Source organism: Actinospica sp. (assembly GCF_035552695.1).
Taxonomy (GTDB): Bacteria; Actinomycetota; Actinomycetes; order Streptomycetales; family Catenulisporaceae; genus Actinospica.
In genome coordinates, this window is sequence record NZ_DASZKT010000010.1 from 1 (window position 1) to 57,152 (window position 57,152).

At 70.4% G+C, this 57,152-nt stretch carries 54 protein-coding genes (1 of these 54 running past the window's edge); 18 read left to right on the top strand and 36 right to left on the bottom strand.

The window, feature by feature from the left end; genetic code table 11:
* The 3 genes from VG296_RS01945 to VG296_RS01955 form a co-directional block, all read left to right on the top strand.
* Positions 1-703: hypothetical protein (locus VG296_RS01945; protein ID WP_325562366.1), on the top strand; the 703-nt coding region annotated here is incomplete at its 5' end.
* Positions 703-4,566: an RHS repeat-associated core domain-containing protein gene (locus VG296_RS01950; protein ID WP_325562368.1), complete on the top strand. Its 3,864-nt coding sequence runs from the start codon at positions 703-705 to the stop codon at positions 4,564-4,566. The genes VG296_RS01945 and VG296_RS01950, both read left to right, overlap by 1 nt.
* Before the next feature lie 16 nt (positions 4,567-4,582).
* Positions 4,583-4,945, top strand: coding sequence for a hypothetical protein (locus tag VG296_RS01955; RefSeq protein ID WP_325562371.1), 363 nt, complete (start codon positions 4,583-4,585; stop codon positions 4,943-4,945).
* A 429-nt stretch (positions 4,946-5,374) separates the two neighbouring features.
* On the opposite strand, the gene ndk is transcribed toward VG296_RS01955, so the two are convergent.
* From ndk to rsmD, 10 genes are all read right to left on the bottom strand, one after another.
* On the bottom strand, positions 5,375-5,806 hold the full coding sequence (gene ndk / locus VG296_RS01960) for a nucleoside-diphosphate kinase (RefSeq protein ID WP_325562373.1): 432 nt from the start codon (positions 5,804-5,806) through the stop codon (positions 5,375-5,377).
* A 157-nt stretch (positions 5,807-5,963) separates the two neighbouring features.
* Positions 5,964-6,296: a DUF4233 domain-containing protein gene (locus VG296_RS01965; protein WP_325562374.1), complete on the bottom strand. Its 333-nt coding sequence runs from the start codon at positions 6,294-6,296 to the stop codon at positions 5,964-5,966.
* 209 nt (positions 6,297-6,505) lie between these two features.
* A complete protein-coding gene (locus VG296_RS01970; RefSeq protein WP_325562375.1) occupies positions 6,506-7,867 on the bottom strand; it encodes a folylpolyglutamate synthase/dihydrofolate synthase family protein in 1,362 nt (453 codons plus the stop codon).
* Between the two features lie 36 nt (positions 7,868-7,903).
* Entirely contained in the window at positions 7,904-8,740 is an 837-nt protein-coding gene (gene mutM, locus VG296_RS01975) for a bifunctional DNA-formamidopyrimidine glycosylase/DNA-(apurinic or apyrimidinic site) lyase (RefSeq protein WP_325562377.1), read from the bottom strand.
* Complete coding sequence (rnc, locus tag VG296_RS01980; RefSeq protein WP_325562379.1) at positions 8,733-9,530, bottom strand: ribonuclease III; 798 nt, start codon at positions 9,528-9,530, stop codon at positions 8,733-8,735. The genes mutM and rnc overlap by 8 nt, the downstream gene beginning before the upstream one ends.
* 35 nt (positions 9,531-9,565) lie before the next feature.
* Complete coding sequence (gene rpmF / locus VG296_RS01985) at positions 9,566-9,739, bottom strand: 50S ribosomal protein L32 (RefSeq protein WP_325562381.1); 174 nt, start codon at positions 9,737-9,739, stop codon at positions 9,566-9,568.
* Between the two features lie 82 nt (positions 9,740-9,821).
* A complete protein-coding gene (locus tag VG296_RS01990; RefSeq protein ID WP_325562383.1) occupies positions 9,822-10,409 on the bottom strand; it encodes a DUF177 domain-containing protein in 588 nt (195 codons plus the stop codon).
* A 108-nt stretch (positions 10,410-10,517) separates the two neighbouring features.
* A complete protein-coding gene (locus tag VG296_RS01995; RefSeq protein ID WP_325562385.1) occupies positions 10,518-11,606 on the bottom strand; it encodes a hypothetical protein in 1,089 nt (362 codons plus the stop codon).
* 171 nt (positions 11,607-11,777) lie between these two features.
* Positions 11,778-12,278 (bottom strand): pantetheine-phosphate adenylyltransferase, encoded by a 501-nt coding sequence (gene coaD / locus VG296_RS02000; protein WP_349259425.1) that lies wholly within the window; start codon positions 12,276-12,278, stop codon positions 11,778-11,780.
* A 4-nt stretch (positions 12,279-12,282) separates the two neighbouring features.
* Positions 12,283-12,855, bottom strand: a complete 573-nt coding sequence (gene rsmD, locus VG296_RS02005; protein ID WP_325562388.1) for a 16S rRNA (guanine(966)-N(2))-methyltransferase RsmD — start codon at positions 12,853-12,855, stop codon at positions 12,283-12,285.
* Positions 12,856-12,890: 35 nt separating this feature from the next.
* Between rsmD and VG296_RS02010 the strand changes: the two genes are divergently transcribed.
* Together VG296_RS02010 and VG296_RS02015 are read left to right on the top strand one after the other, a co-directional pair.
* Positions 12,891-13,913, top strand: a complete 1,023-nt coding sequence (locus VG296_RS02010; RefSeq protein ID WP_325562390.1) for a hypothetical protein — start codon at positions 12,891-12,893, stop codon at positions 13,911-13,913.
* Between the two features lie 145 nt (positions 13,914-14,058).
* Positions 14,059-14,475 carry a hypothetical protein gene (locus VG296_RS02015; protein ID WP_325562392.1) on the top strand — a complete coding sequence of 139 codons (417 nt, stop codon included), beginning with the start codon at positions 14,059-14,061 and terminating at the stop codon, positions 14,473-14,475.
* A 63-nt stretch (positions 14,476-14,538) separates the two neighbouring features.
* On the opposite strand, the gene recG is transcribed toward VG296_RS02015, so the two are convergent.
* Positions 14,539-16,746: an ATP-dependent DNA helicase RecG gene (gene recG / locus VG296_RS02020; RefSeq protein WP_325562394.1), complete on the bottom strand. Its 2,208-nt coding sequence runs from the start codon at positions 16,744-16,746 to the stop codon at positions 14,539-14,541.
* A 1-nt stretch (position 16,747) separates the two neighbouring features.
* Positions 16,748-18,541, bottom strand: a complete 1,794-nt coding sequence (locus tag VG296_RS02025) for a DAK2 domain-containing protein (RefSeq protein WP_325562396.1) — start codon at positions 18,539-18,541, stop codon at positions 16,748-16,750.
* A gap of 213 nt (positions 18,542-18,754) precedes the next feature.
* Here VG296_RS02025 and rpmB point away from each other — a divergent pair, with 213 nt between their 5' ends.
* Positions 18,755-18,943, top strand: coding sequence for a 50S ribosomal protein L28 (rpmB, locus tag VG296_RS02030; RefSeq protein WP_325562398.1), 189 nt, complete (start codon positions 18,755-18,757; stop codon positions 18,941-18,943).
* A gap of 275 nt (positions 18,944-19,218) precedes the next feature.
* Here the strand turns inward: rpmB and thiD are convergent, their stop codons facing one another.
* A complete protein-coding gene (thiD, locus tag VG296_RS02035; protein WP_325562400.1) occupies positions 19,219-20,019 on the bottom strand; it encodes a bifunctional hydroxymethylpyrimidine kinase/phosphomethylpyrimidine kinase in 801 nt (266 codons plus the stop codon).
* Positions 20,020-20,032: 13 nt separating this feature from the next.
* Entirely contained in the window at positions 20,033-21,028 is a 996-nt protein-coding gene (locus VG296_RS02040; RefSeq protein ID WP_325562402.1) for a thiamine-phosphate kinase, read from the bottom strand.
* A gap of 170 nt (positions 21,029-21,198) precedes the next feature.
* On the opposite strand from VG296_RS02040, the gene VG296_RS02045 reads away from it, so the two are divergent.
* The gene (locus tag VG296_RS02045) at positions 21,199-21,435 is read left to right on the top strand and encodes an Lrp/AsnC ligand binding domain-containing protein (protein ID WP_325562404.1); all 237 of its coding nucleotides are present in this window, start codon (positions 21,199-21,201) and stop codon (positions 21,433-21,435) included.
* 4 nt (positions 21,436-21,439) lie between these two features.
* Positions 21,440-21,982: a DUF3515 family protein gene (locus tag VG296_RS02050; protein WP_325562406.1), complete on the top strand. Its 543-nt coding sequence runs from the start codon at positions 21,440-21,442 to the stop codon at positions 21,980-21,982.
* Between the two features lie 56 nt (positions 21,983-22,038).
* Here VG296_RS02050 and VG296_RS02055 read toward each other — a convergent pair whose 3' ends face one another.
* From VG296_RS02055 to VG296_RS02065, 3 genes are read right to left on the bottom strand one after another with little or no spacing between them, the layout of a single operon-like run.
* A complete protein-coding gene (locus tag VG296_RS02055) occupies positions 22,039-23,178 on the bottom strand; it encodes a D-alanine--D-alanine ligase family protein (protein WP_325562408.1) in 1,140 nt (379 codons plus the stop codon).
* 12 nt (positions 23,179-23,190) lie between these two features.
* Positions 23,191-24,195 (bottom strand): NAD(P)H-dependent glycerol-3-phosphate dehydrogenase, encoded by a 1,005-nt coding sequence (locus tag VG296_RS02060; protein ID WP_325562410.1) that lies wholly within the window; start codon positions 24,193-24,195, stop codon positions 23,191-23,193.
* Entirely contained in the window at positions 24,192-24,941 is a 750-nt protein-coding gene (locus VG296_RS02065; protein WP_325562412.1) for a lysophospholipid acyltransferase family protein, read from the bottom strand. The genes VG296_RS02060 and VG296_RS02065 overlap by 4 nt, the downstream gene beginning before the upstream one ends.
* A 142-nt stretch (positions 24,942-25,083) precedes the next feature.
* Between VG296_RS02065 and cofC the strand changes: the two genes are divergently transcribed.
* On the top strand, positions 25,084-25,920 hold the full coding sequence (cofC, locus tag VG296_RS02070; RefSeq protein ID WP_325562414.1) for a 2-phospho-L-lactate guanylyltransferase: 837 nt from the start codon (positions 25,084-25,086) through the stop codon (positions 25,918-25,920).
* Between the two features lie 128 nt (positions 25,921-26,048).
* On the opposite strand, the gene VG296_RS32660 is transcribed toward cofC, so the two are convergent.
* The 4 genes from VG296_RS32660 to leuC all read right to left on the bottom strand — a co-directional run bounded on the left by VG296_RS32660 (position 26,049) and on the right by leuC (position 29,229).
* The gene (locus VG296_RS32660; RefSeq protein ID WP_349259424.1) at positions 26,049-26,699 is read right to left on the bottom strand and encodes an HU family DNA-binding protein; all 651 of its coding nucleotides are present in this window, start codon (positions 26,697-26,699) and stop codon (positions 26,049-26,051) included.
* A gap of 107 nt (positions 26,700-26,806) precedes the next feature.
* A complete protein-coding gene (locus VG296_RS02080) occupies positions 26,807-27,073 on the bottom strand; it encodes a hypothetical protein (RefSeq protein ID WP_325562416.1) in 267 nt (88 codons plus the stop codon).
* Positions 27,074-27,193: 120 nt separating this feature from the next.
* The gene (gene leuD / locus VG296_RS02085; protein ID WP_325562418.1) at positions 27,194-27,781 is read right to left on the bottom strand and encodes a 3-isopropylmalate dehydratase small subunit; all 588 of its coding nucleotides are present in this window, start codon (positions 27,779-27,781) and stop codon (positions 27,194-27,196) included.
* Between the two features lie 5 nt (positions 27,782-27,786).
* Complete coding sequence (leuC, locus tag VG296_RS02090) at positions 27,787-29,229, bottom strand: 3-isopropylmalate dehydratase large subunit (RefSeq protein ID WP_325562421.1); 1,443 nt, start codon at positions 29,227-29,229, stop codon at positions 27,787-27,789.
* Positions 29,230-29,377: 148 nt separating this feature from the next.
* Here leuC and VG296_RS02095 point away from each other — a divergent pair, with 148 nt between their 5' ends.
* On the top strand, positions 29,378-30,097 hold the full coding sequence (locus tag VG296_RS02095) for an IclR family transcriptional regulator (RefSeq protein WP_325562423.1): 720 nt from the start codon (positions 29,378-29,380) through the stop codon (positions 30,095-30,097).
* A gap of 178 nt (positions 30,098-30,275) precedes the next feature.
* Here VG296_RS02095 and VG296_RS02100 read toward each other — a convergent pair whose 3' ends face one another.
* The gene (locus tag VG296_RS02100; protein WP_325562425.1) at positions 30,276-32,294 is read right to left on the bottom strand and encodes a CocE/NonD family hydrolase; all 2,019 of its coding nucleotides are present in this window, start codon (positions 32,292-32,294) and stop codon (positions 30,276-30,278) included.
* 90 nt (positions 32,295-32,384) lie between these two features.
* Complete coding sequence (locus VG296_RS02105) at positions 32,385-33,983, bottom strand: MFS transporter (protein WP_325562428.1); 1,599 nt, start codon at positions 33,981-33,983, stop codon at positions 32,385-32,387.
* Between the two features lie 84 nt (positions 33,984-34,067).
* Between VG296_RS02105 and VG296_RS02110 the strand changes: the two genes are divergently transcribed.
* Both VG296_RS02110 and VG296_RS02115 read left to right on the top strand, forming a co-directional pair.
* Positions 34,068-34,643 carry a TetR/AcrR family transcriptional regulator gene (locus VG296_RS02110; RefSeq protein ID WP_325562430.1) on the top strand — a complete coding sequence of 192 codons (576 nt, stop codon included), beginning with the start codon at positions 34,068-34,070 and terminating at the stop codon, positions 34,641-34,643.
* Positions 34,644-35,113: 470 nt separating this feature from the next.
* Positions 35,114-37,219, top strand: a complete 2,106-nt coding sequence (locus tag VG296_RS02115; protein ID WP_325562432.1) for a putative bifunctional diguanylate cyclase/phosphodiesterase — start codon at positions 35,114-35,116, stop codon at positions 37,217-37,219.
* Positions 37,220-37,397: 178 nt separating this feature from the next.
* Here VG296_RS02115 and VG296_RS02120 read toward each other — a convergent pair whose 3' ends face one another.
* The gene (locus VG296_RS02120; RefSeq protein WP_325562434.1) at positions 37,398-37,859 is read right to left on the bottom strand and encodes a hypothetical protein; all 462 of its coding nucleotides are present in this window, start codon (positions 37,857-37,859) and stop codon (positions 37,398-37,400) included.
* Between the two features lie 59 nt (positions 37,860-37,918).
* Between VG296_RS02120 and VG296_RS02125 the strand changes: the two genes are divergently transcribed.
* Positions 37,919-38,806: an ABC transporter ATP-binding protein gene (locus tag VG296_RS02125; RefSeq protein ID WP_325562436.1), complete on the top strand. Its 888-nt coding sequence runs from the start codon at positions 37,919-37,921 to the stop codon at positions 38,804-38,806.
* Here VG296_RS02125 and VG296_RS02130 read toward each other — a convergent pair.
* Genes VG296_RS02130 through VG296_RS02150 form a run of 5 tightly spaced genes read right to left on the bottom strand, consistent with a single transcriptional unit; the run spans position 38,797 to position 42,474 of the window.
* Positions 38,797-39,435 carry a GntR family transcriptional regulator gene (locus tag VG296_RS02130; RefSeq protein ID WP_325562438.1) on the bottom strand — a complete coding sequence of 213 codons (639 nt, stop codon included), beginning with the start codon at positions 39,433-39,435 and terminating at the stop codon, positions 38,797-38,799. The genes VG296_RS02125 and VG296_RS02130 overlap by 10 nt on opposite strands.
* Complete coding sequence (locus tag VG296_RS02135; protein WP_325562440.1) at positions 39,432-40,262, bottom strand: biotin-dependent carboxyltransferase family protein; 831 nt, start codon at positions 40,260-40,262, stop codon at positions 39,432-39,434. The genes VG296_RS02130 and VG296_RS02135 overlap by 4 nt, the downstream gene beginning before the upstream one ends.
* Position 40,263: 1 nt before the next feature.
* The gene (locus VG296_RS02140; RefSeq protein WP_414641043.1) at positions 40,264-40,917 is read right to left on the bottom strand and encodes a 5-oxoprolinase subunit B family protein; all 654 of its coding nucleotides are present in this window, start codon (positions 40,915-40,917) and stop codon (positions 40,264-40,266) included.
* The gene (locus VG296_RS02145) at positions 40,917-41,693 is read right to left on the bottom strand and encodes a 5-oxoprolinase subunit PxpA (protein ID WP_325562443.1); all 777 of its coding nucleotides are present in this window, start codon (positions 41,691-41,693) and stop codon (positions 40,917-40,919) included. Before VG296_RS02145 ends, VG296_RS02140 begins: the two co-directional genes overlap by 1 nt.
* Positions 41,694-41,703: 10 nt before the next feature.
* Positions 41,704-42,474, bottom strand: coding sequence for a putative hydro-lyase (locus tag VG296_RS02150; RefSeq protein WP_325562445.1), 771 nt, complete (start codon positions 42,472-42,474; stop codon positions 41,704-41,706).
* A 197-nt stretch (positions 42,475-42,671) separates the two neighbouring features.
* Here VG296_RS02150 and VG296_RS02155 point away from each other — a divergent pair, with 197 nt between their 5' ends.
* From VG296_RS02155 to gndA, 5 genes are all read left to right on the top strand, one after another.
* A complete protein-coding gene (locus VG296_RS02155) occupies positions 42,672-43,343 on the top strand; it encodes a helix-turn-helix domain-containing protein (protein WP_325562447.1) in 672 nt (223 codons plus the stop codon).
* A 37-nt stretch (positions 43,344-43,380) separates the two neighbouring features.
* Complete coding sequence (locus tag VG296_RS02160; protein ID WP_325562449.1) at positions 43,381-44,397, top strand: zinc-dependent alcohol dehydrogenase family protein; 1,017 nt, start codon at positions 43,381-43,383, stop codon at positions 44,395-44,397.
* A 344-nt stretch (positions 44,398-44,741) separates the two neighbouring features.
* Positions 44,742-45,758, top strand: coding sequence for a hypothetical protein (locus VG296_RS02165; RefSeq protein ID WP_325562451.1), 1,017 nt, complete (start codon positions 44,742-44,744; stop codon positions 45,756-45,758).
* Between the two features lie 177 nt (positions 45,759-45,935).
* Positions 45,936-46,883, top strand: a complete 948-nt coding sequence (locus tag VG296_RS02170; protein ID WP_325562453.1) for a hypothetical protein — start codon at positions 45,936-45,938, stop codon at positions 46,881-46,883.
* 100 nt (positions 46,884-46,983) lie between these two features.
* Entirely contained in the window at positions 46,984-48,435 is a 1,452-nt protein-coding gene (gene gndA, locus VG296_RS02175) for an NADP-dependent phosphogluconate dehydrogenase (RefSeq protein WP_349259426.1), read from the top strand.
* Positions 48,436-48,628: 193 nt separating this feature from the next.
* On the opposite strand, the gene VG296_RS02180 is transcribed toward gndA, so the two are convergent.
* The 7 genes from VG296_RS02180 to VG296_RS02210 all read right to left on the bottom strand — a co-directional run.
* Positions 48,629-50,002 carry a hypothetical protein gene (locus tag VG296_RS02180; protein ID WP_325562457.1) on the bottom strand — a complete coding sequence of 458 codons (1,374 nt, stop codon included), beginning with the start codon at positions 50,000-50,002 and terminating at the stop codon, positions 48,629-48,631.
* 186 nt (positions 50,003-50,188) lie between these two features.
* Entirely contained in the window at positions 50,189-50,911 is a 723-nt protein-coding gene (locus tag VG296_RS02185; RefSeq protein ID WP_325562459.1) for a hypothetical protein, read from the bottom strand.
* Positions 50,912-50,913: 2 nt separating this feature from the next.
* Complete coding sequence (locus VG296_RS02190; RefSeq protein ID WP_325562461.1) at positions 50,914-52,749, bottom strand: hypothetical protein; 1,836 nt, start codon at positions 52,747-52,749, stop codon at positions 50,914-50,916.
* 56 nt (positions 52,750-52,805) lie between these two features.
* Positions 52,806-53,981 (bottom strand): glycosyltransferase, encoded by a 1,176-nt coding sequence (locus VG296_RS02195; RefSeq protein WP_325562463.1) that lies wholly within the window; start codon positions 53,979-53,981, stop codon positions 52,806-52,808.
* Entirely contained in the window at positions 53,978-55,072 is a 1,095-nt protein-coding gene (locus tag VG296_RS02200) for a glycosyltransferase family 4 protein (protein WP_325562465.1), read from the bottom strand. The genes VG296_RS02195 and VG296_RS02200 overlap by 4 nt, the downstream gene beginning before the upstream one ends.
* Positions 55,069-56,013 carry an NAD-dependent epimerase/dehydratase family protein gene (locus tag VG296_RS02205; RefSeq protein WP_325562469.1) on the bottom strand — a complete coding sequence of 315 codons (945 nt, stop codon included), beginning with the start codon at positions 56,011-56,013 and terminating at the stop codon, positions 55,069-55,071. Before VG296_RS02205 ends, VG296_RS02200 begins: the two co-directional genes overlap by 4 nt.
* Positions 56,010-57,152: the 3' portion of a hypothetical protein gene (locus tag VG296_RS02210; RefSeq protein ID WP_325562471.1), read on the bottom strand. The gene runs 210 nt beyond the window's last position; the window shows 1,143 of its 1,353 coding nt (coding positions 211-1,353); its start codon lies off the right edge, out of view — the gene reads right to left on this strand; its stop codon occupies positions 56,010-56,012. Before VG296_RS02210 ends, VG296_RS02205 begins: the two co-directional genes overlap by 4 nt.

Here is a 57,152-nt window from a genome sequence, read left to right on the forward strand (position 1 = left end):
CGATGACCTTCCGGGTCCCTTGGTGAACTTCCTCAATGTGATCGGCATTGAGTGGCCTTATATCAATGAGGATTCGATTTCGCAGTTCGCGTCGCTGGTCAGGGAGTTCGGCCAGGCGGTGGAGCGTACCCACCAGGACGCTTCGGACGCGGTGCAGAAGCTGGCGCAGGCGCATCAGGGTGCGTCGACGCAGCAGATGACGTCGGGGTGGGCCGAGCTGTCCACGGCGCATGTGAACGAGATCGTGGAGGGCGCCGGAATCGTCGCGGACGCGTTGGACGCGTGGGCGGCGTACATCGTGGTGCAGAAGGGGCTCGCCGTCGTGCAGATGGTGGAGATGGCGGTGGAGTTCTTCGCCGACCAGGCCGCGGCGGTCGCGACGTTCGGGATCGCGGAGGCCTTGCTGCCGGCGATCATCGCCGCGGGGCAGGCAGCCGGCAAGTCACTGATCGAGGATCTGGAGCAGTACGTGCTCGGCAAGGTGATGGACGCGGCGCTCAAGCCGTTCATGGCGAAGGTGCAGACCCTGCTGTCCGGCCTGGACTGGGGAAACACCTCCTCGGCGGGATCCGGGGCCGGTTCCTCGTTCAGCGTGGATGAGGCCGAGGCGCGGCAGCAGATCTCGGTGATCCGTTCGCATGCGGACACGATGGTCGGGCATGGGCAGACGTTGCGGAACGGGCTTGCGGGGTTGAGTTTCTGATGTCGGGCAGATTCATGGTGCAGACCGCGGAACAGGCGGCCAAGGACCTCGCCGAGGCCTGCGACAGTTCCGCGCAGACGATCAGTAAAAACCTCATATCGAAGGTCGCGGACACCGAGGAGGGCAATCTCGGGCGCACCCTCGAGGGCGAGGCGAAGAACACCCAGGGCTTCACGGACGTGATGCACGGCCTGGACGGCTCGGGCGACTCGGCCGCCGGCGGCATCAAGCCGAACAGCGGCGGCCTGCCGAAGGGCGGCGGGAACGAGAACGTGCCGAACGCGACCGGCGGCGACCCGTTCCACGAGTCCACCCCGGTCGGTGATCGCCCGACCTGCCCGACCGACCCGGTCGATCCGAGCTCCGGGGACATGCTGCTGCAGCAGATCGATGCGCGGTTGCCCGGCGTGCTCGATCTCGTCCTGGAACGCGCGCACATCTCCTCGTACCGGAAGGGCCGGCTGTTCGGCCGCAGCTGGGCCTCCAGCCTCGACCAGCGGGTCCAGGTGGACGCGGACGGGGTGCACTACTTCGCGCCGGACGGCGTCGTGCTGCACTACCCCGTCCCGACCGTGCACGGCCAGACCACGCTGCCCTCGGCGGGCGCGCGCTGGCCGCTTTCGTGGGACCGCGCGCAGGACCGCATCGTGATCGAGCAGACCGAACTCGGCCGCGTGCTGGAGTTCCCTCCCGGGCCGCGCCCCGAGGCATTCCGGCCGCTCGGAGCCGTCGTCGACCGCAATGGCAACCGGATCACGTTCGTCTGCGACGCGGAGGGGGCGCCCACGGACGTCTACCACTCCGGCGGCATTCACCTGCGCGTCACGACGGTCGACACCCGCGAGGGCGTACGCGTCAGCGGAATCCACTTCGACGGCGCACAGAGCAACCGGCCGCTGCGCGAATTCCGGTACGACATGGCGGGCCGGCTCGTCGAAATCATCGACTCCAGCCGGCAGCCGCACTGCTTCGAGTACGACGACGAGGACCGGATCACCGCCTGGATCGACCGGATCGGCTACCGCTACTCGTATACGTACGACGAGCACGGCCGCGTGGTCGCGACCGGCGGCGAGGACGGGTCGCTGGCCGGGCGGCTCGAGTACGACGCGGCGGAGCGCGTGACCCGGTTCACCACGGCGCTCGGCGAGACGACGTCCTACCGGATGGACGAGTACGGGCACATCGTCGAGGTCGTGGATCCTCTCGGCGCGGTGACGCGTACCGAGTCCGATCGCTATGGCAGGGTGCTGTCCAACACGGACGCGCTCGGCGGCACGGTCCGCATGCAGAGGGACGAACGCGGCGACGCGGTCCGCATCGAGCGGCAAGACGGCAGCGTGCTCGCGGCGCGGTACAACGCGTTCCGCCAACCGGTGGAACTCGTGGACGCGGACGGCTCGCGGTGGTCCTACGAATACGACGTTCGAGGGAACCTGCTGGCCGCCACTGACCCGCTCGGCGCCGTCACCCGGTACGAGCACAGCGAGCGCGGTGCGCTGAGCGCGGTCGTGGACGCGCTCGGTCAGCGCACCGAGGTGGCCGTGGACGCGGCCGGGCTGCCGGCGGCGATCACCGCGGCCACCGGCGCGGTGCTGGGCCTGGAGCGGGACGAGCGCGGCCGGGTCGTGCGCATCGTCGACCCGCTCGGAGCCGTCACCGCGCTCGGCTACGACGATGAGGACCGGCACGTGTCCCGGGCTTTCCCGGACGGCGCGAGCGAGACGTGGACCTACGACGCCGCGGGCAACCTGCTCACGCACGTCGATCAGGCCGGGCTCGAGACGCGATTCGAGGTAGGCGCGTTCCGCGCATTCGTCGCGCGCACGGATCCCGACGGCACACGCCACACGTTCGACTACGACAGCCAAATGCGGCTGACCGCGGTGACCAACCCCGCCGGGCTGCGCTGGACCTACGCCTTCGACGCGGCCGGCAACCTGGTCGGCGAGACGGACTTCAACGGCAGGACCCTGACGTACGACTACGACGCGGCCGGCCGTATCGTCGAGCGCGTCAACGGAGTCGGTCAGCACGTGGCGCTGGTGCGCGACGTGCTCGGCCGAGTCGTCGAGCAGCGCGTGGACGGCGAGCACGTCACAGCCTTCGAATACGACGCGAACGGCAACCTGACCGCGGCGAGCAGCGCCGAGACCGAGCTGCGCTACCGCATGGACGGCCTCGGCCGGGTCGTCGAGGAGAGCATCGACGGCTTCGCGGTGCGCACCGCGTACGACGCACTCGGCCAGACCGTCGAGCGGACGACGCCGAGCTCGCGCGTCTCCGCGTGGCAATACGATGCGCTGGGCATGCCGATCGCGCTCTCGGCGGACGGTCGGGACCAGATGGTCTTCGGGAACGACGCCTTCGGCCGCGAGACGTACCGCTGGCTCAGCTCGAACACGGCCCTGACGCAGGAATTCGACGCCGTCGGCCGGACGACCGCAAGAAGGCTGCTCGCGGTCGAGGGCGGTGCGACATCCGGCTCGGCCAGCTCGAACCTGCTGCTCGAACGCACCTGGACCTACCGCGCGGACGACACGCCGACCTCGGTCACCGACTCGTTCTCCGGCGCCACTCAGTTCCAACTCGACACGCTCGGACGCGTCACGGCCGTGACCGCGGCAGCCTGGAACGAGACGTACGCCTACGACGCGTCCGGCAACATCGCCGGCGACGCCGACGGACCGCGCGAGCTGACCGGCACGCTACTTCACAGCTCCAACGCCGGTCGTACCCGGTACGAGTACGACGGCCAGGGGCGGCTGACCAAGGCGGTTCGGCGTACGTTGTCCGGCACCGAGAAGGTGTGGGAGTACGCATACGACGCCTTCGACCGGCTCACCGAGGCGAGCACTCCCGACAACGGCCGCTGGCGTTACCGCTACGACCCGCTCGGCCGGCGCGTGGCCAAGCAGCGGCTCGGCGCGGACGGGATGCCGGTCGAGGAGTACCGCTTCTGCTGGGACGGAACGACGCTGGCCGAGCAGCGGCACGAGGTCGCGGGCCGCGCGGAGGTGTCCGTGACCAGCTGGGACTACCAGCCCGGCGGCTTCACCCCGATCGTCCAGGAGAAGCGCACGCACCTCGCGGACGCGTCCGCGCAGGAGATCGACCGCCGTTTCCACGCGATCGTGACCGACCTCGTCGGCGCCCCGACCGAACTGGTCACCCCGGACGGCATCGTCGAGTGGCGTCGCCGCACGGACCTGTGGGGCGAACTCGCGCCGGGCGCCGCGCCGGAGCGCGAACTCGACTGCCCGCTGCGCTTCCCCGGCCAGTATCACGATGCTGAGACCGGCCTCTACTACAACTACGAGCGCTACTACGACCCGGGCACCGGCCGGTACAACACCCCGGACCCGCTCGGCCTCGACCCCGCGCCCAACCACCACGGCTACGTCGTCAACCCGATCTCGCACCTCGACCCGCTGGGCCTGCGCGACTTCCTCTCCGACGACGGACGGCAGATCCTGCGCCAGATCGCCGCCCGGCACGGCGGCGTCGAACTGCCCGACAGCAGCCACGGCATCGGCAACTTCACGTTCCCGAACCGGCGCGCCGCGCGGGCCGCGGCCTCGGAGGTGGCAGGCGACTTCGGCGGCCGGCCGAAGCCCATCACGGCGTCGAGCTACCGCGGCGCGCCGCGCGGCACGAACCCCGACAAGCTCATGGGCCAGAGCAACGCCGACCCCGCCAACGCACACGACAACCACGGCACCGCCGGCTGGCGCGACGACCAGTGGGGACACAACTTCGGCGACGGCAATAAGGTCGGCCCGCACGTCAACGCGTGGAATGATGCTCACGGAATCGGCAACTCGCACCTGTACTACCAGGTCGGCGGCGGGCCATGCCCGTGACGGAAGGATGACGCACGTGGCGACGTGGTACGGCATGGAGTGCGACCACGGTCACACCTGGGTGTTGTTCTCCGAGGACGACATCGAGCCGACCGAGGACCAGATGTTCTGCCCGGAGGCAGGCCATCCCGCGATCCTGTACAGCAAGAGCCCGCTGGACCGCTACGTACGGATCAGCATCGCCGCCGCGGGCCCGCCCTCGACTTCACAAGGCGGGCCCGGCGGCACCTACTTCCTGGAGCTCTCGACCTGGGACCGCCAGCACCACGTCCTGTCCAAGAAGACCTACACCTGGGACGAAGCGGTCAAGCGCGCCGAGTACTTCCACAACCTCCCCTGGGACGACGCCGAGCGCCGCTGGCACCGCCTCCGCATGTGACACCGCCGCCCCCTCCCGCCGGATCAGGCCAGCTCGGGAAGAAGAGTTCGAAGAGCTCGCTCTGCCCATACGCGAGCGACAGGAGCGGTGACTACGCGCTCCAGCCGCTCCGAGGCAACCTTCTTTCAAGAAGCTTGCATCCATGACACTTTCATGGATGCAATAAATCTAAGAAGGCTAGCCAAAGTGTTCGAGAGCTTGCTGTTCGCCCGAGCATGCTTGTCGATCAGCGCACGTACGCACGGATACCGGCAAGGCTCCGCACGAGGTGGGACTCCAGCTCTGGCATTTTCCGCAGGTCGCCAACGCTACGACAAGACGCTGGCAATCGGGCGCCGGGTTATCGCAGCAGTCGCGAAGCGGCGATATTGCTCTCGGCCGTTAGCCGGCAATCACCACCGCCGAGCCCGCCCTCGGTATTTGCGCGGATCAGCCCAGCTCGGGGAAGAAGAGCTTGATCTCGCGCTCGGCGGAGGCTGGGGAGTCGGAGCCGTGGACGAGGTTTTGGACGACGGTGGTGCCGACGTCGGTGGCGAGGTCGCCGCGGATGGTGCCGGGGGCGGCCTTGACCGGGTCGGTGGCGCCGGAGAGGGTGCGGAAGGCCTCGATGCAGCGGTGGCCCTCGATCACCATGGCGACGACGGGGCCGGAGAGCATGAAGGAGACGAGGGGCTCGAAGAACGGCTTGCCCTGGTGCTCGGCGTAGTGCTCCTCGACCAGTTCACGCGGCAGGGAACGCAGATCCATGGCCACGACCCGGATGCCCTTCCGCTCGATCCGCTCGATGATCGTGCCGATGAGGGCACGCTTGACGCCGTCCGGCTTGACCAAGACGAGCGAGCGCTCTACGAGGGTCGCCACCTATCTGTCCCTTCGCACGTGTGGGCGTCCGTCATCGAGGCGCCCACAATCCATGATCCCCGTACTCGCTGACGGGGTGTGTTCAACTGATGTTATGACCTAGGTCACGCCAGGTCACACCCGGGGTCCGGCTGTCGGACGGAAGCCGGGGCAGCGCCTACTCGCCGTGCGCGGCCTCCCAGGCCCGCACCCGCTCGGCCTTGATCCGCTCGCCCTTCGCCCCATAGTGCAGGCCGGCCCACCACAGGGCCGCGAAGATGACGCCGACCGGGAACATCATGGTCACCCAGAAGCCGGCGCCGATGAAGGCGACCTGCAGGGCCCAGCCCAGCGAGTACGCCCAGCGGAACCGCAGCAGTCCGCTGAGCAGCACGCTGGCCGCGCCGAGGCCGATCGCGAGCTGCCAGCCGCCGCCGGAGGACAGCTTCGCCGCGACCAGGCCGAAGAACAGCGCGATGAAGGCCTCGAACACGAGGACCGCCGCGGCCATTCTCCGCATCGTCAGGTCACCTCTACCAGGTAGTCGTCGCCGCTACTCGCGGCGGGTCGCATGTGCGGGGTCCACGCTACGGCATGCGGCCGACCGCGCGGCAGCCGCCCCGGGTGTCTGGTCCTCGTTCAGTCTCGTTCAGTCGCGTTCAGCCTCCGGCCGTGGTTCAGCGTGGTTCTCCGCGGCTCACGGTGGATCCGGATCCGGCCTCAGCCACGGAGCAGCCGTCCGGCGTCTCCGGCCGTCACGACGGAGCCGGTGACCAGGACTCCGGAGCCGCCGAGGCTCGGGTCGGGGACGCCGATCTCGGCCAGTTCGAGGGCGCGGTCGATCGCGTCGTCGAGCCGGTCCGCGCTCGTCACGCGGCCCTCGCCGAAGATCTCCTCGGCCAGCGCGGCCAGTTCCTCGACCGGCATCGAGCGCAGCGTGGAGTTCCGGGTCACGACGATCTCGTCCAGTACCGGTTCGAAGGCCTCGAGCACGCCGCGCACGTCCTTGTCCTGCATCGCCGCGAAGACGCCGACCAGGTGCTCGAAGGTGAACTCCTCGCTGATCGCCTGGGCCGTGGCCGCGGCGCCGCCCGGGTTGTGCGCGGCGTCGAGGATGACCGCGGGGTTGCGGCGTACGACCTCGAGCCTGCCGGGCGAGGTGACCTTGGCGAACGCGGCGCGCACCACCTCGGGATCGAGCACCGCGCCGCCTTGGCCGGCGCCGAGGAACGCCTCCACGGCCGCGATGGCGCAGGCGGCGTTGCCCGCCTGGTACGCGCCGTGCAGCGGGAGGAAGAGGTCGGTGTACTCCTGTGACAGACCCTTGATCGTGAGCTGCTGGCCGCCGACCGCGAGCTGCCGCTCCAGCACACCGAACTCGATGCCCTCGCGCGCCACCGTGGCGCCGACCTCGGCCGCGCGCCGCATCAGGACCTCGGCCGCGTCGATCGGCTGCTGCGCGAGTACCGCGATCGCGCCGGCCTTGATGATGCCCGCCTTCTCCTCCGCGATGTCGCGCACGTTGTCGCCGAGCAGATGGGTGTGGTCCAGTGAGATCGGGGTGACGACGGCGACCGGCGCCTCGATCACGTTCGTCGCGTCCCAGGTGCCGCCGAGGCCGACCTCGATGACCGCGACGTCCACCGGCGCCTCGGCGAAGGCCGCGTACGCCATGGCGGTGGTCATCTCGAAGAACGACAGCTTGAACGGCTGGCGCGAGTCGACCAGCTCCGCGTACGGACGCAGCTCGGTGTAGACCTCGGTGAAGCGCTCGCGGCCGATCGGCTCGCCGTCCACGCAGATGCGCTCGCGGATCTCGCTCAGGTGCGGGCTCGTGGTGCGGCCGGTGCGCAGGTTGAGCTCACGCAGCAGGGCGTCGACCATGCGGGCGGTCGACGTCTTGCCGTTGGTGCCGGTGAGGTGGATCGACGGATACGCGTCCTGCGGTTTGCCGAGGACATCCAGGATGGCCTCGATCCGGTCCTTCGAGGGCTCCATCCGGGTTTCCGGCCAGCGCTGTAGCAGTTCCGCCTCGGCGGCCCGGTACCGCGCCTCGATCTCCTGGCTGTGCTCGCTGCTCATGGGGACATTGTTTCATCCCGCGGAGCGAGTCACGTCCTACTTCTTCTGACAGCGCGGGCAGTAGTACGAGGAGCGGTTCATGAAGGCCGCGCGGCGGATCGGGGTGCCGCAGCGGCCGCAGGGTTCGTCGGCCCGGCCGTAGGCGTTCAGCGAACGGGCGAAGTACCCTGATTCGCCGTTCACGTTCACGTACAGCGAGTCGAAGGATGTGCCGCCCTGGCCGAGGGCCTCGGTGAGCACCTCGCGGACGGCGGCCAGCAGGGCTACGGCCTTCGGCCTGGTCAGCCCGGAGGTGGGCGCCTCGTAGTGCAGCTTGGCGCGCCACAGCGACTCGTCGGCGTAGATGTTGCCGACGCCGCTGATCAGGCTCTGGTCGAGCAGGGCGCGCTTGACGCCGGTCTGCTTGGCGCGCAGAGCCCTGATGAAGGCCTCGTCGTCGAACAAGGGGTCCAGCGGGTCGCGCGCGATGTGCACGATCGGCAGCGGAACGCCGTCGGTCATGGACTCCAGGCTCAGGCCGCCGAAGGTACGCTGGTCCACGAAGCGAAGCTGCGGCCCGTCGTCCGCGAAGCGCATCCGGACCCGCAGGTGGATCTCGTCGATCGCGGTGGCGGGCTGGACCAGCAGCTGCCCGCTCATCCCGAGGTGGCCGAGCAGCGCACCGCCGCCGTCGAGCGGCAGCCAGAGGTATTTGCCGCGGCGCGCGGCGGCCAGGACGCGCCGGCCGGCGAGACGGGTGGAGAAATCCGCCGCGCCCAGCACATGTCGGCGGATCGCGCGGGGATGCAGGACTTCGACCTCGGTGATGAGACGGCCGGCGACCCAGCGATCGAGTCCGCGGCGTACGACCTCGACCTCAGGTAGCTCAGGCACTCGCGGTGTCCTTGCCGTCCCTGCTGTCTTTGCCGCCCTTGCCGTTCTTCTCCTGCTTGGATTTCGGCGGCACGTCCGGCTCGGCCTTCGCGGAGCCGTACTCCTTGCGGATGGACCGGTACGCGTGCTCGGCCGCGATCTGCTCGGCGATCTTCTTGGAGCGGCCCTGGCCCGACGGATAGTCCAGCTCGCCCACGCGCACCCGCGCGGTGAAGGACTTGTCGTGCTCCGGGCCCTCCTCGTCCACCAGGTACGCGGGCACGCCGAGCGAGTGCTCCGCGGTGAGCTCCTGCAGCGAGGTCTTCCAATCCAGGCCGGCGCCGAGCCCGGCCGAGGCCTCGATCAGCTTGTCGAACAGCCGGTGGATCAGATCGCCGACGGTGTCCAGGTCGTGGTCCAGGTAGACCGCGCCGAGCACCGCCTCCATGGCGTCCGCGAGGATCGAGGACTTGTCCCGGCCGCCGGTGGCCTCCTCGCCCTTGCCGAGCCGCAGGAAGTCGCCGAGCTCCAGCTCGCGGCCCACCGCGGCGAGCGCCTTGGCGCTGACCACGTGCGAGCGGAACTTGGCGAGCTGGCCCTCCGGCAGGTCCGGATGGGTGTGGTAGAGCGCGCTGGTGACCACGACGCCCAGCACCGAGTCGCCGAGGAACTCCAGCCGCTCGTTGGTCGGGCAGTGGCCGTTCTCGTAAGCGAAGGATCGGTGCGTCAGCGCCTGCACCAGGAGCACCGGCTCGATCGGAAGACCGAGCCGCTGCTCCAGGAGCGCGGGCGATTTGAGGGAATCGGTCACGACCGTCTTCCGTCAGGCGGGGGCCAAAGGCCGGCTCAGACGGCCAGCACCTGGCGCTTGTCGTAGGTGCCGCAGTTCTGGCAGACGGTGTGCGGACGCTTGGTCTCCTGGCAGCGGTCACAGGCGACCAGGGCCACCGGGGCGGCCTTCCACTGTGCGCGCCGCGAACGGGTACGGCTGCGGGACTTCTTGCGCTTCGGAACAGCCACGGCTCAAACTCCTGGTCAGTTACTGCAAACGTCTATCGGGCGTACCCGACGACTTTACCGGAAGTCGGCGGGTGTTACGAAATCACTGCCCGCCGGGCTCGCCGTCGCCAGTCAGAGCGCTGAGGGCCGCCCAGCGCGGGTCGACGGATTCGTGGTGGTGGTCCGGGTCCTCGGCCAGCGCGGCACCGCACTCGGCGCACAGGCCGGGGCAGTCCGGCTCGCACAGCGGCTGCAGCGGAAGGTCGAGCATGACGGCGTCGCGCACCAGCGGCTCGACGTCGAGCAGATCCTCGACGACCGAGACGGCCTCCTCGAGTTCCGCGGCGGAGAGGTCCTCGAGGTCGTAGTAGAAGAGCTCCTGGAAGTCGGCGTCCACCTCGACCTCGATCGGGTCGAGGCAGCGCACGCACTCGGAGACCAGCGAGCCGGAGACCCGGCCGGTGGCCAGCACGCCCTCCACCACGGACTCGAGGCGCAGGTCGAGCAGCAGGTCCGCGGCCTCAGCGGAGTACAGGTCCTCCAGCGTGGAGCCCTCGTGGCCGAGCAGGGGCTCGGCGGGCAGGTCGCGATCGAATTGGCGCATGGCACCGGGACGCCGGCCGAACTCGCGCACCTCGAAGACGAAGGGTGAGCGCGCGTCGGGGCGCTTCGGCTTGGCTACGTGAGGCATATCCACGATTCTACGGTGCACGACGACGGGGCACCGACGGCTTTACCGTCGGCACCCCGCCGATCACGCTCTGTCGATCAGGCTCCGCGAATCACACTCCGCCGCGGATCAGCCGTAGTTCTGCTGCTGGAACTGCCGGACGTCGATCAGGCCGGTGTCGAAGTACGAGGTCTCGTCGGCCGGGTAGTCCGGGTTCGGCGGCGGCTGCTGCTGCTGGCCGGGGTGGCCGTAGCCGCCGGGCGCCGGCTGGTTCGGGTTCCAGTGGCCGGACTGGTCGTAGCCGCCCTCCTGGTACTGCGGCTGCTCGGCGAACTCGCCGGTGCCGTAGCCCTGCACCGCGCCCTGGTCGTAGCCCTGCTGCTCGTAGCCGTTCTGCGCGGCCGGGTAGTACGGCTCCTGGTAGCCGACGCCCTGGCCCTCGCCGTAGCCCTGCTGCTCGCCGTAACCGCCCTGCACATGCGGCTCGTAGGGGCGCTCGGCCTCCTCGAAGGCGACCCGGGTGAACTCGCCGGTGGTCTCGAAGCCGTTGTCGCCGTTGAATCCGTTCTCCCCGTTGAACCCCGGCTCGCCGTTGAATCCGTTCTCCCCGTTGAAGCCGCTCTCGCCGGCGTAGGCGGGCTCGTAGCCCTGCTCCTCCTCGTAGCCGCGCACCTTCGGCATCTCGCCGGTGCCGGAGAAGTCGCGGGAGCGCTTGCGCTCGGCCTGGACCGCGTCCTGCTCGTCGACGTGCCGGCCGAGCTCCTCCATCGGGTTGTTGCTGCCGCGCATCTTGTCCCGGCCGCGGCCCACGGCCTGCAGCGTCTTGGTGAGCACGACCTCGAAGTTGGCCAGCTTCTGGTCCACGTACTCGTCGGCGTCGGCCCGGACCTGGTCGGCCTCGCGCCGGGCCTGGCTCAGCATCCGGCCGGCCGCGTCCTGCGCCTCGCGGGAGATGTCCGTGTTGTTGATGATCGAGTCGCGCTCGCCGCGGGTGCGCTCCATCATCCGCTCGGCCTCGCGACGGCCGTCTTCGAGCACGGATTCGCGGTCGGACAGCACCCGGCGGGCGCGGTCCATCTCCTCCGGCAGCCCGTGCTTGAGCTGGTCGAGCAGCTCGAGCACCTGGGCTCGGTTGATGACGCACGATGTGGACATCGGCATCGCGCGGGCGCTCTCCACGATCTCGATGAGCTCATCGATCTTGGCGTTGACGTCCAACGGTCTGCACTCCCTGGCATGGCTGGGCCCCACCCGATGGCGGCGCTCGGTCCACGGTACCCCGAACGGCAGAGCGGAAGTATGGCCCAGGGGGACTAGTGACTTTTATCCCGATATACCAAAGCATTGCGTACCGTGGCGCGATCGTGACGGTACGTCGGAAACGCCAGCTCAGTCCTTGCGCAGCCGCTCGGTCAGCGTGGCCAGCACCGGCTCCGGGAGCAGCCCGGACACGTCGCCGCCGAGCGAGCAGACCTCCTTGATGAGCGAGGAGGACAGGAAGCTGTAGAGCGGATTGGTGGGGACGAAGAGCGTCTCGATCCCGGCCAGCCGGTGGTTCATCTGGGACATCTGCAGCTCGTAGTCGAAGTCGCCGACGGGTCGCAGACCCTTGACGATGGCCCGGATGTCGCGTTCGGCGCAGAAGTCCACAAGCAGGCCCTCGACGACCTCCACGGTGACGTTCGGCAGCTGCGCGGTCACCTCGCGGATCATCGCCATCCGCTCCGTGTAGGAGAACAGGCCGTTCTTCCCGGCGTTCTTGCCCACCGCGACGACGACCTCGTCGAACAGGCCGGCCATCCGGGTGATGATGTCGAGGTGTCCGTTGGTGACCGGGTCGAAGGACCCAGGGCACACGACCCGGCGCCGCACCGCGCGGGGTCCGTTCATAGCGTCACTGCTCACGGCGGTGACCGTACCAGAGCATGCCCTCGCCGTACGCCCGGGCCCGCAGTGACGCGAAGTCCGCCGGCCAGATCCACTCCGGATCGCGGGCGGCGCGCTCCACGCAGACGAGCGCGTCGGCGGTGAGCCAGCCGTGCCCGGCGAAGTCCGTGATCAGCTCGGCGAGCGGCTTGGCGTCGAGGGCGTACGGCGGGTCGAGGAAGAGCACGTCGTAGGCCTCGCCGGGGCACTGCTCGGCGGCCAGCTTCTCCACCCGGTCGGTCACCAGTCGACCGCCGGTAAGACCCAGCGCGGTCAGATTTCCCCGAATCACCTCGGCGGCGCGCCGGTCGGACTCGATGAGCAGCGCGGCGACCGCTCCCCGGGAAAGGGCCTCGAGTCCGACGGCTCCGGAGCCCGCGTACGCATCGATGAGGCGGATCCCGGGCAGGCCACCAGGTAAGTGCGAGTCGAGCGCGGAGAAGAGGCCCTCGCGGGCGCGGTCGGAGGTGGGGCGGGTGCCCGCGCCGGGCGGCGTCTTGAGTGTTCTTCCCCTGGCCTGGCCTGCGATGATCCTGGTCACCGGGCCAGTTTAACGGCGGCGAACGGCGGTGGTTCATGTCCGACCTGAACGTTCCCGGACTCACGGGCGGCACCGATCCCGTGGTCACCTCGCTGCTGCGCAACCGGATCCGCTACGCGCCGGACGTGGCGGCGCAGGCGGTGATCGAACTCGCCGGAACCGGTCGGCTTCGGGTCGAGCACGACGACGGCGACTTCGCGACGGTGGCCGTCGCGTCAGGGTTCGATGATCCCGGTGGGCTCGCGCCGTGGAACGTGGCGGTACTCGATCGTCTCGAGTCGCGCGCGCTGCCCGACGTGCCCACGCCGCTGTCCGTGCTGACGACGGTGGACGGCTCAGAGTTCTGGGATTGGCGGCTGCGCTTCGAATCCTCGCTGGTCAGGCAGGCCGAGCGGGACGGCCTGATAGCCCGTCGGCTCAGCACCCGGGACACCATGGCAGTGGTCTGCGGTCTCACGCTGGTCGTGGCGGCGGCCGTCGGCGCGGTCGTCGCGGTGCTGTTCCGGCCGAGCCCCGGGTTCGGCGCCGCGCTCGCCACGGCGCTGTTCGGCTTCATCGTGCTGTCGGTGACGGTCGGCCGGCTGTCCGACTGGCGGCTGTCCGAGTCCGGCAGGCGGACGGTGCAGCGGGCCGAGGCGGCGTTGGCCGCGGGCCCGGAGTCGCCGCGTTCGCTGCCCGGCGCCGTCCGCGGCGGGGTGATGCCGCTGCCCGCGGACCACGTGTGGTCGAACTACGGCGGCATGTGGCGCGTCGTCGGCCTCGGCTCGCGTTTCGGCGACTCGCGGCGGCTGCCGCGCCAGGTCCGCGATTCGATGCCGGAGCGCCGCGTGCTGCCCTGCCAGGTGGTCAAGCGCTGGTCGGTGCCGGGCGGCCGCGAGCGCGACCCGGCGTACTGCTGCGCCTTCGACGACGGCGCGTCCAGCTTCACCTGGACTTTCGCGATCCCGGAGCGGGTCTGGCACGACCTGTCTGTCGGCGACGCGGTGCTGCTCGACTTCAGTCCGCGTCGGCACCGGTTCTTCGAGGTCAGAGCGGTGGGCGCGCCGCCCGGGCTGTGAGCGCGCTGTGGACTGGCTGGGGACTTGCCGGGAAACGTCCGTTGTCATTGCCGGTTCCGGAGGCCGGGTCTAGCGTCGAGTTATGAGCCCTGAGACTTCTTCCGCAAATGCGCCGCTGGCGCAAACAATGGCCATCCAGAAGCCGATGAACGCAGTGATCCGGACGCTGCTCAAGACACCGGGCATCGCGAACGGCATCGGCAAGCGCCTCATCACGCTGCACGTCGTCGGCCGCAAGTCCGGAAAGCACATCGACGTCCCCGTCGCGTACACCAAGCACCAGGACGCGATCCTGGTCGGCACGCCCTTCGCCTGGGGCAAGAACCTGCGCACCGGCGAACCGCTGAACGTGACGTACAAGGGCAAGCTGCGCACCGCCGACGTGTACGCGGCGAAGGACGAGACCGAGGTCGTCGCGTTCCTCGACGTGATGTGCCGCGACAACCGCCAATTCGCCAAGTTCAACAAGGTCGGCATCGACGCGGCGGGCAACCCCGTCCCCGACGACATGCGCCGGGCCTGGGAGCACGGCGCGCGGGTGTTCAAGCTGACGCTGCACTAGGCGGCGGGCAGGCCCGACTCGGTCGCGCCGGACTCCGGCACGCTCGACTACGGCACGCCCGGCTCAGGTCCGTTCCAGGAAGTCCGCCTGGTCGGACTCGGTCAACGCGGCTACGGCCTTGGCGAGCGCGGGATGCTCGGCGAGGTCGGGGTCGCGCGCTACCAGTTCCGTCGCGGCCTGGCGTGACTCGCCGATCAGGTCCTCGTCGCGCAGGACGGAGAGCAGACGCAGCGAGGAGCGGCGGCCGGATTGGGCGGCGCCGAGGATGTCGCCCTCGCGGCGCTGCTCGAGGTCGATGCGGGACAGCTCGAATCCGTCGGTCGTGCCCGCGACGGCCCTGAGGCGGTCGGCCGCCGGGGATTCGGCATCCGCCTCGGTGACCAGCAGGCACAGGCCGGGGACGCTGCCACGGCCGACACGTCCGCGCAGCTGATGCAACTGGGAGACGCCGAAGCGGTCGGCATCGAGGATCGCCATGACGCTCGCGTTCGGGACGTTGACGCCGACCTCGACGACGGTGGTGGCTACTAGTACGTCCACCTCGCCGCCGTTGAACTTGCCCATCACCTCGTCCTTCTCCTGCGGCGCCAGCCGGCCGTGCAGCACGCCGAGCCGTACGCCGCTCAGCGGTCCGGCGGCGAGTTCGGCGGCGACGTCCACCACGGCGAGCGGCGGTCGACGGTCCTCGGCGTCGGCCGGCTTCGAGGGCTGAGTCCCGTCCCCGTCCGACTCGTCCCCGTCCTCGCCGCCGATCCGCGGGCAGACGATGTACGCCTGGTGCCCGGCCGCGACCTCCTCGCGGATCCGTTCCCAGGTGCGGGCCAGGAAGGCGGGCTTCTCCTTCGCGGGCACCACGTGCGTGGCGATCGGCGATCGGCCCGCCGGCAGAACCTTGAGCTCGGAGACGTCGAGGTCGCCGAAGACGGTCATCGCGACCGTGCGCGGGATCGGCGTGGCCGTCATGACGAGCAGGTGCGGCGATTCGTCGCCCTTGGCCTTCGCGCGCAGGGCGTCGCGCTGCTCGACGCCGAACCGGTGCTGCTCGTCGACGACCACGAGGCCGAGATCGTGGAACTGGACCTTCTCCTGGATCACGGCATGGGTCCCGATGACGATGCCCGCCTCGCCGGACTGCGCGTCCAGCAGGTTGGCCTTGCGTTCCTTCGCACCCTGCGATCCGGTGAGCAGGGCGACCTTCGTGCCGTCGGGGTCGCCGTCGAACTGACCGGGGCGCGCGAGGGGGCCGAGCAGTTCGGTGATCGAGCGGTGATGCTGCTGCGCGAGTACCTCGGTCGGGGCCAGCAGGACGGATTGCGCGCCGCTGTCCACCGCCGTGAGCATGGCCCGCAGCGCCACGACCGTCTTACCGGAGCCGACCTCGCCCTGCAGCAGCCGGTGCATCGGGTGCGTCCGCGCGAGGTCTTCCTCGATTTCGGCGCAGACCGCCTCCTGCCCCGCCGTCAGCGTGAAGGGCAGCCGGGCGTCGAAGCGTTCGAGGATGCCGCCGGGCTGGGCCGTACGCGCGTGTGCGGAATCCCGCATCGCCGCGGACCGCCGCTGCGCGAGCACGACCTGCAGCGGCAGCGCCTCGTCCCACTTCAGGCGACGCTTCGCGACCTCCGCCTCCTTACGCTCCTTCGGCCGATGCACCTGCTCGAGCGCGGTCCGGTAGTCCAGCAGGCGGCGCTGGCCGCGGATCTCGGCGGGCAACGGGTCCTCCAGCTCGGGCAGCGACCGGAGCACGATCTCGACGCACTGCTCGATCTTCCAGGACTGCAATCCCGCCGTCGCCGGGTAGATCGGCAGCAGGCGGCCGGCGAAGCGCTCGACGGTCTCGTCGGTGTCGTCGTCCTCGGCGAGCAGCTGGAAGTCGGGGTTCGCCAGCTGCCTGCGGCCGCGGAAGACGTTGACCTTGCCCGCGAACAGCGCGACCTTGCCGGGACGCAGCTCGCGATCCAACCACGGCCGGTTGAAGAACGTGAGCAGCAAGGAGCCGGTGCCGTCGGTGATCTCGACCTCGACGAGCGAACCGCTGCGGCTGCGGAACTGGCGCTTGGTCACCTTCTCGACCTCCGCCAGGACGGTGACCTCCTCGTCGATCGGCAGCTTCGACAGGTCGGTCAGCTCGCCGCGCTCGTCGTAGCGCCGCGGATAATGCCGCAGCAGGTCACCGGCCGTGTTCAGGCCGAGGCCCTTGGCCAGCACCTTCGCCGTGCGATCGCCCAGCAACTCGCTCAGCCGGGTCGCCATCGCGTCCCGCTCAACGCTCATCTCACTCCACGCCGATCAGCAGCGGCCAACCGGACTGACCGCCCTCGTAGGCGACCACGTCCATCTCCGGCCGCCGGGCCAGGACCCGGGCCGTGACGGCGTCGACCAGCGCTCCGGTCGGCAGGCCGAGATCGGCCCCGGTCACCAGGGTCACCATCTCACCACCCGCCGACACCATGCGATCGACCACGGCCAGCGCGCCTTCGAGGACGGTCTCGGAGATGAGCGCGACGTCGTCCTCGATGAAGCCGAGCACGTCCCCGGCGCGCGCGACGCCGGCCATGGTCCACGCGTCGTCCGCGGCCACCTGCAGCGCCCCGTACCTGGTCGCGCCCGCCGCCGCCGTCATCGCCACCACGTCCGCCTCGAAGCGCCGGCCGGGTTCGTGCACTGCTATCGCCGCGACCGCCTGCACGGCGGCCTTGCCCGGGATCACCGCGATGCGCACGCCGGGAAGGTCCCGTTCGGCCTGGTCGGCGGCAGCGAACGCGGGGGCGAGGCCCTCGGAGTCGGCGGTGACGATCACGACCTCGCGCACGCCGGTCTCCAGCACGGCCCTGGACAGCTGCGCACTCGTCGGCGGACGGCCGCCCGGCCCGCTCAGCGGCACCGCTCCGGCCTCGCCGAACAGCTCGGAAAGGCCCGGCCCGGCGGCGGCAGCGAGCACCACGCGACCGGGACGAAGTTCGGGCACGGGCACCGGTTGCGGCCGTTCCCGCTGCTCCCTTCGCACGTCCACGCATTCGGTCAACGCCGTCACGCGCAGGTCGCGGGGACGGCCGTAGTCCAGCGCCGCCTCGATCGCCGGACCCGGCTGGTGCAGGTGGACGTGGATGCGATATTTCCCAGCGCCGCCCGCGACGACGAGCGAGTCCCCGCCGTCGGCCGCGCAGATCCGCTCAAGCTCGGCACGCAGCGCGTCGGCCGCGTCGGTCTCGATCAGGAAGACGAGCTCGAGGCCCGGGGTCTGGGCGGCCGCGTCGGCGAGCACGGGCTCGTGCACGATCAGCGGATGCGGCTGATGCAGCTTGACCGGAGCGATCGAGGTCGGGACGCGCTCGGGCCGCAGCAGCGAGCGGCGCGGCATCGTGGTGACCGCGAGACCGGCGTCCCGCGGCGCGACGCGGCGCGGGTCGTAGCCGCCGACCAGCGCGGCGAGCACGTCGAGGAACACGCAGACCCCGCGCCCTCCGGCGTCCACCACGCCCGCGTCCTCGAGTGCCTGGAGTTGGTGCTGGGTCTTGGTCAGCGCGTCGAACGCCGCCTGTCGCGCCGCCTCGGCCACGGCCGGGAACGGCGGCTGCAGCGCCCCGGCCTGCTGCACGAGCTCGGTAGCGGCGGTCGCGGCGGCCTTGACCACCGAGAGCATCGTGCCCTCGACCGGCACCGCCACCGCGGTCCGCGCCGCTTCATCCGCCCTGGCCAGCGCCGCCGCGAGCGCCGCCGAGGCGATGTGCCCGTGGACCCGGGCCGTCTCGGCCACCTCGTCGGCCAGCCCCCGCAGCAGCTGCGCCAGGATCGTGCCCGAGTTCCCGTGCGCACCCTCGAGGGCCCCGACCGCGAGCGCGTCCAGGGCCGCGGCCGCACCGGTGGCCGCCGTGTCAGCCGGAGGCGGGGGCGTCGCGTCGAGCCGTTCGCAGGCCGCGTCGAAGGTGAGGTAGAGGTTCGTGCCGGTGTCGCCGTCCGGGACCGGAAAGACGTTGAGGGCGTCGATCTCCTCGCGGGCCCGGCCGAGCGCGGCCAGGCTGGCCCTGGCCCAGGCGCGCACCGCGGCCCCGTCGACGGCTTCGAGCACGAGGCGGGCCTTCCTTCTCGCAATCGGGACGAGGTTCGTTCGGGAGCGGATAGTGGTCCCGGCGCCCGGTCCTGAGAGAATCGGGTCCTGCCCACCTTAGGCGTTGGCACCCCGGATTGGCACTGCGGCGGATCCGTGGGTTACCCTGACCAGGTTGCCCGGAACACGCCTGGGCGCGAGTCCATCCGTAAGCACAGTCTTTTGGAGTGTCCCGTGGCTGCCACTTGTGACGTTTGCGGCAAGGGTCCGGGTTTCGGCATGAACGTGTCGCACTCGCACCGCCGCACGAAGCGCCGCTTCAACCCGAACATCCAGAACATCCGCACCACCCTGCCGAACGGCACGCCGAAGCGGCAGAACGTGTGCACCAAGTGCCTCAAGGCCGGCAAGGTCACCCGCTAGGGAGCCCCGCGCGGCCCACGTGAGTGGACCGCCGGCCCGGCAAGACAAGCACGCACGTTCGCGAAGGGCGGCGCCCCGGATTCCCCCGGCGGCGCCGCCCTTCGCGCTGTCCCGAGGACGTCGGCGGGCCGATCGCCGAGGCATAGCCGAGGCCCCAAGCCGACCGAGGAACGCAGCGACGAGGGCGGCTTGGCTGAGCCGCTGCCGCGAGCGCGGAGTAGGCACAACGCGAATCGGGCGGCGCCTCATTTTGACAGTCGCGAAGCGGCGATTCTCTAAGCCGTAGACGGATGCCCCACCGGTCCGATGCCCTTTCCGAGGGGGTAGCCGGCGGCGATGGCGCGGGTGACGTAGGTCTTGGCGGCGGCGACGGCGGCGGGCACTTCGTGGCCCTGGGCGAGGAGGGTGGCGACGGCGCTGGCGTAGGTGCAGCCGGTGCCGTGGGTGTGCGGGTTGGGGATCCGCCGGGCGACGAGCCAGTGTTCGGCGACGCCGTCCGTGAGCAGGTCCGCGGCCTCGTCGTCGGCGAGGTGGCCACCCTTGAGCAGGATCCAGCGCGGGCCGTGGTCGAGCAGCTTGCGCGCGGCCGTGCGCATGGCCTCGCGGTCGGCGACGGGGGCGCCGACGAGCCAGGTCGCCTCGTCGAGGTTCGGTGTCAGGACCGTGGTACGCGGCAGCAGTTCGCCCAGCAGTACGTCGCGGGCGTCCGAGGCCAGCAGGGTGTCGCCGTGCTTTGAGATGGCTACCGGGTCGACTACCACGGGGACTAGCTCGTTCAGCGTATTGATCAGACCGGCGACGGCGCGGACGAGTTCCGGGCCGCCGAGCATGCCGGTCTTGACCGCGTCGACGCCGATGTCGTCGACGCAGGCGCGGAACTGGGCCTCGACGGCCGCGGCGGGGAGGGGCCAGGCGCCTTGGACGCCGAGCGAGTTCTGGGCCGTGACGACGGTGATCGCGCTCATGCCGTGGCCGCCGAGTGCCTGAATGGCCTTCAGGTCGGCCTGGATGCCCGCGCCGCCGCCGGAATCGGAGCCGGCGACGGTCAGGACCCTGGCCCTGGCGGCCTCAGCCATCTGTCAGCCTCCCTCAACTCCGGCCGAAGTGGTCCCAGCCGGGGGTCGCGCCCCACGGGTGCCCGCTGACGGTCACCAGGGGCGTGTCAGGGGCCTCGGCGCGCTCGCTGACGCGGCCCACGACGTGCCAGCCGGGCGGGAGCTCCACGTCCGGCGGGAAGCAGGCGGCCAGGGCGTGGTCCTCGCCGCCGGTCAGCACCCAGTCCAGCACCTCGACGCCGCATTTCCGGGCGGTTTCGCGGAGCTGATCTTCGATCGGGAACGCCGCCGGGTCGAGGTCGATCGCCACGCTGCTCTCCTCGGCGATGTGGCCGAGGTCGGCGAGCAGGCCGTCGCTGATGTCGAGCATCGCGGTGGCTCCGGCGCGCGCCGCGGCTGGGCCTTGTTCGTACGGAGGTTCGGGGCTGCGGTGCCGGGCGAGGGCCGGCTTGGGGCCGTCCATATCGCGCAGCAGCAGTTCCAGGCCGCAGGCGCTCCAGCCGAGTTCGCCCGCGTAGGCCACGATGTCCCCCGGATGGGCGCCCGCGCGCGTGACGGGGGCGCGTCCCTGCAGGTCACCGAGGGCGGTGACGGCGATGAGCAGGATCTCCGAGCCGACGGTGTCGCCGCCGGCCACGGACGCTCCCACCAGCGCCGCCTCGTCGGCGAGGCCGGCCGAGAGGTCCTTCGCCCAGCTCAGCGGCAGGTCGGCGGGGGCGGCGAGGCCGACGAGCAGCGCGCTGCCGACGCCGCCCATCGCGGCGATGTCGGCGAGGTTCTGCGCCGCGGCCTTGCGTCCGACCTGGTAGCCGGTGGACCAGTCGCGGCGGAAGTGGCGGCCCTCGACCAGCAGGTCGGTGCTGGCCACTACCCGGCCGTCGGGGGTGCTGACGAGCGCGGCGTCGTCGCCGGGGCCGATCAGCACGGCGTGGCCCTGGCGGACCGTCCTGGCCACCCGATTGATCAGGCCGAATTCACCGATCTGGCCTAAGGTGTAATCACTGGTGGACCCCGGGCTCGGCTCAGTCACGGGTCCCACTTTAGAGGGACCGCCACGCGGCGGTTCGACCACCGCAACCACCCTCACGTGTGTAACCATCCGGGACCCCCTTGCGGCGGCCCCGGGTCGGGCCGGTAACGTTTCGCCATTGTCTAGTTCTCATTGACTATACGCACGTAGTCCGAGTGGAGGGCTCCGAAGTGGTTCAGGCCTACATCCTCGTCCAGACCGAAGTCGGCCGATCCGCCGCGGTGGCCGGTCAGATCACCGAACTGCCCGGGGTCATCTCCGCGGAGGACGTCACCGGCCCGTATGATGTGATCGTGCGTACGGAGGCCGAGACCATGGACGACCTGGGCAAGCTGATCGTGGCCCGGATCCAGGTCATCGAGGGCATCACGCGCACGCTGACCTGCCCGGTGGTCAACCTCGGATGACCGGGTGAACAAACTACGCGTGCTGCTTCCCGCCGCCGGGGTCGTGACCGCCTCGGTCGGCGGCGCGTGCGCGTGGCTGCTGCTGACCGCGGACCACGCCGTCGCGGTGAGCCCGCCGCGGGTCACCGCCGGGGTGCAGCAGGTCTGTGCGAACCTGCACGCCCACCTGCCCGCCACCGTGGACGGCCAGAGCAGGGACCAGGTCTCCCCCTCCTCCGACCTGACAGCGGCCTGGGGCAAGAGCCCGATCGTGCTGACCTGCGGCGTGGCCACGCCCGCCGTGCTGAACCCGGCGAACAAGACCTACGACCCGTCCGCCCAGGCCGTCTACGCCAACGGCGTGTCCTGGCTGCCGGTGCAGGTCTCGAACGGCTACGAGTTCTACGCCATCCAGCGCGAGGTCTACGTCGAGGTCTTCGTGCCCTCCTCGTACGACCTCGCGGACGGCAACCCGGGGATGGACGCGCCCACCGACCTGTCCGCCGCGATCATCGCGGGCACGCCGACCAACGAGGGCAAGTCGGGCGCCGACGTCAGCCCGGCCTGAGCACCCGCGCGCTTTCGTGCCCTTACACCCCTGCCCCTACACCCGTGTCAGGGCCCTCAGCGCAGCCCGCTCGGCCGGGACAGCGCGTCGGCGATCAGCCGGTCAACCAGCTCCGCGTAGGTGACCCCGGAGGCGGCCCACATCTGCGGGAACATCGAGGTGGTGGTGAAGCCCGGCATGGTGTTGAGCTCGTTGACCACGAAGCGGCCGTCCTCCAGCAGGAAGAAGTCCGCGCGGGCCAGGCCCTCGCACTCGAGCGCCTCGAAGGACTCGACCGCGAGCCGCTGGATCTCAGCGGTCTGCTCCTCGCTGAGCAGCGCCGGCAGGTCCACGGCGGTGGTGCCGTCGAGGTACTTGGCCTCGAAGTCGTAGAACTCGTGGCCGCCGAGCACCTTCAGCTCCGCGGGCAGCGAGGCCTCGGCCCGTCCCCCGGCGCGCCCGGCGAGGACGCCGACCTCGATCTCGCGGCCGTGCAGCATCGCCTCGATGACGAGCTTCGGGTCGTGTTCGCGGGCGAATTCGATCGCGGCGGCGAGCTCCGACTCGTCGTGCACCTTGGAGATACCCATGGACGAACCGGCCCGCGCCGGCTTCACGAACACCGGATAGCGGAGCTCTGCGACGGCGGCTCGTACCCGCGCGCGGCCTTCCTCGGTGTCCCACTGCTTCGCCCGCAGCGCGAAGTACGGGCCGATCGGCAGGCCGGAGGCGGCGAGCAGACGCTTCATCACGTCCTTGTCCATGCCGACCGCCGAGGCGAGCACACCCGAGCCGACGTACGGGATGCCCGCGAGTTCCAGCAGCCCCTGCAGCGTTCCGTCCTCGCCGTACGGGCCGTGCAACAGCGGCAGCACCACGTCCACGTCGCCCAGCACCTTCGGCACCGTGCCCGGCTCGTGCACGGTCAGCTCGCGCGCGGTCGGGTCGGCGGCCATGGTGACGAGCGCGCCACTGGTCTCGTCGATCCGCGGCGGCAGATTGCCGTCGGTGATGGCGAGCTGCTCGCCCAGGCCCTCGGCGAGCACCCACCTGCCGTCGGTGGAGATGCCGACCGGCACCACCTCGTAGCGCTCCGGATCGAGCACCTTCAGCACGCTCCCCGCGGTGACGCAGGAGATCGCGTGTTCACTGGACCGACCGCCGAACACGACGGCGACGCGGATCTTGGACTGGGGAGCTGCCGACTCGTCGCTCATAGCTCTCAGACCCTAGTACAAGCCCTCCGACTTCGCGGATCTGGCCATCAGCGCGGCGAGCATCTCTTTCGGGCCGTGCCCCTCGTGCACCACGCCGACCACGGCGCGGGCGATCGGCATGTCCACGTCGTGACGTTCCGCCAACTCCAGCACCGATCTACAGGACTTGACTCCCTCGGTGGTCTGCCGCACCTCCGCGGTCGCCTGTTCGATGCTCAGGCCGCGGCCGAGGTGCACGCCGAACATGTGGTTGCGGGACAGCGAGGATCCGCAGGTGGCGACGAGGTCGCCGAGACCCGCGAGCCCGGAGAAGGTGTACGGATCGGCGCCGACGGCCATGCCCAGACGCGTCGCCTCGGCCAGGCCGCGGGTGATCAGCGTGCCCTTCGCGTTGTCGCCGAGACCCATGCCGTCGGCCATTCCGGCGGCCAGGCCGATCACGTTCTTGATCGCGCCGCCGAGCTCGCAGCCGACCACGTCGGTGTTGGTGTACGGCCGGAAGTACTGCGTGTGGCAGGCCTTCTGCAGCTCCTCGGCGACCGACGGGGACTCCGAGGCGACGACGGCCGCCGCGGGCATGCGGCGCGCGATCTCCTGCGCCAGGTTGGGCCCGGAGATCACGGCGATCCGCTCGCGACCGGCGCCGGTGCACTCGTCGATGACCTCGCTCATCCGCATGCAGGTGCCGAGTTCGACGCCCTTCATCAGCGAGACCCACACGGTGCGCCGCTCGGCCAGCGGCGCCCACGCGGCGAGATTCGCGCGCAGCGACTGCGAGGGGATGGCGAGCACGGCGAAGTCCGCGTCCCGCAGGGCCTCGGCCGGATCCGTGGTCGCGCGCATGGCTTCGGGGAGCCGGATTCCGGGCAGATAGTCCGGGTTCTCGTGCCGGGTGTTGATGGCCTCGGCGAGGTCCGGACGTCGGCCGACGAGGGTCACGTCGGTCCCCGCGTCGGCGAGCACCATGCCGAAGGCGGTGCCCCAGTTGCCCGTGCCGAAGACGGCGGCGCGCGTCACTCGGCCACCTCGGCCTCCGCCGGGGACTCCGTCAGTTCCTGGGGCGGCGGCACGAAGCGCACCTCCGGGGCCGTCTCGCCGCGCAGCCCCTCGAGCAACTTGGTGATCTCGGCCATGATCAGGTCGGTGACCTCCTGCTCGGTGCCGCGCTCCTTGATGCGGTCGGCCCACGGGGACAGGTCGATCGGCGGGCCCGCGACCACCTTGAGGGTCTTGCGCGGGAAGACGTTGAACTTGGTCGAGTACGGCGCGAGCACTTCCTGCGCGCCCCACTGCGCGACCGGGATCACCGGAACGCCGGTGCGCAGCGCGATCCGGGCAGCGCCGGTGCGCCCGACCATCGGCCACAGGTCAGGGTCCTTCGTCATGGTGCCCTCCGGGTAGAAGATCACCACCTCGCCGCGCTTGATCGCGTCCTGCGCCGCGAGCATCGCCTTGACCGCGTCGCGGGTGCCGCGGTGCACCGGGATCTGGCCCGCGGCCACAAACCACTTGCCGAGCAGCGGGTGCTTGAAGACGCCGGACTTCGCGGTGAACCGGGGGGTGCGCCCGTTGGCCACCACGAAATGCCCGACGGCCATCGGGTCGAAGAAGGAGTAGTGGTTGGCGACGATCAGGGCGCCGCCGGTCTTCGGGAGGTTCTCCCTGCCGCGCCAGTCCCGCTTCGTCAGCAGCGTCAGCAGCGGCCGGGCGATCGCGGCGATGAGGAGAAACGCTAAACCGGCGGGCGGGTTGCGGCGGGCCACCTGGGGTCCTTCCGGGAGCCGAGGCTCTGGCTGGGCGGGGACGACGGACGAGTCCTATCCTCGCGCCTCGCTCCGGCTTGTGCCAAGGCGGCCCCCGGTGACCTTGATCCCGCGCGGGCCGCGGGCATGAAAAACTGTGCGGGTGTGGTCCCTGGTGATTCCGGTCAAGCGACTGTCCGCGGCGAAGACCCGGCTGGCGCCGCTGCCCACCGCGCGCCGGGCGGAACTGGCGCTGGCCTTCGTGCACGACTGCGTGACCGCCGCGCTGGCCGCGCCGCAGGTCGGGCAGGTGCTGGTGGTGACGGCGGATGAGATGGCGGCCGAAGGGCTCGGGCGGCTCGGCGCGCGGATCGCGGCGGAACCGGACGCCGCGAACGGCGTGGACCGGCTGAACGCGGCGATCCTCTTCGGGGCCGGGCGGTCCTGGAGCGAGCGGCCGGATCTGCGCGTCGGCGCGCTCACCGGGGATCTGCCCTCGCTGCGCACCGAGGAGCTGGCCGCGGCTCTCCGGCAGGGCGCGGAGATCGAGGGACGGAGCTTCGTACCCGACGCGGCCGGCAGCGGCACCACGCTGCTGCTCGCGGCCGCGGACGGCACGCTGGACCCGCGCTTCGGCCCGGATTCGCGCGCCCGGCACGCGCGCAGCGGCGCCGTCGCACTGTCCGCCGTCGGCCGCTCGCTGCGGCAGGACGTCGACACCCTCGCCGACCTGGAGGCGGCGTTAAGGTTGGGAGTCGGGGTTCACACCGCGCACGAGATCGGACTTGGGCTGATGCAGGGAACCGTCAGAAGCTTCGACCCGGCGACCCGGGGCGGCACCGTGCTGCTCGACGACGGCACGGAGCTGCCGTACGACGCGGCCGCCTTCGACGCGGGCGGGCTGCGGTTGGCCAGGATCGGCCAGCGGGTCGCGCTGCGCGCGGACACGGACGGGCGCATCACGGCCCTGACGCTCGCCACCCTGCCGCTGCCGGACTGATTCATTCCGATATACGGGCCGCGGGTGACTTCGAATACGGACGACTTTTTCGCAGCACTCGGCATTCAGAATGCGAATGTCCCCCCACCGCCGGCGCCTTGGCAGTGGGGGGACATTCGACAGAAGGCTTAGCGCTTGCGCGCGGTGGTCTTCTTCGCGGCCGACTTCTTGGCGGTCGTCTTCTTCGCCACGGCCTTGGTGGCCGGGGCCTTGGCGACGGCCTTCTTCGCGGCCGGACGGGCCGTGGCCTTCTTCACGACGGTCTTCTTCGCGGCCGCCTTGGCCGTGGTCTTCTTGGCGACGGCCTTGGTGGCGGTGGCCTTCTTCGCCGTGGTCTTCTTGGCGACGGCCTTGGTGGCCGGACGCGAGGCGGCGACGCGGGTCGCGGTCCTGGTCGCGGTGCGGGCGGCGGTCCGCTTCGCGGCCGTCTTCTTGGCCGCGGTCTTCTTGGCGACGGTCTTCTTGGCGGCGGTCTTCTTCGCGGTCGCGCGGCGACGGCCTCCGGTGGTGTTCACCTCGTCCTTGAGGGCCTGGCCGGGCCGGAACTTCGGCACGGTCGCGGCGGGGACGGCCACGGAATCGCCGGTGCGCGGGTTGCGCGCGGTGCGGGCGGCGCGGCGGGTGGTCTCGAAGGTGCCGAAGCCGGTCAGCGACACCTTGTCGCCGGAGATGATCGCGCCGGTGATGCCATCCAGAACGGCGTCGACGGTGTCACCTGCCGAGCGGCGGGAGATGTCCAGCTTCATGGCGACTGCGTCGATCAGCTGTGCCTTGTTCACGATGCGCCCCTTGGGGGTAGGTGCGGCGCCGGTTTGCACCACACATGCGGAGGATTTCCTATCCGCACCGTAGGCCCCGCAATCGCCTTAATCAAACACCAAAGTCCTTAATCACCCTTGTGTCGCAATACGAGAGCGTCAAGGAAGGCCTCGAGACGGCGCATCGCGTCGGTTCGGTCGTGTCTGGAGGCGGCGGTGATGACGAGCAGACGGCGGTTGAGTTCGGCGCGCTCCGCGGGCCGCAAATCCAAGTCCCGCAAGGCATCGTGCGCCTCTTTGAGCCGTTGCGCGAGCAGCGCGTAGCCGGACAGCGCGCGCAGTTCCGCGGCGTCGGGCGGCTCGGAATCCCCGTTCGCCGCCGGTGCCTGAGACATACGTCCATTCTGCGGCACCGGCGGCGTGTCGCCGAATCGGCCGTCCCGCGACGGGTTCGGCCGCTTCGGCGGTCGTGCGTGTCGGTCTTGCGTTTCGGTCGTGCGTTTCGGTCGTGCGTGTTACAGCGTGGCGGGCTTGAACGACGGGCGGGTGGTCTCGAACTCGTCGATCGACTCGACGTTGCGCAGCGTCAAGCCGATGTCATCCAGGCCCTCCATCAGGCGCCAGCGGGTGTAGTCGTCGATCTCGAAGGGGGCGACGAGTTCGCCGACGCGCACCTCGCGCGCCTCGAGGTCCACGGTCACCTTGGTGGCCGGATCCGCCTCCGTGGCGGCCCAGATCTGCTCCACGGTCTCCTGCGGCAGCACCACGGTGAGCAGCCCGCCCTTGAGCGAGTTGCCGCGGAAGATGTCGGCGTAACGGGCCGAGACGACGGCCTTGAAGCCGTAGTTCTGCAGCGCCCAGACCGCGTGCTCCCGGGAGGAGCCGGTGCCGAAGTCGGGGCCGGCCACCAGCACCGAGGCGCCCTGCCGCTCCGGCTTGTTCAGGATGAACTCCGGGTCGTTGCGCCACGCGGCGAACAGCCCGTCCTCGAAACCGCTGCGGGTGACCCGCTTGAGGTACACGGCCGGGATGATCTGGTCGGTGTCCACGTTCGAACGGCGCAGCGGGACTGCCGTTCCGGTGTGGGTTACGAACTTCTCCATGGCTCTCAGACCTCCTGCGGTTCCGGCAGATCGGCGGGCGCGGACAGGTGGCCGGTGACCGCGGTGGCGGCGGCGACCAGCGGGGACACCAGGTGGGTGCGCCCGCCCTTGCCCTGCCTGCCCTCGAAATTCCGGTTCGACGTGGAGGCGGAGCGCTCGCCCGGGGCCAGCTGGTCCGGGTTCATGCCCAGGCACATCGAACAGCCGGCGAAGCGCCACTCGGCGCCGGCGGCCTCGAAGACCTCGTTCAGGCCCTCGGCCTCGGCCTCAAGACGCACCCGCGCGGAGCCCGGCACGACCAGCATCCGCACACCCTCGGCGACCTTGCGGCCCTTGAGGACCGAGGCGGCGGCGCGCAGGTCCTCGAGCCGTCCGTTGGTGCAGGAGCCCAGGAACACGGTGTCGACGGCGATCTCGCGCAGCGGTGTGCCGGCCGTGAGACCCATGTACTCCAGGGCCCGCTCGACGTCCTGGCGCGCGTTCGGGTCGGCGAGCTTCGCCGGGTCCGGTACGGAATCGCCCAGCGGGGCGCCCTGTCCGGGATTGGTGCCCCAGGTGACGAACGGGGTGAGCGCGTCGGCGTCGATGGTGACCTCGGCGTCGAACTTCGCGCCCTCGTCGGTGTGCAGCGTGGACCAGTAGGCCACCGCCGCGTCCCAGTCCGCGCCCTGCGGCGCGTGGGCTCGATCCTTGAGATAAGCGTACGTGGTGTCGTCCGGGGCGATCAGGCCCGCGCGCGCCCCGGCCTCGATCGACATGTTGCACACGGTCATCCGGCCCTCCATGGAGAGGTTGCGGATGGCCTCGCCGCGGTACTCCAGGATGTAGCCCTGGCCGCCGCCGGTGCCGATCTTCGCGATCACGGCCAGGATGACGTCCTTCGCGGTCACACCCGGCCTGAGCGAGCCGGTGACGTTGATGGCCATCGTCTTGAACTGCTTGAGCGGCAGCGTCTGGGTGGCGAGCACGTGCTCGACCTCGCTGGTGCCGATGCCGAAGGCGATCGCGCCGAACGCGCCGTGGGTGGAGGTGTGCGAGTCGCCGCAGACGATGGTCATGCCCGGCTGGGTCAGGCCCAACTGCGGGCCGATCACGTGCACCACGCCCTGGTTGGCGTCGCCCAGCGAGTGCAGCCGCACGCCGAACTCGGCGCAGTTGCGGCGCAGCGTCTCGATCTGGATGCGGGAGACCGGATCGGCGATCGGCTTGTCGATGTCGAGGGTGGGGGTGTTGTGGTCCTCGGTGGCGATGGTCAGATCCGGGCGACGCACCGCGCGTCCGGCCAGCCGGAGGCCGTCGAAGGCCTGGGCGCTGGTGACCTCGTGGATGAACTGCATGTCGATGTAGAGCAGATCCGGCTCGCCCTCGGCGCGGCGCACGACGTGCGCCTCCCAGATCTTCTCTGCCAGCGTCAGCGGCTGCACTGGCGCTGCGTGTGCGGCTGTCATCGGGCTTCGCTCCATGTCGTGGTGTTTTTCCGCCCCTGGTAGAAGGCGCTTGAGTCGCGGTGCATCGCGGTCCGGTACCGCCCAGCCTTGCACCGTCTCACCAAACGATGCACTTGTGTCTCAGGCAATGAGATGGCAATATCGCCCCATGGACACCGTATCCAGTGGCGTGGGCGTGCTCGACAAGGCCGCCTCCGTCCTCAGCGCATTGGAAGCAGGTCCGGCGACGCTCGCCGGGCTGGTCGCCGCGACCGGATTAGCGCGCCCGACGGCGCACCGGCTCGCGGTGGCCCTGGAACACCACCGGCTGGTCTCCCGGGACATACAGGGGAGGTTCGTGCTCGGGCCGCGGCTGTCGGAACTGGCCGTGGCCGCCGGCGAGGACCGGCTGCTGGCGGCGGCCGGGCCGGTGCTGGCGAATCTGCGGGACGTCTCGGGTGAGTCGGCGCAGCTGTACCGGCGGCAGGGCGAGATGCGCGTGTGCGTGGCGGCGGCCGAGCGGCTGACCGGCCTGCGCGACACCGTCCCGGTCGGCGTGGCTCTGCCGATGGCGGCCGGCTCCGGCGCGCAGGTGCTGCTGGCCTGGGAGGAGCCGGACCGGCTGCACCGCGGCCTGCAGGGGGCGCGGTTCACCGCGACGACGCTCGCCGGCGTGCGGCGCCGCGGCTGGGCGCAGTCCGTGGCCGAGCGGGAGATGGGCGTCGCCTCGGTCTCCGCCCCCGTGCGCGGCCCGAACAACCGCGTGATCGCGGCCGTGTCGATCTCCGGCCCGGTCGAGCGGCTGACCCGCTACCCCGGAAAGCTGCACGCCGAGGCCGTCCTCGAGGCCGCGGGCCGACTGTCCGAGGCGGTCCAGCGCACCGCGTAGTCGAGGCACCGCGCAGTCGAAGCACCGCGCAGTCGAAGCACATTCCGCAACGCACGTTCGCAGCGCACACAGTCGTCAACGTCGACGAATCACTACGCACGCTGTGAGCCCGGAGCCGATACAGACAACGGTGTCCATCCGGTCGGCTCGGGCTCAGCGCGGAATCTCGGCCGGAACCTCAGCGCGGAATCTCCACGCGCCAGGTCTTCTCGAAGACGACCTCCTCGCCGTTGTAGCACTTGGCGCTGTTCTCGACGATGTACGAGTCGGCCGTACACCTGGTCTCCGAGGCCGTGACCACGCGCGCGTCCCAGCCGAGCTCGTCGCGGCGCAGCCGGATCGACCAGTCCGACCTGGCCCGCGCGCTGAGCGGATCCCGCTCCTGGATCCAGTAGCGATCGCGGGCCGCCTCGGTGCATTCGAGGCCGTCTGGGTACGTGCGCGAGCCGCCGTACCCCGGATCGACATCCATCGCCCACACCCCGGTCGCGACATCCCTGGCCACGGCTCGCAGAGGTCTGCCGACCGCCGGCTCGTTGACGCGCACCTCGAGCGGCGCCGCGTGCTCCGGTTCGGCGAAGGTGAGCTCGGGCCTGGCCGCGTCCGGCTGCGGATCGCGGACCGGGAGGCGGATGGAACTGTTCGCCGCGTCCACCTCGAAGCCGGCGCCCTCGGCATGCGGCCAGATCCACGGCCAGTACGCGGAGGACAGCGCCACCCTGATCCGGTGCCCGGCCGGAAACGCGTGCCCCGCGCTGTTCAGTTCGAACTCGACGTCGGCGCTCTCCCCCGGAGTCCACGGCGTCTTGCGGTCCCGGCCCGCGCGCGCCTGCAGATTGAGCACGCCGCGACTGACGAGGGTGGACGCACCGTCCGGGGCCACGTCGCAGAGCCGCGCGATGACGTTGGCCCGTTCGGCCCGGCACGTCAGCCGCACCCGGATGCTCGCCCGGCCGAGGATCTCCAGCCGGCCGGCGAGCGGCGCGGTGTCGAAGCAGATCGAGCGGCCGTCCTCGGCGCGCTGGTCCGGCGGCAGGTCGCCGGGATTGCCGATCGGGAAGAAGCGGCCCGCGTCCACCCCGGTGTGCTGCGCCGAACGCACCGGCAGCAGCCGCGCGTCGGCCACCTCCACGGGATGCGCGAGGGCGATCTCCGTCATCGTGACCTGCGACGAGGGCCAGGAATCGTCACCGACCCAACGCCCCGGCCGCTCCTGGTACGTCGTCGCCGGGCGCACCGACTCGCAGATCCAGCTGCGCAGCAGCGGCTCGGCGATGACATCAGTGTCCTCATCCGAGAGCCAGTGGTCCCACCAGCGCAGCGTCTCCTGCAGGAAGCCGATCGCCGGGCCCGGCGGCAACCCGCGGTCCGGGTACTGGTGCGACCAGGGCCCGATCAGTCCGCGCACCGGGGTGCCGTGCTCGGTGAGCCGCTCGACGAGGCGGAAGACGGTGTCGCGGTACGGGTCGTGCCAGCCGCCGACGGCGAGGACCGCGGCCTTGATCGAGCCGTAGTCCTCGCAGACGCTGCCGTGCTTCCAGTACTCGTCGCGCTGCTGGTGCGAGAGCCAGGTGTGGATGAACGGCTCGAGCGATTCGAGCCGGGTCGTCCACTGCTCGCGCCAACCGGCGCCGGCGTAGCGCGGATCCGGCGGCCGGGCGGTGAAGGCGAGCATCGTCGCGGCCCAGGCGTGCATGTCGATGCCGAGGACCGCGCCGCCCAGGTAGTGCACATCGTTGTCGTAGCGGTCGTCGGTCGAGCACACGGTGACGATCGCCTTGAGCGGCTCCGGCGCACGCGCCGCGATCTGCAGCGCGTTGAAGCCGCCCCAGGAGATGCCGAACATCCCGACCCTTCCGCTGCACCAGGGCTGCTCGGCGAGCCATTCGACGACCGCGACGCCGTCCACGATCTCCTGCTCCGAATACTCGTCCGTCATCACGCCGTCGGAGTTTCCGTTGCCCCGGACATCCACCCGGACGGACGCGTAGCCGTGACCGGCGTACCACGGGTGTCGTTGTGCGTCTCTCGGCGCGGTCCAGTCGGTGAGCCGATAGGGCAGGTACTCCAGGAGAGCGGGCACCGGTTCCTCGGTGACGGGCCGCCAGATCCGCGCATAGAGGCGGGTGCCGTCCTCGAGCGGGATGCGCACGTCGTCGTGCAGGACGCCGTAGGGGAACTCCTCGCGGATCCTCATGTAGAGAGGCTCCCTGTCTTCCCTATATAGAGGTGGGTAGGATTTCCGGCGAATCGGTCGATACCGGTGCTGCTTGTGACACTACCGGCGTCAGCGGGCGATCGCCTCCGTAGCCCGCTCCGGCTCCTCCACGGGGGTGTTCGGCAGGGCGGAGAGCGCCTCCGCGCCGCCCTCCGCGCTCAGCCCGCGCAGGAAGAGGATCGTGAGCAGGGCGGCCGAGGCCATGATCGCCGCGCCGCCGATCGAGACGACGTTGAGGCTGTGTGTGAAGGCCTCACGCGCCGTGGCCAGCAGTCGCGCGGCGGCCGACGCCGGCTCGCGCGCCGCCGTGGTGACCGCTCCGCCGAGGGTGGAGCGTGCCGGGCCCGGCACCGAGTCGCCGAGACCGTGGCGGTAGACGGCCGTGCCGATGCTGCCCATGACGGCCATGCCGAGGGCGCCGCCCAGTTCGGTCATGGTCTCGTTCATCGCGGCCGCGGCCCCGGCCCGCTCCGGCGGGATCGCGCCGAGCAACCACTCGTTGCCGAGGGCCATCACGGCGACCGCGCCGCAGGCGAGCAGCCCCGCGCCGATCATCAGAACCCACAGATGCGAATCCGCGCGCAGCAGGCCGGCCTGCACGGCGTACCCGCCCAGGATCACCAGGAAGCCGCCCGCGATCACGTATGCCCGGTCGAAGGACTTGGCCAGCGCGCCGCCGATGCCGATCGCCGCACCCACGCCGACCGAGGGCAGCAGCGACCAGAGCGCGGCACCGAACGGGCTCATGCCGAGCACCGACTGCAGGTACTGGGTCAGGAAGATCGCGTTGCCGAGGGTCGCGAACATGGCGATCAGGCTGGTGGCCAGGGAGCCGGTGTAGCCGCGGCTGCGGAACAGGCTCAGATCCACCATCGGGTGTGCCGCGGCGCGCTCCCTGACCAGGAACAGCACGGCCATCACCAGGCCGATGGCCACCGCGCCGATGCGCACCGGGTCCACGCCGTTCTCCGCGATCTCGGAGATCCCGAAGACGATCGGAAGGACCGCGGCGAAGGAGAGCACCGAACCCGGCAGGTCGAAGCGGCCGGTCTGCGGCGAGCGGTACTCCGGCAGCAGGAAGGGGGCGAGCGCGAGCAGCAGGACCATGAAGGGCACGTTGATCAGGAAGACCGAGCCCCACCAGAAGTGCTCGAGCAGCAGGCCGCTGATGACCGGACCGAGCATGACTCCGGACATCGTGCCAGCCGTCCAGATGCCGGTCGCCTTCTTGCGCTGCACCGGGTCGTGGAACATGTTGCGGATCAGCGCGAGGGTCGAGGGCATCAGAGTCGCCCCCGCTATCCCCTGCACCGCCCGCGCCGCGATCAGTTCGCCCGCGCTGCCCGCGTACGCCGCGCCGATCGACGCGGCGCTGAAGCAGAGCGCGCCGAACAGCAGCAGCCTGCGACGCCCGATCCGGTCCCCCACCGCGCCCATGGTGATCAGCAGGCCGGCGAGTACGAAGCCGTAGACGTCGTACATCCACAGCTGCTGGGTGCTGCTCGGGTGCAGCGCCTTCGTGATGAACGGCACCGCGTAGAGCAGCACCGAGGTGTCCATGGAGACGAGCAGCAGCGGGAGCAGCAGCACCCCGAGCGCGATCCATTCCCTGCGACCGGCCCGCGGAGCAGCCCCGTCCCGGCTCTCGATTACCTGAGTCATCGTCATGAACGAAACGGTACAGGCGTCTTGGACGCTTGTCTAGTACAGTTGTGCAAGACGGCCGTCTGAGACCGTGCTAGGCTGTTTGACATGGGAAACCGGGAAGCCCTGCTGGAGGGCGCGAAGCGCTGCCTGCTCGAGAAGGGCTACGCCAAGACCACCGCCCGGGACATCGCGGACTCGGCGGGCGTGAGCCTGGCGGCGATCGGCTACCACTACGGCTCGAAGGAGTCGCTGCTCGAGCAGGCCTTCATGGCGTCGATGGAGGAATGGTTCGCCGACGACGAGGCCGATCGGCACGAGGAGTCGGCGGCCGGCTCGCTGGAGCGGTTCCAGGCCTTCTTCGACGAGGTGCTCTCGACCTTTCCGCAGCAGGAGGCGCTGCTGCGGCTGAACATGGAGATGGGTCTCGAGGGCATGCGCAATCCGTCTCTCGGCGCCTTCATGTCGCAGGCGCTGCAGGAGGGCCGCCAGGGGCTCGCCGAGGCGCTGGCCGGACTCGATCCGGAGAAGGACGGGGAACTCGCGCAGCGGGTCGGATCGTTCTACAGCGTGTTGATGACGGGACTCGTTGCGCAGTACCTCATCGATCGGGAGAGATTTCCGAGCGCGTCCGATTTGACCGAGGGCTTGCGTTACGTCGTTGAAAGTGCGCGAAAGGGCTAGCTACGGCCAGCCGGAACCGCCGCCCGACGCCTCGCGGCGGCGACCCGACACCCGTGCGGCGATTGCGCGCGACGCCCCGGCGATGGTAAGCCGGAGCGAGACAACATCCGTCTCAAGGCTGGACGGTCGCAACCTCCGTAGTCATATGATGACAGCACGTGAAAATGGCACGTCATCCACGGCGCGGCGGTTCCGTTCTCCCCGAAGGCACGGGTGACCTGCCGGAACCGCCCTAGCGAAGGGGTTGGAAGGATGCGCCACCGCCTCGGCTCGGCCTCCCCGGCCGCGGGCCTCGCGCGCTCCTCCCGGGCCCTGCGGGGGGCGCTGGAGCGCGCGCAATCCCATCCCCTCGCCCACGGGCGAGGGCGCCGTTCAAGCGGCGCGAGAGGCGGCGTGCGCGGCGTCGCGGGCGTAGCCGGAGCGGGCCGCCGGCACGGCGAAGTCTCTTTCTTCCTCCGGGGCGCCGCGACGTGACCAACACCACTTCTCCGCAGCGGATCGCCACGGCCTGGTTCAAGGCCCTCGCAGAGATCGGCGGAGTGCCGGGCAGCGCCGCGCGGTCCCGGGGTCTGCTGCAGGAGCTGGCCGGGCGGATCCTGGCCGCACCCGACAAGACCGAGCCGATGCGCGACCTCGGCGCCGCGGCCGGGCGGGCGCTGGTGGACGGGAACTACACGCAGCCCGAGTCGATAGCGATGACGGTGGCCGTGCTCGAACAGAACCTGCCCGACGAGCTGAGCCGCGAGTCGCGCACCGCGCTGTTCGCGGGGCTGGCCTCGGGCTACGCGAACGCGCTGCGCGAGCGCACCCGGGCCGAACAGGAGCTGATCCGGCAGGCGGTGCTCAGCGCGCACCGCACCGGCGAGGGCCGGTTCCGTGCCGTGTTCCGCAACGCCGCGCTGGGCATCGGCGTGGTGGACGGCACCGGCCGGCTCCTCGAGGTCAACGAGCGGCTCGCCCGGATCCTCGGCCAGGACGCCCCGGCCGTGCGCGGCCGGACCGTGGACGAGTTCCGCGACGCGGACGACAGGCCGGAGTTCTGCAACGCGGTGCGCGACCTGCTGGCCGGCCGGCGCGGCCACTACAGCGCGGAGAAGCGGTTCACCGCGGCGGACGGCACGGTCACCTGGACCCGGATGCAGGCCAGCACGGTGCGCGCGGCGGACGGCTCGGTCGAGCTGCTGATCATGATGTTCGAGGACATCACCGAGCAGCGCCGGATGAACCAGAAGCTGCTGCATCAGGCCACGCACGACTCGCTCACCGGCCTGCCGAACCGGACCATGCTGCTCGACCGGCTCTCCGAGCTGCTGGACGAGGCCAAGCCGGACGAGCGGATCGGCCTGGCCTTCCTGGACCTGGACGGCTTCAAGGGCGTCAACGACACCCTCGGGCACGAGGCGGGCGACCGGCTGCTCGCCGAGGTGGCCCGCCGACTGAGTCAGGCCACTGATCCGGAGCGGCACCTGGTGGCGCGGATGGGCGGCGACGAGTTCGTCATCCTGGTCGAGCGCACCACGAGTTCGGCCTGCGTCACGGACGTGGCCGATGCCGCGCTCGAGGCCCTGCAGGAGCCGATCATCCTGGACGGCCGGCGGCTGTCGATAACCGCGAGCCTCGGCCTGGTGGAGCGTCCCGCGGCCGGGGCCAAGCCGGTGGAGCTGCTGCGCGCCGCGGACATGACGCTGTACTGGGCGAAGTCCGACGGCAAGGCGCGCTGGGCGCTGTTCGACGAGGAGCGCAACGAGCGCGAGGTGGCGCGGTACGCGCTGTCCCAGGCGCTGCCCGCGGCGCTCGAGCACGACGAGCTGTTCCTGGAGTACCAGCCGATCGTGGATCTGCACGACGGCACGACGTACGCGATGGAGGCCCTGGTCCGCTGGAACCATCCGGTGCGCGGGCTGCTCGGCCCGGGCGAGTTCGTGCCGCTGGCCGAGGACACCGGGATGATCGTGGCGCTCGGCCGCTGGGTGCTGCGCCGCGCGGTGCAGGACGCCGCCTCCTGGCCGGCCGCGGCGAACGGGCGCAGGCTCACCGTGGCGGTCAACGTGGCGGTGCGCCAGGTGCACGAGCCTGACCTGTGCGCGGACGTGACCGAGGCCCTGGAATCCTCCGGCCTGCCCGCGGAGCTGCTGCAGCTGGAGATCACCGAGACCGCGGTGATGAGCCCCGGCGAGAGCGGCCGTCCGGCGCTGGAGACGCTCAGGGCCCTGTCGGAGCTCGGCGTGCGGATCGCGATCGACGACTTCGGCACCGGCTACTCGAACCTCGCCTACCTGCACCGGCTCCCGGCCAGCACGCTGAAGATCGACTACTCTTTCGTCAAGGCCCTGACGCAGCCCGCGGCGACCCGGCACGACTCGGCCGAGGCGATCGTCACCAGCCTGATCAACCTGGCGCACGCCTGCGGGATGACGGTGACGGCGGAGGGCGTGGAGACCCCGGTGCAGGCGGCGATCCTGCGCGAGCTCGGCGCCGAGCGGGCGCAGGGCTTCCTCTACTCGCGCGCCGTGCCGCACGACCGGGTGCCGGACTTCTGCTCAGGGTTCGAACTCGCGGAGACCACGCAGGGCTGAAAGTCGAACTGAATCGCGCCGAATCGCGCCGAATCGCGGATGCGTGACGTTCGGGCCAACACCGCGAAAACCGCAGGTGAACGACGTAAGCCCATTGGAACGGCGGGGCCGTCACGTCACACGACGCGACGGCTCCGCCTTCGTTCTCTGTCAGGCGCCCGGCAGGCCATCCAGCGGACTACTGCGCGCAGGTCCACTCCGGCTTGAGCGTGACGGTCAGGATCGTGCGGTACTCGGCGGCCTGCGCCGCAGGGACCGTGTAGAGCGCGCTCGAGTTCGTGCCGAGGACGTCGCCGGTGCCGGGCAGCGGCTTCGGCGTCGAGTAGCCCGCGAAGACCATGGTCAGCGTGCCGTTCGCGTTCCGCACCACCGTCGGGTCGTAGACGCGGCCCGAGTAGTAGCCGGTGATGCCGAGGGCGCCGCCGTTCACGGACTGCTGCCGCAGCGCCGAGAAGGTGTAGTCGGTGCCGATCAGCTTCTGCGGCGCGCTCCAGTGGACGCCGTCCTTGGAGGACGAGTAGAAGATCTGGTTGAACGCGTCGCTGTCGCCGTCCGCGGCGTAGGCGCCGGACACGAACAGGCCGTAGCTGCCGTCCGGGTTGGTGATGACCGTGCCGCGCGAACCGATCCATCGCAGCACGCTGTTGCTGTTGCCCGCCGGGTCGTTCAGGCCGGAGACCTGGCCGAGAGGTCGGTGAAGTGCCGGCGGTCGCGGACCTCGCGCAGACCGGGATGCACCACGCGCAGGGCGGCTGGGTGGAGTTCGACTCGGTGACCTTCCGCTACCCGGACCAGCCGAAGCCGGCCGTGCGCGATGTGAGCCTGGTCGCCGCGCCGGGCAGGCTGGTGCTCGTCACCGGGTCGAGCGGCGCGGGAAAGTCCACGCTGACCCAGCTGCTGCTGCGCTTCCACGATCCCGAGGACGGCTCGATCCGGCTGGACGGCACCGACATCAGGAACCTGACGCTGCGACGGCTGCGCAGCAGTGTGACGCTGATGCTGCAGGAGACGATGCTGTTCGACGGCACGATCCGGGACAACATCGCGTACGGCGATCCGACGGCGACCGACGAGCGGATCGCCGAGGCGGCGCGGATAGCGGACGCGGCCGGGTTCATCGAGGCGCTGCCGCAGGGTTACGACACGATCGTCGGCCAGGGCGGCGGCAATCTGTCCGGCGGCCAGCGGCAGCGGCTCGCGATCGCCCGGGCGCTGCTGCGCAACACACCCGTCCTCGTGCTCGACGAGCCGACCACCGGGCTCGACGCGGTCGCCGCGCGCAAGGTGATCGCGCCGCTGCGTCGCCTGATGGCCGGCCGTACCACGATCCTGATCAGCCACGATCTGCATCTGGCGCACGACGCGGACGAGATCCTGGTGGTGGATCAGGGCCGGATCGTGCAGCGCGGAACGCATGCGCGACTGGCGGCGGTCGGCGGGAAGTACGCCGAGCTGTGGCAGGCGCAGAGCGCCGGAGTGGTGGAGCCCGTTTCGCGGGAGCGGGAACCTGCGGTTCAGGTCGGGCGGCCGCTCACGCTGCCGTTCGCCGAGCCCTCGCTCTGGCGGCCCGCGCCCGCTCAGCCGTGATAGGCCGCGAGCAGCTGGCGTTCCGAGTCGTCGAGGTATTCCCGCAACAGCTTCTCCGCACCCGCGATATCGCCGCTCAGCAGCGCGGCGAGCACCGCGCGGTTGCGGCCGATGTAGGGCTCGTGGAATCTCCGCGGGTCCTTCATCACGTGGAAGACGAGGCGCAGTTCGGCCAGGATCTGTGCCATGAACTCCTCGACCCGCTCACCGCCCGCGAGCCCGACGAGCTCGCGGTGGAACCGCATGTTCGCCGTGCCGACGTCGTGCCAGCGACCTTCCTCGGCGGCCTTCTCCGCCTCGCGCACCGAGTCGGCGACCTTGCCGAACTTGCCGGATTCCGGCTTGCCGCTCTCGCGCAGCGCGGCCATCTCGATCATTCGTCGCACGCGGTAGAGCTCGACGACGTCCCGCTCCGACAGGGTCCGCACGAAGACGCCGCGATTGAGCTCGTAGACCAGCAGCCGCTCGTACGTCAGGAGCCGGAAGGCCTCGCGCAGCGTGTTGCGGGACACGCCGAGATCCTCGGCCATCGCCTCCTCGATCAGCCGCGTGCCGGGCGTCAGCTCGCCGGCGGTTATCCGGTCGCGCAGGATCACGGCCATCCGCTCCGCGGTGCTGCCACTGTTCACATACAAAATCTCACTCCGTCTCCGGCGCGCAGTTGGCCGGCTCGATCCAGATCCGCGTCCGCGACGACCGCGATGACCGGATACCCGCCGGTCACGGGATGGTCGGCGAGGAACAGGATCGGCCGACCGTCCGGCGGCACCTGGAGCGCGCCGCACACCGCGCCCTCCGAGGGCAGTTCCCCGGACACCCGCCGCTTGAGCTCCGGGCCGTCGAGGCGCACGCCGACACGATTGCTGTCCTTCGTCACGACGTAGGCCGATTCGGTGAGAGAGGCGAGCGCGTCGGGCACGAACCAGTCGTCGCGCGGGCCCGGCAGCACGCGCAGGACGGCCGGGCCGAGACCCGTCGGCGGCGCGAGATCGACGTTCGGGAAGTCCTTGCCGGGGCTGCCGATCGGCAGCCGCATCCCGGTCTCCAGCACCGCCGGGCCGATTCCGGCCAGCACGTCGGTGGAACGTGAGCCGAGCACTTCGGGCACGTCGATTCCGCCGCGTACGGCCAGGTACGTGCGCAGGCCCTCGCTCGGGATCCCGACCGCGAGCTCCTGACCGGCGGCCACGTGGACGGGGCCGTTCATCGCCACACCGGGGCACGGCGCTCCGGTCAGCGCGATGGTCGCGGCGGCATCGAAGCGGATGCGCAGGCCGCCGTAGGTCAACTCCAGCGCGGCGGCGTCCTCGGGATTGCCGACGAGCCGGTTGGCCAGCCGCAGGCTGCCGCGATCGGCCGCGCCGGACGGGCCGACCCCGACCGACGCGAGCCCGGGACGGCCGAGGTCCTGAACCGTCGTCAGCGGTCCGGGACTCAGTACATGTATACCGTTCACGCTATCGCTCCGCCGCCTGCTCGAAGCGGACGCGCGTACCTGGCGTGAGCAGCGCCGGAGGTTGCCGCTCGACATCCCACATGACCGTCGTCGTGCGGCCGAGCAGGTGCCAGCCGCCGGGCGAACTGCTCGGGTAGACGCTGGCGAACCGGTCGGCGACGGCCACCGACCCGGCGGGGATGCGCGTGCGCGGGACGGAGCGGCGCGGCAGCCGTAACGCGGGATCCAGGCCGGTCAGGTAGCCGAATCCGGGTGCGAACCCGCAGAACGCGACGACGTACTCCCCCGCCGCGTGCCGACGTACGACCTCTTCGACGCTCAGCGCCGTACGGCTCGCGATATCGGCCAGGTCGGGTCCGTCGTAGACGACCGGAATGGTGACGACAGGTCCCTGATCTGGCCCCTGATCTAGCCCCTGATCCGCTGCCGCCTCGTACTTGTCGGCGCGCGCGGCCGCGTCCTCGAGCCGCCTGCGCAGAGCCGCGGACTCCGTGCGCGCCGGATCGAAGACGACCATGACCGTCTCCGCCGCCGGAATCGCGTCGATCAGCCCTTCCGGCGGATCGGCCCGCAGCTCGAGGTAGAGGCCTGTGACCTGCTCGGCTTCGTCGAGGCAGACCAGCAGCGCACTCGATCCGGCAGCCCTGATCTGGATCACGCGGCTCCTCCGGCACCGACGAACGGCTTGAGCGTGATGCCCTCGGCGACCAGCGTGCCGCGTACCCGACGCGCGATGGCGACCGCGCCGGGCGTGTCGCCGTGCACGCAGATCGTCTGCGCACTGATGTGTACCTTCGTGCCGTCGATCGACTCGATCTCGCCGCTGCGGGCCATCTCGGCGCAGCGTGCGGCGATGGCGTCGACGTCGTGCAGGACGGAGCCGGTCGTGCCGCGCGAGACGAGGTGGCCGTCGGCCGTGTAGGCGCGATCGGCGAATGCCTCGGCGACGGTCGCGACCCCGGCGTCGCCGACATCACGCAATCCGGATGATCCGGCCAGCCCCACGACGTGCAGATCCGGGTTGTAGCGCAGCACGGCCTCGGCCAACGCACGGGCGTATACGGGCTCTACGGCGATGGTGTTGTAGAGCGCGCCGTGCGGCTTCACGTAGCTGACGGTCGCTCCCGCCATCCGCGCGAAACCGTCGAGCGCGCCGATCTGATAGACGATGTCGTTGGTCAGGTCGCTTTCCGAGACCTCGATGCGCCGCCGCCCGAAACCGACCAGATCGCGGTACCCGACGTGCGCCCCGATCGCGGCGCCGTTCTCGACCGCGACGTCGCACAGCCTCCGCATGATGCTCGGGTCGCCGGCGTGGAAGCCGCACGCGATATTCGCGCTGGTCACGATGGCCAGCAGCGCCTCGTCGTCGCCCATGGTCCACGCGCCGAAGCCCTCGCCGAGGTCGCAGTTGAGATCGATGGTGGTCATGCTGTCTCCCTCAGGCGACTCGATAGTCGATGTCGCGCGCGTCGGTGATGAACATGTGTCCGGGCTCGTGCGTGATCGCGAACGGCGGCGCGGCGCGCATCACAGCGGCCTGTGATGTGACGCCGCACGCCCAGAAGACCGGCACGTCGCCGTCCTCGAACCGCACCGCGTCGCCGAAATCCGGCTTGTCGAGGTCTGTGATACCGAGCGCTTCAGGTGCGCCGACGTGCACCGGAGCTCCGTGCACCGCGGGCATCAGGGCCGTGATCGCGGACGCGCGGGCCACCGCGTCGGCGGGCACCGGGCGCATCGAGACGACGAGCGGGCCGTGCATCCGTCCGGCCCGACCGCACTCGCGGTTGGTGAGGTACATCGGGACGTTGACACCCTGCTCGACATGCCGCAGCGGCACGCGCGCATCCAGCAGCAGGGTCTCGAAACTGAAGCTGCACCCGATGAGGAAGGTCACCAGGTCGTCGCGCCACTCGTGGGTGACCTCGCCTGGGCTGTCGACCAGCTTTCCGTGTTCCCACACCCGATACGCGGGTAGGTCCGTGCGCAGATCGGCGCCCGCCGCGAGCGCGGACTCCCACGATCCCGGCTCGGTGACTTCCAACACCGGACACGGCTTCGGATTCCGCTGCGCGAACAGCAGCATGTCGTACGCGTAATCGCGGGGCAGCGAGATCAGGTTGGCCTGCGTGTGCCCGAGCGCCAGCCCGCTCGTCGGCACCACCGCTCCGCCCCGGAACGCCGCCCTCGCCTCAGCCGGAGTACTCATACCCTCACCGTAGAGATTGTTCAACAATCCGGCAAGGGGACGGGGCAAAACGCACGGAATCCCTCGGGCGTCGGCTAAACGTGTTCGCGGAGACTTTGGCTCCTTTGAGTGAAAGCTCAACCACTTCGCCGGGCCGCGGCCTACGATGATGCCCACCCATCTACCTTCCCTGACCTTCGCATCGCAGGAACTTCTCTATGCCGCAACTCGACGCACGGGCCGACCAACGACTGCTAGTCGCGATGGCGGCGCTCACCACCGGTGCCTCGGCGGCCCAGATCGCCCGCGAGCACAAGGTCAGCGAGGCCTCCGTGGCCAAGTGGAAGAAGCAGTTCATCGAAGGCGGCGCGCGCTCCCTGGGAGCGCTCCACGCGTCGCAGAGCCGGGTCGCCGAACTCGAGGCAGAAGTACGCACCCTGCGAAAATCGCTGCGCGAGGCCAAAACGCTGCTCGCGGTCTGGCGGCACGCCGTGGACAACCAGCTGGGCCGGCTCGCCGACCTCGACGCGGTACGCCGCGAGGCGAAGATATCCGTGGTGAGTTTCTGCACGCTGGTCGGCATTCCGCGGCGCACGTACTATCGGTACCTGGACAAGGCGAGGGACGATTCCAGCTCGCAGGCGCCGAAGGGTCCGTGGCCCGCGCCCGTCGTCGACCGGCTCACCAACGCCGTACAACTCCACCTGGAAGAACACCCGGACGACGGCCATCGCAAGGTGCACAGCGCATTGCGCGCCCAGGGCTACCAGGTCTCGCCCTCGTCCGTGCTGCGCGCGATGCGCCGACTCGAGAGCGGCACTCCCTCACCCGGATGGCCGGTACGCGCGACGACTCGGCGCCCGCGATTCAGGATGGAAGCGAGCCGCTGACTCGATCCTGCACCTCGCACACAGAAAGTCGAGCGCCATGCGCGGAACGCTGATCCACGCCCCTCGCGACATCCGTTTCGGAGACCGGCCGGACCCGAAGATCGTCGAGCCGACCGACGCCGTCGTGCGCATCGCGGCCACCTGCGTGTGCGGCACGGATCTTTGGCCCTATCGCGGGGCCAACCCGATCACCGAGCCGGCGCCGATCGGGCATGAGTACGTCGGCCACGTCGAGGCGGTCGGCTCCGAGGTGGCGAACCTGCGGCCGGGCCAGTTCGTCATCGGTTCCTTCTTCGCCTCGGACAACACCTGCCCGATCTGCCACGCCGGCTACCAGACCTCGTGCCCGAACAGGCAGGTCATGACCGGCTGCCAGTCCGAGTACGTGCGCGTGCCGCTGGCCGACGGCACGCTCGTCGCCACCCCCGACGAGCCGGACGCGGCGATGATCCCCGACCTGCTCACGCTCTCGGACGTGATGGGCACCGGTTGGTACGCGGCCGTCGCGGCGGACGTCAAGCCCGGGATGACGGTGGCCGTCGTCGGCGACGGCGCGGTCGGGCTCTGCGCCGTCCTCGCGGCCCGCGAACTCGGCGCGGCGCAGGTGATCGCGATGAGCCGGCACACGCCGCGGCAGAAGCTGGCCATCGAATTCGGCGCCGCCGACATCGTCACCGAGCGCGGCGACGAAGGCGTGGAGCGCGTCAAAGAACTGACAGACGGGCTCGGCGCCGACGCCGTGCTCGAGTGCGTGGGCACCGACGAGTCCATGCACCAGGCCGTGCGCTCGGCGCGTCCCGGCGGCAACGTCAGCTTCGTCGGCGTTCCGCACGGCGTGAACCTGCCGATCACCGAGCTTTTCTACTCGCACCTCGGGCTGCGCGGCGGCCCCGCTCCCGTCCGCGCCTTCCTGCCCGAGCTGATCGACCGCGTCTGGCACGGCACGATCTCCCCCGGCAAGGTCTTCGACCTGACGCTGCCGCTCGACCAGGTCGCCGAGGGATACCGCGCCATGGACGAGCGGCGCGCCATCAAGGTGCTGCTGCAGCCCTGAGCGGGCCGCGCGACTGGCGCAGAACTGACGCACGGCGAGGGCCGGACCGGGAGCTTCCCGGTCCGGCCCTCGCCGTATGCCGCGTGACCGGCCGCGTCACCCAACTGTGAATCTGTGAAAGTTCACTGCTCCCCCGTATGGCAGGGCTGCACCGTGCCCTTTTAAGGATTCCTTCACAAATTTCTCCGAGCGGCGTCCCTGTTCGTTGTCGGCGGCCTCGTGTTCACGCACTATTCGGCACGTCCGGCAGCCCAGCCGGATCCACCGCCGACCGGCGCGAACCCACTCGACGCAGCAGATCCTGCGATCCGCGCCGGCCGCCCACTCGGAGGGAACCACCAGCAGTGAACGCCATATCCCGGCGGGCGCGGGTCACCGCCCTCGTCTCCGCCGCCGCACTCGGCACGGCCCTGGCCGGCGCCCTACCGGCGTACGCCCAGGCCGCCGCCCCCACCACGACCACCACACAGCACGCCCAGGCCCCCGGCACGGCCACGGTGCAGCTCGACGGCAAGACCTACCACGTCTCGCTGGCCAAGCCGACCGGCATCATGCCGATGAACTCCAGCAAGTCGCACGAGACCCAGGCCGGCGGGCACGCCACCAGCCTGCGCCACAACAGCACCGACGCCACGGTCTACCCGCCCACCACCTCGACCAGCGGCCTGAACTACGGCGGCGGCCCGCTCCAGCTGACCCCGCAGATCTACCTGGACTTCTGGGGCAGCCAGTGGAGCAGCGACTCGAACGGCGTCGAGAGCTACATGCAGAACCTGTTCAACGGGCTCGGTGCCTCCGGTGACACCTGGTCCACCGTCACCAGCCAGTACACCGACGGCAACGGCAGCTCGCCGAGCTTCAACGGAGCCGTGCTCGCCGGCACCTGGGCCGACAACTCCTCCCCCGCGCCGGCCTCCGCCAGCCAGTCCGACCTCGCGGCCGAGGCCGACAACGCCGCCTCGCACTTCGGCGTCTCCGGCCCGAACATCGACGTGTTCGTGCTGAGCCCGAGCGGCACCCAGCCGGACAACTTCCCGAACGCGGGCTTCTGCGCCTGGCACGACTGGAGCGGCACGGTGGGCTACACCAACATGCCGTACGTGCTCGACGCCGGTTCCAGCTGCGGCGCCAGCTCGGTGCAGAACCAGCTCGACGGCTTCAGCATCGTCGGAGGCCACGAGTACGCCGAGGCCGTCACCGACCCCGAGCCCTCCAGCGGCTACGTCGACTCCAACGGCGAGGAGATCGGCGACCTCTGCGCCTGGGACAACGACCAGACGGTGAACTTCAGCACCGGCACCTTCGCGATGCAGCCGCTGTACAGCAACAGCGCAGGCGGCTGCGTCTTCTCCTCGCAGTGATCTGATCACGCGACCAGGACGGGTGCGTTCCGCGGGCGACCTGTGGGGCCCGCGGAACGCACCCTTGCTGCCTTTTCTGCATACTTTGCCGGATCCGAACAAGTTCTGAACTTCCCGCTGACACGCTGAGCCGAGCCCCACGATGTCCGCCGCACGTGGAACGGAACTGATCAACTCGTGTCTGGAAAATCTCCCACTCGGGCGCGATCCGCAGTCACGCTCGAACAGGCGCTGCGCCACGGCCCCTTCGACCGCGCATTGCGCGCCGCGCTGGAACGCCGTGAACTCAGCCTCGAATCCCTGCAGCGCAGGCTGCGCGCCGACGGCTACTCGATCAGCCTCGCCGCGCTGAGCTACTGGCAGCGCGGCCTGCGCCGACCGGAACGGCCCGAGTCGCTGCGCATCGTCATGGCCGTCGAGGGCATTCTCGAACTTCCGCGCGCCAGCCTCGTCGCGCTGCTCGGGCCGCCGCGGCCGCGCGGACGCCGGGCCGCGGACGGCGGACCGCCCGAGTTCACCGATCTGCTCGGCCCGTCCACCGGTCTGACCCGCGTGCTCGACGGGGTGGACGCCGCGGTGAACCTGGGCTTCCAGCACATCGGGATGCAGGGCGACCTGTGGCTCGGCGAGGACCGCAGCTGGTACCTGGAGCGGGTGCGCCGCGTCGTGACCGCGCGCCAGGACCACGCCGACAGGTTCGTCGCGCTGCACATCCCGGACGTGCCCGGCCAGACCGCGCCCGTGCTGCGCCCGATCAGCGGCTGCCGCCTCGGCCGGGTGCAGGCCGACCCGGAGAGCGGCTTCCAGGCGGCGGAACTCGTCTTCGACCACGTGCTCGCCTCCGGCCATCCGCACGTCTTCGAGTACGAATACATACCTTCCGGACCGGCGTCCGGCATAGACCGCTACCAGCACGCCTCCCGCCAGCCCGTGCGCCAGATCGCGCTGCGCACCCACTTCGATCCGCGCGCCCTGCCGGCCCGCTGCCGCCATGTCGCCCAGCGCCCCGGCACCTCCGCCCCGCGGCACGTCACCGACCTCCCGGTCAGCGCCTCGGGCACCGCGAACATCGTCGTCCTCGACAGCGCCCCCGGCCTCGAGGGCTTCCGCTGGGAGTGGGACTGACACACCCCCCGTCACCGGTTGCGCTCGCCGCCCATCGGTGATGGTGTCGACGGTGACGGCACGACGGGATTTCTCCCTCTTCGAGAAGGGAAGCGGCGGCATGGAGGCTACGGCGCAGATCGGTGTGACGGGGTTGGCGGTGATGGGCCGCAACCTGGCTCGGAACTTCGCCAGGAACGGCTACACGGTGGCGGTGCACAACCGGACCCCGGCTCGAACGCGAGCGTTGGTCGAACAGTTCGGCAGCGAGGGCGCGTTCGTCCCGGCGGAGTCCCCGCAGGAGCTCGTCGCCGCGCTGGAGCGCCCCCGCAGGCTGCTGATCATGGTGAAGGCCGGGGATCCGACCGACGCCGTCATCGAGGAGTTCGCCCCGCTGATGGAGGAGGGCGACATCATCATCGACGGCGGCAACGCGCACTTCCTCGACACCCGCCGCCGCGAGAAGGCGCTGCGCGAGCGCGGCATCCACTTCGTCGGCAGCGGCGTTTCCGGGGGCGAGGAGGGTGCCCTGCACGGCCCATCGGTCATGCCCGGCGGATCGGCCGAGTCCTATGCCGCGCTCGGCCCGATGCTGGAGAAGATCAGCGCGCACGTCGACGGCGATCCGTGCTGCACGCACATCGGCACCGACGGCGCCGGGCACTTCGTCAAGATGGTGCACAACGGCATCGAGTACGCCGACATGCAGCTGATCGCCGAGGCGTACCAGCTGCTGCGGGAGGTCGCCGGGTACACCCCGGCCGAGATCGCCGAGATCTTCCGAGGATGGAACAAGGGCCGGCTCAACTCCTACCTGATCGAGATCACCGCCGAGGTGCTGGCCCACACCGATCCGGACACCGGCGTGCCGTTCGTCGACATCGTGCAGGACGCCGCGGAGCAGAAGGGCACCGGGCGCTGGACGGTGCAGACCGCGCTCGACCTCGGCTCCCCGGTCACCGGCATCGCCCAGGCCACGTTCGCCCGGGTCGCCTCCTCCCGCGCCGAACTGCGCGCCGCCTACCGGCCGCTGCACGGCGGCACCGAGTACGAGTCGCTGCTGCGCAGCGACGAGGCCGAGCGCTTCATCCATCAGGTCGAGCAGGCGCTGTACGCCTCGAAGATCATCGCCTACGACCAGGGCTGGACGATGATCCGCGACGGCGCCGCCGAGTACGGCTGGGACATCGACCTCGGCGAGGTGGCGAAGATCTGGCGCGGCGGCTGCATCATCCGGGCGGCCTTCCTCGACCGCATCCGCGCCGCGCACGCCGCCAACCCGGGCCTGATCAGCCTGCTCGCCGAGGAGCACTTCGCGGACGAGATCGGCCACGCGCAGATCCCCTGGCGCGAGGTCGTGGCCATCGCCGCCCGCCGCGGCATCCCGGTCCCCGCCTTCTCCGCCGCGCTCGCCTTCTACGACACGCTGCGCGGCGAGCATCTGCCCGCCGCGCTGATCCAAGGCCTCCGCGACTTCTTCGGCGCCCACACCTACCGCCGCACCGACCGCGCGGGCACCTTCCACACCGAGTGGGCCGAGCCCGGCCGCCCCGAGATCCGCACGGACGCCTAAGGGTTCCGCGAATCCGGATGGTCCGGGTTCGACCGGCCCCGGTCCGGCAGCCGCCAGGCCGGGGCCCGGGACCAGCGGGGGCAGTCGCAGAGCGCGCAGTCGCTACCCCTGCGGTAGTGCTGATGGGCGCTTCGCTCGTGGCCGCACCGGCAGAGCCGCGGCCGCCGGATGATGTTCACTACGCACCCTCATCTCAGTCCGTCGACCGCGTCCAGGCCACGTCGTCAAACCATACGGTGCCTGAGTTGTGCGCACTCTTGAGCCAGATCTCCGCGAAGGCGGCTCCGGGCGGGGCCGTCCCGGTCGCATCCAGTTCGGTCCAGTCCGTGTCGCCCGGGCTGAGGCCGGCCGAGTCTGAGCCACTCATGTAGACGCCCTGGGTGTTGAACCAGCTGACGTTGACCACGGTAGTCCCGGTAGCCCCGCGTCCGCGGACCCAGGCCGTCACGCGATACCCGCTTCCGGGCACTACCTGCGGCTCGACCGGGACGGTATAGAACGCCGGCATGCCCGCGTCTGAGCCGCCGCTGTCCGAGATACTGGCCGAACCCGGCGCATCGTGACCGACGGCCGGGTCCAGCGCGAACTGGGCCTGATCGGGCTCCCACACACGCCAGACCGCCGGGAGCACACCCTGGGGCGTGGTCACCGCCTGTGCGAAGTCGCTGTTGAAGTCGTCGCCGACGTCTCCGGTTTCGAAGAGCCGGCGGATGACGGCGGCCGCGGGCTTGGGCGACCCGTCGGTGTGCAGCAGGCCAAAGGCGTACTGGTCCGGCTGCTGCCGGCTCGGGATGGCGGCTTGGGTGAAGTCGTACAGGGTCCAGGGTGCGGCGGTTCCGAGACCGAGCGAGAGTGCGGCCTGCTCGATCGCTTGGTAGTAGTGGCCCTGATATGCCTCCAGCGACGCCTCTCCCGCGGGCAGGCCCGGCGGGGAACCGTCGTCCGCCGTCGCGAAGCCCGTCTCCCCTACGAACACCGGCTGCGGGGCTGCCGCCTTGATGGCTTCGTCCATGGTCGCGTAGGCGAGTCCATCGGACGAGTAGTAGTGCAGGTCCCAGAAGTCGGGCTCGACCCGAAGCGCGGCCCGCAGTGTGCTGATGTGGGCTGGCGTGGTCACGGAGAGGGTGACCGGAACGCCGGGCGCGTCGCGTTCGACTGCGGGGAGCAGCGCGTCCAACCACTGGTAGACCTGAGGGTTTCCCATCGTCGACGACGCGTCGAGTTCGTTGCGCACGTCGATGAACGCGATGTGCGAGCCTCCGCTCAAGGGTGCGAGAAGATCGTGAGCCCAGGTCAGGCTGTCCGAGATATCCGCGAAGTCAGTGAACTGATCGAAGAGGGACAGCTGCACCTCGAGCCCGTGGCCGGCGGCCATGCCGACGATCTGCGCGAGTCGGGACTGCATGACCGGACTCGGTGTCGGGAAACCCATCACATCCGGGAACACGGTGATGCGGACCGCATTCGCCCCCATGCCCGCCATCACCGCGAAATCGTCGTTGATCTGGTCGGGCTGCCATCGGGTCCACATGTACTGCCACCCGGAGTCGGACGGGAAGTAGTTCATGAGGTGAAGCGAGCATAGTTGTCGGCTCAGCGCGGACTGGCCGTCAGCCGGATGCCCGCACTCCGCTCCGGACGAGGGGTTGGTCGACGCCGTCATGGACATGGCTGCGGCGATCACGGCGATCGCCAGCCCGATCCGCCGCAAGACAGTACTGAGTTGAATCAGGCTGAGTTGCATCGTTTCCCGTCACCGACTCGACAGGCTCGCCACAACGGCTCCGCCGTGCAGCGCGACCACCTGGGCCGGGCCCTTGCCGGAGACGGTGAGCGCGGGCGCCTCCCACGTCTGGCCCGCGGCGAGGTGAATGTCGTTCCACGTCGCGACGGTGACTCCAGCCTGGCTCACGACGATCTGCAGCGACGTGGCGCCGTGGCCGGTCGGCTGCTCGACGCCGACGTGCAACTGGTCGCCCGAGGGATAGGCCCAGATCGCGACGGATGATGCTCCGTCAGCATCGGCCGTGGCGCTGGCCGCGGAGTAGTGAACGGCCAGGACCGTCGCGACCGCGAATATCAGGACGCCGATAACGGCGAGCGGGTGTGCCGGCTTGAGCCAACTTCTTCGGCCCGCGGGTTCGGGGGCAGAGGTGGGGGCGTGATACCAGGCACCTGCCCAAACCACGAGCAGGGTCGCGACTGCCGCCACGAGCGCTACCGGGACTGTGGTCAGGACGTGGACGGACGCGAGTGCGAGCCCGGCCAGGATCAGGAAGGCCAGAGTCAGGCCGATGGCCGGCACGATCGCGTCGAATCGCCCCCGGCGCATGAGCCACAGGGCGAAAGCGAAGGCGCCGATCAGGCTCAGGCCCGCGATCTGCCTGACCGGCCCCGTCGATGATGCGCAGATGGCGGTGAACGAGGCGATGGTGACCGCCGAGCATGCCGCCTGCAATCCACGTCGGCTCGTCATGGTCACTGACCTCCCGTCGAGCTGACGACCTGGTACAAGCGGAGAGATCCGGCCGCGTAGATCTCTCGGAACACGGGGCTCGTGTCGAATTTGGAGAGCGACGCGGCGGGCAGCGTGGAGTTGTAGTACTGCGCCGGCTCGGAGTCGTCGAAACGGGTGTTACCGGTCGGCAGGTCGAGCACGTCCGCCTGCACGACGACGTATTGGACCGCCGATCGGTGGATCTCGGCCAGCACGCCGCTGGTGACGGTCGGCGGATAGAAGATCAGCCAGGTCTGCGCGCCGTCCTCGGCCGAGGACAGCACGTTCTGGCGGCCCACCGAGCCGAGGGCCAGTCCGGTCTGGGCGTCCGTCGCGACGCGATGGCTCGGACCGAGCGTGGCGAGCATCCATCGGGCGAGTGCCTGGTCGTCCGGGGTCACGGCCGCCGATCCGTTCGTCAGCCGGTAGTCCGGTGCCAGCCGCTGCGAGAAGTTCCAGGAAACCGAGATGCCGCCCGCGAAGAGCAGGGCGACGAGACAGAGCGCGACCGTTCGCCGCCATCGGGACGAATCGAGGAACCGCTCCAGCAGGAAGGCGAAGCAGATCGCTATACCCACGTACAGAAAGTCGGCGGAACGGTTCGCCGCCTCCTGGCCGTCGGACGTGAATCGCAGCGGAAGCAGAGCCACCCACGCGAGCGTCGACCAGGCCAGCAGCTTGGCGATCAGCGGCAGGCCGCTCCGCCTGATGCGATAGAGAGCCACCGGAACGGCGGCGAGGATGGCCAGCGTGGCGGCGATGGCGGCCAGCCGCTCCCACTCGGGGGCGGTGGCGGCCTGGCCCGTGTTCGCGAACAGGGTGCGCGATGTGTGGAACGTGGTTATGAGCTGGATTCCCTGTGCGGCGGCGCGCGACAGTACGGGGCTGAGGTATGCGACGGTGATCGGCGCCACGACCGCGACCCACGCCACGGCCGTCCCGGCGGTCACCGAGGCCGGAAGCGTCGGTACGAATTCCTCCGCGCCCGCTGAAGCGACGTCAGAACGGCGGCGGCGCAACCATCCGACGGCCGCCCACGCCAGCAGGAGCGCGGCCAGTGCCCAAGCGGTGACATGGTGGGTGGCCACCACGGCGATCGCGACCGCAAGGCTGCACAGGATGGCGGGGAGACCGGGCTGCCGTCCGTTCCGGCGCGCCAGGAAGTAAACGGTGAGCAGGGCCAGCGGCAGGGCCAGCGATTCGTAGCCGTACTGGGCGTCCCAGTAGAGGAAGTTGGGCTCGGCCGCGTACACCAGGACGGCCACGCCGGCGGCGCGGGGCGAGTCGAAGAGCTCGTCGACGAGCAGGAACAGCGCCCCGACCAAGACCAGCCGCGCGCAGCCGATCAGGATCAGGCCGCAGGTGTAGACGGAAAACCCGGTCAGGCGCGCGACCGCGTCCGTCGCGACGGCCAGGCCCGGGTAGTAGCCGGTGGCGCGGATCAGCGGGTTGTAGCCGAAGAGTTGGCCGGAAGCCAGCAGGTTGGCGGCATTCCGGTCGTGGGCGAACTCATCGTGGAAGGTGAACGTCGTCGGCTCGTAGACGACCTTCGCCATGTACAGCGCGAGCCCGAAACCCAGGGCGACGGCGAGCCGTGCCGCTCTGCTGCGCCGAGACAGCAGCAGAACCGCGGCGCTCGGCACGAAGATGAGGGCGAGCCCGGCCCAGAACAGCAGGTAGCCGCCGGATGCCCCGGAGCGGGATCGTGCGTCGGCGGCCGCCAGTAGGGCCACTCCGGCGCCGTCGGCCGCGAAGGCCGATCCGAGGGCCAGCCCCGTCGCGCGGGTGGCCAGTCGTCCGCGGATCGCAGTGGGCACCAGGCGAGGGTAGACCCGGCTTTTGATAGGCGCTGTGGCCACGGTCGTGGGCGTCGTCATCCGCCCCACCGTCCGCACCACGCCGGCAGGTGGCCGACCGTCGCGCAGGCGGCGCGGTGAAGCGTCCGCCTACGCGGGCTTGCCATCAGGTCGCGGGCGAAACGGGCGAGATCCTCGGCGTAGCGTTCGTCGTGCTTCCCCGCGACCCAGCCCGGCGCCCGGCGGGCCATGGGCTCCCGAAGAGACGGCTCGGCCAGGGCTTCCATCGCTCCGGTCAGGGCGCCGGCGTCGCCGACCGGGACGACGCGGCCGACCGACTCCGGAACTCGGGCCTTGATGTCACCGGCGGCGTCGGAGACGATCACAGGCAGGCCGGCAGCCAGTGCCTCCTCCACCACGAGACCGTTGGGATCTCCGTGGGTGGGGAAGACCAGGACGTCGCAGACCGCGTACCACTCTGGCAGGTCGGCCGGCTGGACGAAGCCCGCGAACGTGACGCCGGCCGTGGCCGACTCCCGATCGACGTAGCGTTCGCCGTCGACGCCGTCGCCGACTATCAGCAAGCTGATGTCGTCGCGGATCGTGCGGACCTGCCGGTAGGCGGCGAACAACTCGTCCAGCCCCTTGCCCGACCAGATGCGTCCCACGTACAGGAAGACGCATCCGGACAGCCCGAGCGCCTCGCGGCGGCGCCGCCGTTCGTCTGCCGGCATGTCGCGGCCCCGGCCGTAGTGGGCCACGTCGATCGACTGTGTGACGACGGTGGTGCGCTCCCGCGGCAGGCCGTACCGCGCCGCCAGCGCTGCTCCGTCCGAACCGGGGACCTTTGCCCCGTCGACGGCTTTGAAGAGTACGTTCTTGCCGAGCTCCCGCCACCACGTGCGCCGCGACCACGCGTCGTAGTTGGGCAGCACCCGGAACGCCACGCGCCGGGCGGCGGCGAAGCCCGTCACCGCGCCGAGGGCCAGGTTCCAGCGGTCGTACTCCAGGATGAACACGTCCGGGCGCAGCCGGCGCAGCTCCTTCACCGGCACCTTGAACCGTCCCAGATAGCTCGCGGGGAACTTCCACGCCGACTCGTCCACGTCCCAGGACCGGTCCGGCTCGCGTACCTGCGAGAAGACGGCATGGAACTCGAGCTCCGGGTGCTCGACGGCGGCGTTGAAACGCGCCACCACGTACGGGGTGGGCTGGGTGAACCAGTAGAGCACCCGCACCGGCCGTTCTGTCATGCCGCCGCCACCGCCGCGCTCGTGAGGTCGCGGTAGACATCAAGGGTCTGCGTCGTCACCTCGTCCCAGGTCGGGATCCGCTGGGCGGGCGCGGGCGACTCGTTCAGGGCGTGTCCCAGGGCATCGGCCAGAACCTTCGGCTCGGCATCCAGGGGTACCAGCGTGATCGCCCCCGCGGTGCGGTCGCGGATGTCGCGGTGGGCCGGGATATCCGAGGCGACCACGCGGGCGCCGGCGGCCAGCAGTTCGAGGATGGTGACCGGCATCGCCTCGTTGGACGACATGGAGCAGAACACGTCGGCGCTGGCGTACCAGCGGTACAGCAGATCGGTTTCCACCCGTCCGATGAAGCGGACCCTGTCCCGCACACCGCGCTCGTCGGCGAGCGCTTCGAGAGCGCCGCGCTCGGGGCCGTCCCCGGTGACCACCAGGCGCAGACCGGCGGGCGTCAGCGCCATGGCCTCGACGATGCGGTCGATCTGCTTGTAGGACTGGAGGCGTCCGCCGGTGACGATGACCGCCTCCGCGTCGGGGAACGGCTGGGCGGCGGTGATCCGTTCCAGGTCGACGCCGTTGGGGATGACGGTGACGCGCGGCCGGGCCGAGGGAAAGTGGGAAAGGAAGAGTTCGGCCTCGGCGCGGGACACGCAGATGATGCGTTGCGACCGAGCCGCTATCGCCGCCCCCGCGGCGCGGTACGGGATGTGGATGGCCTTGCGCAGTGGCGAGTGACCGGTGCCGTGGTAGTGCGGAGTGAAGACGAGCGGCGAGGCACCGGCCATGGTGGCGGCCAGCGGTGCGGCGGAATGGTAGCCGTGCGCGTGCACCACGTCATAGCGGTGCCGGTGTCGTACGAGCGTGGCCCACACCGCCGGGGACACCCCGAAATGCTGGCTGGGCACCGGCACCTTGTGCCGCCGCACCAGGACTCCTTCGCGCATCTCGGTGTCGGGAAGACCGGGATCGTCGCGATGGGTGAGGACTTCGACGGTCTCCCCGCGGTCGGCCAGCCGCTTGGCGATCTCCTCGACGTGGGATTCGACGCCCCCGGCGAACGGGGCGTAGTGCGCGCAGATCAGGGCGATCCTCATGCCAGCGTCACCCCCGCGCCCGCCGGGCGGTCCCAGGCGGCCCGCAGTCCGTCGACGAGCGACGTGCGCGGCGCCCAGTCCAACAGCTTCTGAGCCATCGTCGGGTCGGCCAGCAGGACGGGACGGTCCACGGGGCGAAGGCGGCTCGGGTCGGTGACCGGAGCCACCCCTGCCGCGGTCATTCCGGCCAGGGCCTCGACCACTTCGTCACCCGCGTAGGCTCTCCCGCTGCCGATGTTCACCGTCGCCGATTGTCCGTCGCCGGCGTACCTGGCCAGCCTCAGCAGCGCGTCGGCGACGTCGTCGACGAACACGTAGTCCCGCTTGGTCGAGAGATTGCCGAGCCGGACCGACTCCCCCGCCTTCAACTGGGAGATGAGGCTGGGGATGAAATGCGCGTTGGTCTCGCCCGGGCCGAATACGTTGAACAGCCGGGCGATGCCCACCCCGGTCCCGGTACGGGCTGCGAACTCGACCGCCAACTCCTCGGTCCAGCGCTTGGACTGCCCGTAGACGTCAATCGGTCCGAGCGAGTCCTCCTGCTCTTGATGCGGCCCGTCGGCCGGGGCGTAGACCGCGGCCGAGGAGGCTACCACCACGGAGACCGGGCCGCGAAGTCCGGCCGCGGCCTCCAGCACGGAACGTGTGCCGTCCACGTTGACCCGCAGGCAGCGCGCCGGGTCGGCGTCGCAGTCGGGAATGAAGTGCAGCGCGGCCAGATGGAAGACGGCCTCGGGCTGGAAGGACGAGAAGACCCGGCCCAGACTGTCCGTCACATCCTGCTCTATCACGCGGACCCGGGCCTGGTCCGCACCCAGGTTCTCGCGCGAGCCTCGGGACAAGTCGTCCACGACGACGACCTCGCACGACTCCGCCAGCAGACGACGGACCAGCGCCGAGCCCACAAAACCGCAGCCACCCGTCACCAGGCACCGCATCATGAATCCCCCTTCGACAATGTTTCGGTCAATGCGGTGTTGGTCACTGCGGTGTCGATCGCTGCGGTGTCGTTCACCGCGTCGCGGTGGACGGCCAGGTCCAGCGCGCACCAGATCGCGCCGGCCGTCTGGGTGGCGAGCCAGGCCCAGCCCGCGCCGGCGATGCCCCACCAGGCCAGGGCCGGGACGGTGAGGGCGAGCCGGGAGATCGAGATGGCCCAGCAGATGCCCGCCGCGGTCCGGTAGCGCTTGTGCACCCGCAGGACACCGCGGTAGATCGTGACCACCGCGTCGGGGACGGCCCCCAACGACAGCAGGACGAGAAGCGTGTAGGCGTGCGCCGCGTACTGCGCGCCGAACACGTCCAGGACCAGACGGCCCGCGAAGATCGTGACCGCGGCGCCCAGGACGATGAGCGGAAAGACCAACTTCAGGCCGGCCAGGGCAAGCGGCAGCGCGCGGTGCGGGTGGCGGCTGCCCTCGGCGAAGGTGGACGTTCCGACGGCCGAGGCGAAGACCGCGTAGAAGCCGCCGATCTTCCAGGCCACGTAGAACCAGCCCGCGGCCTCCGGGGACACCTCCAGCGCGACGATCACCGGGATCGCGTAGAGCGTCGCCTGATCGCCGACGCTGATCACGTAGTTGCCGGCGAGGCTTTCCCGCATCGACCAGACCTGCCGGGAGAAGCCGGTCAGGCGCGGCCGGTATCCGTATCGGCGAATCAGGACCAGGACGCAGCCCAAGACGGTGGCCGCCAGAACGCCCGACCAGGCGGAGAGAATGCCGACGGCGCCGAACACCGCGAAGACCGGCAGGGCGACGATCCCGAGCTTGACCACGGCGAAGACGGTGCTCGAGCCGAGGAACCAGACCGCCTGGTGCTCCGCCACCCAGACGCTCTCCAGCACCTGGGAGGCCGTCGTGGCCACCACCCCGACGACGAAGGCCGCCACCCACCATCCGTCCCGGTACAGGAACGCCGAATGCCCTGTCGTCGCCAGGACCGCCACCGTGGCCAGCGCGGTCACCGCCGACGTGGCCGAGGTGAATACGAGCGGGGCAGTGATGGTGGCCGACCACTCGCGCGGCCGCCGCTTCCCGGGCAGTTCCGCCAGCACGGCCATGGATCCGCCGAGGGCTCC

Excerpts from the sequence above, each read along its gene's own strand:
- VG296_RS01970 (WP_325562375.1), bottom strand. The coding sequence starts at position 7,867 with ATGAGCAGCGAGCACAGCCAGGAGATCGAGGCGCGGTACCGGGCCGCC.
- thiD (WP_325562400.1), bottom strand. The coding sequence starts at position 20,019 with ATGGCTGAGGCCGCCAGGGCCAGGGTCCTGACCGTCGCCGGCTCCGAT.
- leuD (WP_325562418.1), bottom strand. The coding sequence starts at position 27,781 with ATGGAGAAGTTCGTAACCCACACCGGAACGGCAGTCCCGCTGCGCCGT.
- VG296_RS02180 (WP_325562457.1), bottom strand. The coding sequence starts at position 50,002 with ATGAACTACTTCCCGTCCGACTCCGGGTGGCAGTACATGTGGACCCGA.
- VG296_RS01965 (WP_325562374.1), bottom strand. The coding sequence starts at position 6,296 with ATGGCCGCGGCGGTCCTCGTGTTCGAGGCCTTCATCGCGCTGTTCTTC.
- VG296_RS02110 (WP_325562430.1), top strand. The coding sequence starts at position 34,068 with ATGGGAAACCGGGAAGCCCTGCTGGAGGGCGCGAAGCGCTGCCTGCTC.
- VG296_RS02105 (WP_325562428.1), bottom strand. The coding sequence starts at position 33,983 with ATGACGATGACTCAGGTAATCGAGAGCCGGGACGGGGCTGCTCCGCGG.
- gndA (WP_349259426.1), top strand. The coding sequence starts at position 46,984 with ATGGAGGCTACGGCGCAGATCGGTGTGACGGGGTTGGCGGTGATGGGC.
- leuC (WP_325562421.1), bottom strand. The coding sequence starts at position 29,229 with ATGACAGCCGCACACGCAGCGCCAGTGCAGCCGCTGACGCTGGCAGAG.
- VG296_RS02150 (WP_325562445.1), bottom strand. The coding sequence starts at position 42,474 with ATGAGTACTCCGGCTGAGGCGAGGGCGGCGTTCCGGGGCGGAGCGGTG.
- VG296_RS02160 (WP_325562449.1), top strand. The coding sequence starts at position 43,381 with ATGCGCGGAACGCTGATCCACGCCCCTCGCGACATCCGTTTCGGAGAC.
- VG296_RS02200 (WP_325562465.1), bottom strand. The coding sequence starts at position 55,072 with ATGAGGATCGCCCTGATCTGCGCGCACTACGCCCCGTTCGCCGGGGGC.
- recG (WP_325562394.1), bottom strand. The coding sequence starts at position 16,746 with ATGAGCGTTGAGCGGGACGCGATGGCGACCCGGCTGAGCGAGTTGCTG.
- VG296_RS02145 (WP_325562443.1), bottom strand. The coding sequence starts at position 41,693 with ATGACCACCATCGATCTCAACTGCGACCTCGGCGAGGGCTTCGGCGCG.
- VG296_RS02080 (WP_325562416.1), bottom strand. The coding sequence starts at position 27,073 with ATGTCTCAGGCACCGGCGGCGAACGGGGATTCCGAGCCGCCCGACGCC.
- VG296_RS02185 (WP_325562459.1), bottom strand. The coding sequence starts at position 50,911 with ATGACGAGCCGACGTGGATTGCAGGCGGCATGCTCGGCGGTCACCATC.
- VG296_RS02010 (WP_325562390.1), top strand. The coding sequence starts at position 12,891 with ATGTCCGACCTGAACGTTCCCGGACTCACGGGCGGCACCGATCCCGTG.
- VG296_RS02205 (WP_325562469.1), bottom strand. The coding sequence starts at position 56,013 with ATGATGCGGTGCCTGGTGACGGGTGGCTGCGGTTTTGTGGGCTCGGCG.
- VG296_RS02055 (WP_325562408.1), bottom strand. The coding sequence starts at position 23,178 with ATGAGCGACGAGTCGGCAGCTCCCCAGTCCAAGATCCGCGTCGCCGTC.
- VG296_RS02155 (WP_325562447.1), top strand. The coding sequence starts at position 42,672 with ATGCCGCAACTCGACGCACGGGCCGACCAACGACTGCTAGTCGCGATG.
- VG296_RS01950 (WP_325562368.1), top strand. The coding sequence starts at position 703 with ATGTCGGGCAGATTCATGGTGCAGACCGCGGAACAGGCGGCCAAGGAC.
- VG296_RS01990 (WP_325562383.1), bottom strand. The coding sequence starts at position 10,409 with ATGCCTCACGTAGCCAAGCCGAAGCGCCCCGACGCGCGCTCACCCTTC.
- VG296_RS02015 (WP_325562392.1), top strand. The coding sequence starts at position 14,059 with ATGAACGCAGTGATCCGGACGCTGCTCAAGACACCGGGCATCGCGAAC.
- VG296_RS02100 (WP_325562425.1), bottom strand. The coding sequence starts at position 32,294 with ATGAGGATCCGCGAGGAGTTCCCCTACGGCGTCCTGCACGACGACGTG.
- VG296_RS02095 (WP_325562423.1), top strand. The coding sequence starts at position 29,378 with ATGGACACCGTATCCAGTGGCGTGGGCGTGCTCGACAAGGCCGCCTCC.
- coaD (WP_349259425.1), bottom strand. The coding sequence starts at position 12,278 with ATGAACGGACCCCGCGCGGTGCGGCGCCGGGTCGTGTGCCCTGGGTCC.
- VG296_RS02195 (WP_325562463.1), bottom strand. The coding sequence starts at position 53,981 with ATGACAGAACGGCCGGTGCGGGTGCTCTACTGGTTCACCCAGCCCACC.